The 55616-nt window shown below is 63.0% G+C and carries 55 protein-coding genes and 5 tRNA genes (2 of these 60 cut by a window edge); 29 read left to right on the top strand and 31 right to left on the bottom strand.

Annotated elements, in window-relative coordinates:
- The 3 genes from E5E96_RS04555 to nhaC all read right to left on the bottom strand — a co-directional run.
- On the bottom strand, window positions 1-158 hold the 5' portion of the coding sequence (locus E5E96_RS04555) for an ABC transporter substrate-binding protein (protein WP_016352126.1). The gene continues 988 nt to the left of window position 1, outside the view; the window shows 158 of its 1146 coding nt (coding positions 1-158); its start codon is at window positions 156-158; its stop codon lies off the left edge, out of view.
- Window positions 159-357: 199 nt separating this feature from the next.
- On the bottom strand, window positions 358-1281 hold the full coding sequence (locus E5E96_RS04550) for a LysR family transcriptional regulator (protein WP_043127025.1): 924 nt from the start codon (window positions 1279-1281) through the stop codon (window positions 358-360).
- A gap of 105 nt (window positions 1282-1386) precedes the next feature.
- The gene (gene nhaC, locus E5E96_RS04545) at window positions 1387-2796 is read right to left on the bottom strand and encodes a Na+/H+ antiporter NhaC (RefSeq protein ID WP_029302109.1); all 1410 of its coding nucleotides are present in this window, start codon (window positions 2794-2796) and stop codon (window positions 1387-1389) included.
- A 299-nt stretch (window positions 2797-3095) separates the two neighbouring features.
- On the opposite strand from nhaC, the gene E5E96_RS04540 reads away from it, so the two are divergent.
- Complete coding sequence (locus tag E5E96_RS04540; protein ID WP_011707516.1) at window positions 3096-3305, top strand: hypothetical protein; 210 nt, start codon at window positions 3096-3098, stop codon at window positions 3303-3305.
- Here E5E96_RS04540 and E5E96_RS04535 read toward each other — a convergent pair.
- The 9 genes from E5E96_RS04535 to rsmC all read right to left on the bottom strand — a co-directional run bounded on the left by E5E96_RS04535 (window position 3300) and on the right by rsmC (window position 8288).
- Complete coding sequence (locus tag E5E96_RS04535) at window positions 3300-3572, bottom strand: late competence development ComFB family protein (protein ID WP_016352123.1); 273 nt, start codon at window positions 3570-3572, stop codon at window positions 3300-3302. The genes E5E96_RS04540 and E5E96_RS04535 overlap by 6 nt on opposite strands.
- A gap of 109 nt (window positions 3573-3681) precedes the next feature.
- Window positions 3682-3767: transfer RNA gene (locus E5E96_RS04530), tRNA-Leu, on the bottom strand.
- A 71-nt stretch (window positions 3768-3838) separates the two neighbouring features.
- A tRNA-Leu gene (locus E5E96_RS04525) sits at window positions 3839-3924 on the bottom strand.
- A gap of 45 nt (window positions 3925-3969) precedes the next feature.
- A tRNA-Leu gene (locus tag E5E96_RS04520) sits at window positions 3970-4055 on the bottom strand.
- Window positions 4056-4099: 44 nt separating this feature from the next.
- Window positions 4100-4185 (bottom strand) — tRNA-Leu (locus tag E5E96_RS04515).
- 55 nt (window positions 4186-4240) lie between these two features.
- Window positions 4241-4326: transfer RNA gene (locus E5E96_RS04510), tRNA-Leu, on the bottom strand.
- Between the two features lie 116 nt (window positions 4327-4442).
- A complete protein-coding gene (gene glgA, locus E5E96_RS04505) occupies window positions 4443-5903 on the bottom strand; it encodes a glycogen synthase GlgA (RefSeq protein ID WP_039214006.1) in 1461 nt (486 codons plus the stop codon).
- Entirely contained in the window at window positions 5893-7110 is a 1218-nt protein-coding gene (gene glgC, locus E5E96_RS04500; RefSeq protein WP_011707513.1) for a glucose-1-phosphate adenylyltransferase, read from the bottom strand. The genes glgA and glgC overlap by 11 nt, the downstream gene beginning before the upstream one ends.
- A 149-nt stretch (window positions 7111-7259) precedes the next feature.
- Window positions 7260-8288, bottom strand: a complete 1029-nt coding sequence (rsmC, locus tag E5E96_RS04495) for a 16S rRNA (guanine(1207)-N(2))-methyltransferase RsmC (protein ID WP_171281639.1) — start codon at window positions 8286-8288, stop codon at window positions 7260-7262.
- Window positions 8289-8568: 280 nt separating this feature from the next.
- Here rsmC and dapA point away from each other — a divergent pair, with 280 nt between their 5' ends.
- The 4 genes from dapA (at window position 8569) to E5E96_RS04475 (ending at window position 12940) form a co-directional block, all read left to right on the top strand.
- A complete protein-coding gene (gene dapA / locus E5E96_RS04490) occupies window positions 8569-9441 on the top strand; it encodes a 4-hydroxy-tetrahydrodipicolinate synthase (RefSeq protein ID WP_011707511.1) in 873 nt (290 codons plus the stop codon).
- Between the two features lie 94 nt (window positions 9442-9535).
- Window positions 9536-11176, top strand: a complete 1641-nt coding sequence (locus E5E96_RS04485) for a diguanylate cyclase (protein WP_171281638.1) — start codon at window positions 9536-9538, stop codon at window positions 11174-11176.
- Window positions 11177-11180: 4 nt separating this feature from the next.
- Entirely contained in the window at window positions 11181-12284 is a 1104-nt protein-coding gene (locus E5E96_RS04480; RefSeq protein ID WP_171281637.1) for an EAL and HDOD domain-containing protein, read from the top strand.
- A 65-nt stretch (window positions 12285-12349) separates the two neighbouring features.
- Window positions 12350-12940, top strand: coding sequence for an HAD family phosphatase (locus tag E5E96_RS04475; protein WP_171281636.1), 591 nt, complete (start codon window positions 12350-12352; stop codon window positions 12938-12940).
- A gap of 139 nt (window positions 12941-13079) precedes the next feature.
- Here E5E96_RS04475 and hfq read toward each other — a convergent pair whose 3' ends face one another.
- Window positions 13080-13442 (bottom strand): RNA chaperone Hfq, encoded by a 363-nt coding sequence (hfq, locus tag E5E96_RS04470; protein WP_011707507.1) that lies wholly within the window; start codon window positions 13440-13442, stop codon window positions 13080-13082.
- A gap of 177 nt (window positions 13443-13619) precedes the next feature.
- On the opposite strand from hfq, the gene E5E96_RS04465 reads away from it, so the two are divergent.
- From E5E96_RS04465 to E5E96_RS04455, 3 genes are read left to right on the top strand one after another with little or no spacing between them, the layout of a single operon-like run.
- The gene (locus E5E96_RS04465) at window positions 13620-14900 is read left to right on the top strand and encodes a paraquat-inducible protein A (protein WP_011707506.1); all 1281 of its coding nucleotides are present in this window, start codon (window positions 13620-13622) and stop codon (window positions 14898-14900) included.
- On the top strand, window positions 14893-16539 hold the full coding sequence (gene pqiB / locus E5E96_RS04460; RefSeq protein ID WP_017409490.1) for an intermembrane transport protein PqiB: 1647 nt from the start codon (window positions 14893-14895) through the stop codon (window positions 16537-16539). The genes E5E96_RS04465 and pqiB overlap by 8 nt, the downstream gene beginning before the upstream one ends.
- Window positions 16539-17108, top strand: coding sequence for a membrane integrity-associated transporter subunit PqiC (locus tag E5E96_RS04455; RefSeq protein WP_029304753.1), 570 nt, complete (start codon window positions 16539-16541; stop codon window positions 17106-17108). The genes pqiB and E5E96_RS04455 overlap by 1 nt, the downstream gene beginning before the upstream one ends.
- Before the next feature lie 85 nt (window positions 17109-17193).
- Here the strand turns inward: E5E96_RS04455 and ompA are convergent, their stop codons facing one another.
- Complete coding sequence (gene ompA, locus E5E96_RS04450) at window positions 17194-18252, bottom strand: porin OmpA (RefSeq protein ID WP_011707503.1); 1059 nt, start codon at window positions 18250-18252, stop codon at window positions 17194-17196.
- Window positions 18253-18485: 233 nt separating this feature from the next.
- On the opposite strand from ompA, the gene E5E96_RS04445 reads away from it, so the two are divergent.
- The gene (locus E5E96_RS04445; RefSeq protein ID WP_171281635.1) at window positions 18486-19220 is read left to right on the top strand and encodes an ABC transporter substrate-binding protein; all 735 of its coding nucleotides are present in this window, start codon (window positions 18486-18488) and stop codon (window positions 19218-19220) included.
- 60 nt (window positions 19221-19280) lie between these two features.
- On the opposite strand, the gene E5E96_RS04440 is transcribed toward E5E96_RS04445, so the two are convergent.
- Window positions 19281-20297, bottom strand: a complete 1017-nt coding sequence (locus E5E96_RS04440) for an SGNH/GDSL hydrolase family protein (protein ID WP_039214012.1) — start codon at window positions 20295-20297, stop codon at window positions 19281-19283.
- Between the two features lie 237 nt (window positions 20298-20534).
- Between E5E96_RS04440 and E5E96_RS04435 the strand changes: the two genes are divergently transcribed.
- Window positions 20535-20915, top strand: a complete 381-nt coding sequence (locus E5E96_RS04435) for a YgiW/YdeI family stress tolerance OB fold protein (protein ID WP_011707500.1) — start codon at window positions 20535-20537, stop codon at window positions 20913-20915.
- Between the two features lie 68 nt (window positions 20916-20983).
- On the opposite strand, the gene mltC is transcribed toward E5E96_RS04435, so the two are convergent.
- From mltC to exeA, 5 genes are all read right to left on the bottom strand, one after another.
- Window positions 20984-22084 carry a membrane-bound lytic murein transglycosylase MltC gene (gene mltC / locus E5E96_RS04430; protein WP_005305423.1) on the bottom strand — a complete coding sequence of 367 codons (1101 nt, stop codon included), beginning with the start codon at window positions 22082-22084 and terminating at the stop codon, window positions 20984-20986.
- Window positions 22085-22173: 89 nt separating this feature from the next.
- A complete protein-coding gene (locus tag E5E96_RS04425) occupies window positions 22174-22446 on the bottom strand; it encodes an oxidative damage protection protein (protein WP_005305420.1) in 273 nt (90 codons plus the stop codon).
- Window positions 22447-22454: 8 nt separating this feature from the next.
- The gene (mutY, locus tag E5E96_RS04420) at window positions 22455-23516 is read right to left on the bottom strand and encodes an A/G-specific adenine glycosylase (protein ID WP_171281634.1); all 1062 of its coding nucleotides are present in this window, start codon (window positions 23514-23516) and stop codon (window positions 22455-22457) included.
- A 197-nt stretch (window positions 23517-23713) separates the two neighbouring features.
- A complete protein-coding gene (gene exeB, locus E5E96_RS04415) occupies window positions 23714-24394 on the bottom strand; it encodes a GspB family T2SS assembly factor variant ExeB (RefSeq protein WP_171281633.1) in 681 nt (226 codons plus the stop codon).
- Window positions 24394-26040, bottom strand: coding sequence for a type II secretion system protein ExeA (exeA, locus tag E5E96_RS04410; RefSeq protein WP_164927751.1), 1647 nt, complete (start codon window positions 26038-26040; stop codon window positions 24394-24396). Before exeA ends, exeB begins: the two co-directional genes overlap by 1 nt.
- 271 nt (window positions 26041-26311) lie before the next feature.
- Between exeA and E5E96_RS04405 the strand changes: the two genes are divergently transcribed.
- Window positions 26312-27550, top strand: a complete 1239-nt coding sequence (locus E5E96_RS04405) for a multifunctional CCA addition/repair protein (RefSeq protein WP_113996001.1) — start codon at window positions 26312-26314, stop codon at window positions 27548-27550.
- Between the two features lie 82 nt (window positions 27551-27632).
- Here the strand turns inward: E5E96_RS04405 and E5E96_RS04400 are convergent, their stop codons facing one another.
- From E5E96_RS04400 to E5E96_RS04385, 4 genes are all read right to left on the bottom strand, one after another.
- Window positions 27633-28511, bottom strand: coding sequence for a hypothetical protein (locus E5E96_RS04400; protein ID WP_171283201.1), 879 nt, complete (start codon window positions 28509-28511; stop codon window positions 27633-27635).
- A 76-nt stretch (window positions 28512-28587) separates the two neighbouring features.
- A complete protein-coding gene (locus E5E96_RS04395) occupies window positions 28588-29502 on the bottom strand; it encodes a hypothetical protein (protein ID WP_171279795.1) in 915 nt (304 codons plus the stop codon).
- A gap of 96 nt (window positions 29503-29598) precedes the next feature.
- Entirely contained in the window at window positions 29599-30288 is a 690-nt protein-coding gene (locus E5E96_RS04390) for an LrgB family protein (RefSeq protein ID WP_011707492.1), read from the bottom strand.
- On the bottom strand, window positions 30281-30682 hold the full coding sequence (locus E5E96_RS04385; RefSeq protein WP_011707491.1) for a CidA/LrgA family protein: 402 nt from the start codon (window positions 30680-30682) through the stop codon (window positions 30281-30283). Before E5E96_RS04385 ends, E5E96_RS04390 begins: the two co-directional genes overlap by 8 nt.
- Before the next feature lie 127 nt (window positions 30683-30809).
- On the opposite strand from E5E96_RS04385, the gene E5E96_RS04380 reads away from it, so the two are divergent.
- Window positions 30810-31703 (top strand): LysR family transcriptional regulator, encoded by an 894-nt coding sequence (locus E5E96_RS04380; protein WP_171281632.1) that lies wholly within the window; start codon window positions 30810-30812, stop codon window positions 31701-31703.
- A 15-nt stretch (window positions 31704-31718) separates the two neighbouring features.
- Here E5E96_RS04380 and E5E96_RS04375 read toward each other — a convergent pair whose 3' ends face one another.
- On the bottom strand, window positions 31719-33146 hold the full coding sequence (locus E5E96_RS04375) for a PLP-dependent aminotransferase family protein (RefSeq protein ID WP_171281631.1): 1428 nt from the start codon (window positions 33144-33146) through the stop codon (window positions 31719-31721).
- A 128-nt stretch (window positions 33147-33274) separates the two neighbouring features.
- Here E5E96_RS04375 and E5E96_RS04370 point away from each other — a divergent pair, with 128 nt between their 5' ends.
- The 4 genes from E5E96_RS04370 (at window position 33275) to E5E96_RS04355 (ending at window position 36394) form a co-directional block, all read left to right on the top strand.
- A complete protein-coding gene (locus tag E5E96_RS04370; RefSeq protein ID WP_045788948.1) occupies window positions 33275-33742 on the top strand; it encodes an OsmC family protein in 468 nt (155 codons plus the stop codon).
- Between the two features lie 17 nt (window positions 33743-33759).
- The gene (locus tag E5E96_RS04365; protein ID WP_171281630.1) at window positions 33760-34197 is read left to right on the top strand and encodes a rhodanese-like domain-containing protein; all 438 of its coding nucleotides are present in this window, start codon (window positions 33760-33762) and stop codon (window positions 34195-34197) included.
- Window positions 34187-34909, top strand: a complete 723-nt coding sequence (locus E5E96_RS04360) for a GNAT family N-acetyltransferase (protein WP_171281629.1) — start codon at window positions 34187-34189, stop codon at window positions 34907-34909. The genes E5E96_RS04365 and E5E96_RS04360 overlap by 11 nt, the downstream gene beginning before the upstream one ends.
- A gap of 222 nt (window positions 34910-35131) precedes the next feature.
- A complete protein-coding gene (locus E5E96_RS04355; protein WP_171281628.1) occupies window positions 35132-36394 on the top strand; it encodes a DUF1479 domain-containing protein in 1263 nt (420 codons plus the stop codon).
- 48 nt (window positions 36395-36442) lie between these two features.
- Here E5E96_RS04355 and ybaK read toward each other — a convergent pair whose 3' ends face one another.
- The 3 genes from ybaK to E5E96_RS04340 form a co-directional block, all read right to left on the bottom strand.
- Window positions 36443-36904 (bottom strand): Cys-tRNA(Pro) deacylase, encoded by a 462-nt coding sequence (ybaK, locus tag E5E96_RS04350; RefSeq protein WP_101614315.1) that lies wholly within the window; start codon window positions 36902-36904, stop codon window positions 36443-36445.
- Between the two features lie 146 nt (window positions 36905-37050).
- Entirely contained in the window at window positions 37051-38316 is a 1266-nt protein-coding gene (locus E5E96_RS04345) for an inorganic phosphate transporter (protein WP_016352095.1), read from the bottom strand.
- A 23-nt stretch (window positions 38317-38339) separates the two neighbouring features.
- On the bottom strand, window positions 38340-39020 hold the full coding sequence (locus tag E5E96_RS04340) for a TIGR00153 family protein (RefSeq protein ID WP_005305357.1): 681 nt from the start codon (window positions 39018-39020) through the stop codon (window positions 38340-38342).
- 169 nt (window positions 39021-39189) lie between these two features.
- On the opposite strand from E5E96_RS04340, the gene E5E96_RS04335 reads away from it, so the two are divergent.
- Window positions 39190-40149, top strand: coding sequence for an inorganic triphosphatase (locus tag E5E96_RS04335; protein WP_171281627.1), 960 nt, complete (start codon window positions 39190-39192; stop codon window positions 40147-40149).
- Between the two features lie 106 nt (window positions 40150-40255).
- Here the strand turns inward: E5E96_RS04335 and E5E96_RS04330 are convergent, their stop codons facing one another.
- Both E5E96_RS04330 and lpxL read right to left on the bottom strand, forming a co-directional pair.
- A complete protein-coding gene (locus E5E96_RS04330) occupies window positions 40256-40723 on the bottom strand; it encodes an energy transducer TonB (protein WP_102987919.1) in 468 nt (155 codons plus the stop codon).
- A gap of 152 nt (window positions 40724-40875) precedes the next feature.
- Window positions 40876-41799 (bottom strand): LpxL/LpxP family Kdo(2)-lipid IV(A) lauroyl/palmitoleoyl acyltransferase, encoded by a 924-nt coding sequence (gene lpxL / locus E5E96_RS04325; protein ID WP_124252084.1) that lies wholly within the window; start codon window positions 41797-41799, stop codon window positions 40876-40878.
- Between the two features lie 305 nt (window positions 41800-42104).
- On the opposite strand from lpxL, the gene hldE reads away from it, so the two are divergent.
- On the top strand, window positions 42105-43532 hold the full coding sequence (hldE, locus tag E5E96_RS04320; protein ID WP_043164541.1) for a bifunctional D-glycero-beta-D-manno-heptose-7-phosphate kinase/D-glycero-beta-D-manno-heptose 1-phosphate adenylyltransferase HldE: 1428 nt from the start codon (window positions 42105-42107) through the stop codon (window positions 43530-43532).
- Window positions 43533-43635: 103 nt separating this feature from the next.
- On the opposite strand, the gene tolC is transcribed toward hldE, so the two are convergent.
- Window positions 43636-44961 (bottom strand): outer membrane channel protein TolC, encoded by a 1326-nt coding sequence (gene tolC, locus E5E96_RS04315; protein WP_024944694.1) that lies wholly within the window; start codon window positions 44959-44961, stop codon window positions 43636-43638.
- A 304-nt stretch (window positions 44962-45265) separates the two neighbouring features.
- On the opposite strand from tolC, the gene nudF reads away from it, so the two are divergent.
- From nudF to parC, 11 genes are all read left to right on the top strand, one after another.
- A complete protein-coding gene (gene nudF, locus E5E96_RS04310; RefSeq protein WP_024943166.1) occupies window positions 45266-45907 on the top strand; it encodes an ADP-ribose diphosphatase in 642 nt (213 codons plus the stop codon).
- A gap of 1 nt (window position 45908) precedes the next feature.
- Window positions 45909-46355, top strand: a complete 447-nt coding sequence (locus tag E5E96_RS04305) for a DUF1249 domain-containing protein (protein WP_005305333.1) — start codon at window positions 45909-45911, stop codon at window positions 46353-46355.
- 26 nt (window positions 46356-46381) lie between these two features.
- A complete protein-coding gene (gene cpdA / locus E5E96_RS04300) occupies window positions 46382-47200 on the top strand; it encodes a 3',5'-cyclic-AMP phosphodiesterase (RefSeq protein WP_011707475.1) in 819 nt (272 codons plus the stop codon).
- A 9-nt stretch (window positions 47201-47209) separates the two neighbouring features.
- On the top strand, window positions 47210-47797 hold the full coding sequence (locus E5E96_RS04295; RefSeq protein WP_171281626.1) for a YqiA/YcfP family alpha/beta fold hydrolase: 588 nt from the start codon (window positions 47210-47212) through the stop codon (window positions 47795-47797).
- A 2-nt stretch (window positions 47798-47799) separates the two neighbouring features.
- Complete coding sequence (locus E5E96_RS04290; protein ID WP_171281625.1) at window positions 47800-48423, top strand: NUDIX hydrolase; 624 nt, start codon at window positions 47800-47802, stop codon at window positions 48421-48423.
- 37 nt (window positions 48424-48460) lie between these two features.
- On the top strand, window positions 48461-48862 hold the full coding sequence (locus E5E96_RS04285) for a GFA family protein (RefSeq protein ID WP_029302140.1): 402 nt from the start codon (window positions 48461-48463) through the stop codon (window positions 48860-48862).
- A 66-nt stretch (window positions 48863-48928) separates the two neighbouring features.
- On the top strand, window positions 48929-49198 hold the full coding sequence (locus E5E96_RS04280; protein ID WP_051773537.1) for a DUF1656 domain-containing protein: 270 nt from the start codon (window positions 48929-48931) through the stop codon (window positions 49196-49198).
- Window positions 49191-50057, top strand: a complete 867-nt coding sequence (locus E5E96_RS04275) for an HlyD family secretion protein (protein ID WP_171281624.1) — start codon at window positions 49191-49193, stop codon at window positions 50055-50057. Before E5E96_RS04280 ends, E5E96_RS04275 begins: the two co-directional genes overlap by 8 nt.
- Before the next feature lies 1 nt (window position 50058).
- The gene (locus E5E96_RS04270; RefSeq protein ID WP_171281623.1) at window positions 50059-52068 is read left to right on the top strand and encodes an FUSC family protein; all 2010 of its coding nucleotides are present in this window, start codon (window positions 50059-50061) and stop codon (window positions 52066-52068) included.
- Between the two features lie 114 nt (window positions 52069-52182).
- Entirely contained in the window at window positions 52183-54078 is a 1896-nt protein-coding gene (parE, locus tag E5E96_RS04265; RefSeq protein ID WP_171281622.1) for a DNA topoisomerase IV subunit B, read from the top strand.
- Window positions 54079-54298: 220 nt separating this feature from the next.
- On the top strand, window positions 54299-55616 hold the 5' portion of the coding sequence (gene parC, locus E5E96_RS04260) for a DNA topoisomerase IV subunit A (RefSeq protein ID WP_171281621.1). 974 nt of this gene lie beyond the right edge of the window; 1318 of the gene's 2292 nt are visible here — the first part of the coding sequence; its start codon is at window positions 54299-54301; the stop codon falls past the right edge of the window.

Below are 55616 nucleotides of genomic sequence, written 5' to 3'. Positions count from 1 at the left end.
CAGTCGTAGTTCTTGTCGGTCTCGCCGCGCTCCACGTAGCCGGCCCAGGCCACGATGTTGAGCTGGCCTTCACCCTTGCCGAGGGTGGTGGGGGCTGCCTGGGTCTGGCCTGCCAGCAGGGCGGGGATCAGGGCCAGGGTGAGGGGGGTCAGTTTCATCTTGCTCTCCTTGCTGGGGCGGGCACGGTTGTGATGCCACGCTGACAATTAACATCCTGTTAACCAGTCATGAGCGTAGGAGAAGCCGTGAGCAATGAGAATTTCAATTTTTAACGCCAGAGGTATCTGCTAAATCGATATCGAGTGCAGATGAATCTGAATTTCTGCGGCAGATGCCACGACAGTGCAGGGGGCAGGCTCAGCGGGCGAGGGGCTGACGGGCTCGCAGCCGGCTCTGATCCCGCACTATGTCGATGAACTCGCGGGCGGTCCACTCCAGCCGCGAGCCGCGCCGCCACACCAGGCCGATGTCGATGGCGGGGATGGGCTCCTTGATGGCGCGGGCCTCGACCCGTTCCTGCTCCAGCGACCAGGGGCGGTAGGCAAAATCCGGCAGCAGGGCGAGCCCGAGCTGGCTCGCCACCAGGCTGCGCACCGCTTCCACCGAGGCGGTCCGCAGCACGATGCGCGGCGCTATGCCGTAGCGGCGCAGGCCGCCGCCGATGATCTGGTCCAGCTGATCGGCGGTCAGCGAGATCATGGCCTCCTCGCCGAGCGCCTTGAGGGAGAGGGTCGACTCGGCGCAGAGCGGGTGGTTGGCGGCGAGCCAGACCCGCAGCGGCGAGCGAGTCAGCAGCTCGGTATCGAACGCCTCTTGGCGGATGGTGCGGTTGGTCATCAGGATCCCCACATCCACCTCGCCGTTGACGATCTGATGCTCGAGATAGGGCTGCTCATCCTCCTTCACCTCGATCTGCACCGCCGGGAAGGCGCGGCGAAAGCGGCCGAGTGCCTCCGACAGGTAGTAGCCGGCCACCAGCGTGGTCACGCCTATGGTGAGCCGCCCCTGATCTTGCTGGGCCACCGCCTTGAGGGACTGGCCGGCTTCGGTCATGGCGCCGAGGATGCGCCGGGCGTGCAGCAGAAACTGGTGACCCTGGGTGGTGAGGCTGACACCGCGCGGATTGCGCTCGAACAAGGCGGCGCCGAGCTCGGTCTCCAGCTCGCGGATGGCGCTGGTGACCGCCGACTGGGAGATGTGCAGCTCGGCGGCGGCGCGGCTGACCGAGAAGCTGTCGGCCACCGCCACGAAATAGCGGATCTGGCGAAAGGTGAAGTTCATCTGGGCGTCCTGCCGCGTTCGATCAAGGTGACTGCCAGCTTACCCTCGAATCGCGGCCAGACAAAAGGCGCCGTGCTGGCGCCTTTGTCATGGTTTTTCCGGCGGTTAGCGGGAGCTGGCCGCTTCGATCACCGGGATCCGGTTCACCGCCTTGCCGAGATAGGCGAGGGTGATGGTCACAATGATGCAGGTGAAGCTGAGCCACATGTAGGGCAGGTAGTCGAGGGTCGCCACCCCCAGTACCCCGGCCATGAAGATGCCGTTGTCGCTCCAGGGCACCATGCCGCAGGTGAGGGTGCCGCCGAACTCGGCGTTGCGGGAGAGGTTCTTGCGTGCCAGCCCCAGCCGGTCGTAGTTCTTGGCCATGATCTTGGGGGTCAGGATCAGCGACACATACATGGCCGAGCCGAACACGTTGGCCAGGAAGGCGGTACCTATGGTGTGGGTAGTCAGGCTGCCGGCACCGTTGATGCGCTTCTCGAAGGCACTGGCGATGACTTCCAGGATGCCGACCTTCTCCAGCAGGCCGCCAAACCCCAAGCCGAAGATGATGACGGCCACCGAGCCCAGCATGGACTCCATGCCACCGCGGCCCAGGATGTTGTCGATGAAGTCGACGCCGGAGGTGATGGCAAACGGGCTGTAGGCGGAGTGCATCGCCTTGACCGGATCCATGTCCTGGAACAGGATGGCCCAGACAAGGCCCAGCAGGGCGCCGAAGCTGATCACCGGGAAGGCGGGTTTGCGGTTGGCCAACAGGCCCAGCACCAGCACCACCGGGACTATGGCCAGCGGGGTGATGTTGAACTGCTTGTCGAGCGCTTCCATCACCAGGTTGACCTGCTCCAGGCTGACGTTGCCGGAGTACTGCATGCCGACCACGGTGAACAGGGCGGCGGTGATGACATAGGAGAACAGGCTGATGGGCAGCATCCCCTTGATGTGTTCCATCACGTCGACGTTGGACATGGTCGAGGCCAGCACCACGGAGTCGGAGAGCGGGGAGAGCTTGTCACCGAAGTAGACGCCGGAGAGCACGGCCCCCGCCACCAGCGGGGCGGGCACGCCGAGACTGTGGCCGATCCCCATCATGGCGATGCCGGCAGTGGCGGCCGAGCCCCAGGAGGTGCCTGTGGCCAGCGAGGTCAGCGAACAGATAATCAGGGTCGCCAGCAGGAAGATGGACGGGTGAATCACCTTGAGGCCGAAGTAGATGATGCTGGGGACGATGCCGCCGGCAATCCAGGTGCCGACCAGAGCACCGACGGAGACCAGGATCAGGATGGCCCCCATCCCCTTGGCGACGCCGTCTACGGCCGCCTGCTCCAGGGATTTGTAATCATGGCCGAGCTTGATGCCGAGTCCCATGATGACGAACCAGGCGATGAACAGTGCCAACTGGATTGGCAGGTCGAGCACGCTGGTGAAGGAGAAGGCCAGGGCCAGGAAAATGGCCAGGCAGGCAAACACCTGTGACATGCCCGGCAATCGGATGTGGTTTTGTTGGTTTTGCATAGATACTTCCTAAACTCTTGCTCGCCAAGGTCAGTCCCTCTCGTCCTGTGGATACACGTATCCCGAGGGGCCCACCCAAAAAGAGGCCGCAATCTACCACAAACCTGGGGGGGCAAATCCCAACTGATTTAGCAAAAATGCAGTTTTGATTGAAAAACTTACAAATTAGTTGATCTCATAACCCGTTTTTGAGTGCTCTGTTTGCCCCGATGAGACATTCGACTCCGATAGAAAAGTCCGATTGCATACTCCTAAAATACAAATGATAATTGTTATCAATTGTTGGAGGGGAGTGTGTCATGAGATGGATAGTGAGAGCCATGCTGCTGATCGGGCTGCTGGCGATCCTGATCTGGGGTCAGGACAAGGCATACGGTATGTGGAGCCTGGGCTTCTTGCTGGCCGCCTGGGTCATGCTCGAACCCAGGCTGAGGCCTGCGCTGATCCTGCTGCCGGTGGCCGGTATGACGGGAGTCGCGGCCCTGATCTGGCAACAGCCCTGGTTATGACGAGGTGGCCGGGGCGCTTTGCACCTTCTCTTGCGCCAGCTTGAGCGACTCGATGACGTTTTTCTCCATCTCGGTGCGCTTGGCATCGGTCAGGAAGTAGATCATGTCGACGTCGTGACGAATGTAGTGGGAGGGCAGCTGGTTCAGGGTCAGGCAGCAGAGATCGGCCATCTGGTTGGCGCTCAGCTTCTGGTTGAGCCCCTGTCTCTCAATCTCCTTGAGCACCAGATGCTCGTAGAAGTTGTGAATGTCGGTATCCAGTATCATATGCGTTCCTTGGCATGACGATGGGCGGTGAGTCGTCAAAAGCATAGTCATAACAAGGGCTAAAAACAAAAGGCCCGTCACTTTCGTGATGGGCCTTTTGCATAATGAATGGTGCGAAGAGAGGGACTCGAACCCTCACATCCGTGGGACACTAACACCTGAAGCTAGCGCGTCTACCAATTCCGCCACCTTCGCACACTGATTTTCTCCAGCTGGTTTTTAAATGCGGTTGGAGCGCATTTTCTGCGTTTTACATGCCAGAAGCATGGTGCGAAGAGAGGGACTCGAACCCTCACACCCGGGGGGCACTAACACCTGAAGCTAGCGCGTCTACCAATTCCGCCACCTTCGCACATCGGGTTTCCAGTCTGGTTTTACATGCTGTCTGGATAAAGCATGGTGCGAAGAGAGGGACTCGAACCCTCACATCCGTGGGACACTAACACCTGAAGCTAGCGCGTCTACCAATTCCGCCACCTTCGCACATTGTGTTACCAGTTTTGATTTACATGCTGTCTGGAGAAGCATGGTGCGAAGAGAGGGACTCGAACCCTCACACCCGGGGGGCACTAACACCTGAAGCTAGCGCGTCTACCAATTCCGCCACCTTCGCACATTCGGGTTATCAGTCTGGATTGACATGCTGTCTGATAAAGCATGTTGCAGTATGGTGCGAAGAGAGGGACTCGAACCCTCACATCCGTGGGACACTAACACCTGAAGCTAGCGCGTCTACCAATTCCGCCACCTTCGCATCACTGCGGTGGGGGATTCTATAGAGTTTTGAAGGAGCGTCAACAGCCAAAGGGGACTTTTTTCGCTGTTGACGTTCAAAGCAGCATCAAGGGGACAAAACTTCAGCAATCAGCCTCAGTGGCGGGCCAGTGCGTCCTGATACATCTGCTCGTATTGAGTGACCGAATCCGGCCAGTTGAAGCGGGTGTTCATGGCATTGCGCTGCACCCGGGCAAACTGTTCGGGATCCTGCAGGTAGTAGAGCAGGCTGCGGCGCATGGCATCGAGCAAGATGTTGGCGGTCGGATCGTTGAAGCAGAAGCCGGTTGCGTGCTCCGGGTCGGCATCCCAGTCCACCACCGTATCTTTCAGGCCGCCGACGGCCCGCACCAGCGGCAGGGTGCCATAGGCCAGGCTGTACATCTGGTTGAGTCCGCACGGTTCGAACAGGGAGGGCATCAGGAAGAAGTCGGCACCCGCTTCCACCAGATGAGCGAGCCGGTCGTCATAGGTGTTGATGAAGGCGAGCCGGTCCGGGAATTGTTGCGCCAGGGTCTGCAGCTGGGCTGCGAGGGAGGGATCGCCCGAGCCGACGATCACCACCTGCACCTTGTGATGCAGAAACTTGTCCAGCACCGGCAGCAGCAGGTGAACGCCCTTCTGCTCGGTCAGCCGGCACACCATGCCATAGATGGGCAGATCCGCCACCGGCAGGCCGGTCTCCTGTTGCAGGCTCTGTTTGCAGATGCGCTTGCCGGCCAGGTTGTCGACGTCATAGGTGGCCGGCAGGAAGTCGTCGAACGCCGGATCCCAGTCCTGATAGTCACAGCCGTTGAGGATGCCGCGCAGATCCGCCGCCCGCTGCTGGAAGATGCTGGCCATGCCGTGGGCACCAAGGTGGGTCAGCAATTCGCTGGCATAGTTGGGGCTGACCGCGTTTATCTTGTCGGCATAGAGCACGCCACATTTGAGCAGGTTGACGTGGCCGTAGTCGTAGCTGATGCGCTGTTCGTAGTCGGCAATCTCGGGCACCGCCCAGAACTGCTGGCGCTCGAATACCCCCTGAAAGGCCGCGTTGTGAATGCTGATCACGCTGCGAGTGTGCTGGAAGAAGGGATTGTGGGCGTGACGGGTTTTCAGCAGCAGCGGCAGCAGGCCAGTGTGCCAGTCGTTGCAGTGCACTATGTCGGGGGCAAAGGCGAGCTGCTCGCTGGCGTGCAGCGCGGCCGCGGCCAGAAAGGCAAAGCGCTCGCCGTTGTCCGGATAGGCCTGGTTGTTCTCGGCGTAGAGCTGGGGGCGATCGAAGTACTGCGGGCAGTCGAGCAGGTAGACGCAGACTCCCTCCAGATCCATCTGATAGATGCGATAGCCGATATCCGGCAGGCCCGGGTGGGTTGGCAGCCAGCGCGAGACCAGCAGTTTGGCCTCATCCCGTCGCTTTATCGTCTTGTAGAAGGGCAGCATGATCCTGACATCATGCCCCTTCTGGGCCAGGTACAGCGGCAGGGCTCTGGCCACGTCAGCCAGACCCCCGGTCTTCACAAGCCCCTCAACTTCCGAGGCAACGAACAGGATTTTCAGTGGGTTAATAGCCAACTCTTGCTCCCTTAGGTACCACGACGATACCGCCTTCGGACACGGTAAATCGTTCTCTGTCATGGTCCAGATTTTCACCGATCACGGTGCCGGGCGCAATTTCAACGTTCTTGTCGATGATGGCGCGGCGAATGGAGCAGCCCTCGCCGATCTTCACGTCCCCGAGCAGGACCGACTCGCTGATGTGGCTGCAAGGTCCCACGTTGCAGCGAAAACCCAGGATGGATCGCTGGATCTGGCTGCCCTGAATGAAGCAGCCGCCGGAGATCAGCGAGTTGGCGATCTTCACCTTGCAGTCGTCGGTATCGACGAAGGTGGCGGGCGGCAGCGGCGGGTAGTGGGTATGCAGCGGCCACTTGCGGTTGTAGAGAGAGAAGGGGGCATCGTCGGCCACCAGGTCCATGTGCGCCTGCCAGTAGGAGTCCAGCGTCCCCACGTCGCGCCAGTAGACGTTGGGCTTCTCGCCCGGAATGACGTTGGTGCTGTAGTCATAGACATAGACGGGGGCGCGCGGGAACAGGCTGGGGATGATGTCCTTGCCGAAATCGTGGCTGGAGTTCTCCTCGGCGGCATCGCGCTTGAGTTCGCGATAGAGCGCCTCGGTCTCGAAGATGTAGTTGCCCATGGAGACCAGCGCCTGGGTGGGATCGCCGGGGATGTGCTTGGGTCGCTTGGGCTTCTCTTCGAAGCCGATCATCCGGCCCTCCTGATCCACCTCGATCACCCCGAAGGCGCTCGCCTCCTCGATGGGCATGCGCAGGGCGGCGACGGTCAGGGCGGCGGCCTTCTGCTTGTGGAAGGTCACCATCTGGCTCACGTCCATCTTGTAGATATGGTCGGAGCCGAAGATGCAGACGTGCTCGGGGTCGGAGATCTCGATGAAGCGCAGGTTCTGGTAGATGGCGTCGGCGGTGCCGTCATACCAGCGTTTGCCCATCCGCATCTGGGCCGGGATCGGGTCGATGAAGCGATCCGTGATGCCGACGATGTTCCACCCCTTCTTCATGTGCAGATAGAGGGACTGGGACTTGAACTGGGTCAATACGTAGATGCGCAGGAAGTCGGCGTTGACGAAGTTGTTGAGGACGAAGTCGATCAGTCGGTAGCTGCCGCCGAAGGGAACCGAGGGCTTGCTGCGGGTGGTGGTGAGTGGCTGGAGGCGAGTACCTTCGCCGCCGGCCAGGATCATGGTGAGTATGCCTGCCATCGTATTTCTCTCCCTGAATTCATACTATGAAAAGGTTTTCAGCTTGATGCAAAAAAACACCCCTAAAGGGGTGGTTTGAGGTGTAGCAATTACCTTATCAGATCCCGTATGGGGCTCTCTACCTGTTTCCGGTGACTGGTTACACTTATTTACACTTTGCTCAGATAGACCTTGAATTTGGCATCGCTGCTGATCACTTCAGTCCGTTTGAAGTGCGTCTCCAGTATAGGCTGATATCGCAGGAAGGCGTTGGCAACTATCGTCAGCGAGCCCTGGGACTGCAGATGATCCGGCGCCTTGGCCAGGAAGGTCTCGGTGGCCGCGTAGAAGGTCTTGAGGCCGGCGTGGAACGGCGGATTGGAGACGATCCGGTCAAATTTCCCCTGAATGTCGGAATAGACGTCGGATGCCCGCACCTCGCCCTGCAGGCCGTTGATGGCCAGAGTGCGGCGGCTGGACTCCAGCGCCAGCGCGTTGATATCCACCATGGTGACCTTGAGCCCGGGATTGCGCTTGGCCAGCACCGAGCCAATCACCCCGGCGCCGCAACCAAAATCGAGCAGCGATCCCTGCATGGCCGGCAGGCTGGCCAACAGCATCTGGCTGCCGAGATCCAGTTCGGATGCACTGAACACGCCGGGCAGGGCCAGCACGGTCAGTTCGGTCTCGCCAGCCTGGCACTGGTAGTGGCCGAACCAGCCATTCAGCTCGAACGGTTCAACCGGTTTGCTCAGCTCGCCGTGATAGAGGGAGCAGCGGCGGGCCGAGTCGCGCTTGACCGGCTTGTCGCCATAGGGGGCCAGCAGCTTGTCGGCCCCATTGATGCCACCGCGGTTTTCACCGGCGAGGAACAGCTCGGCACCGGCTTCCAGCAGTGGAGTCATCATGGCCAGCAGATACTGGGCCTCGGCCTTGGCCTTGGGCATCAGCAGCAGCAGGGCATCGAAACGGGGAGCGCCACCGAGCTGATGGTCGAACAGGATGGCATCCCCCAGCGCGGCCTGCTGGTTGCGGTAGTAGCAGTAATCCGTGGTAAAGACGGTGAGGGAGTGGGCCAGGGTCGCCAGCTGGCGGGGATAGTCATCCTCCAGCGCGCCGCACACCAGCAGCCGCTTGCCGACAAAGAGGGCTTGGTTTCGTTCCAGCATCTGGCTGACGGCACTGATCGGGCTGCTCATCGGGTCTCTCCACGCAATTTTGGGCGGCCATTATACATAGCCGCTTTCGCCTTGACATTTATGCCGTGTTCCCGAAATATGCCCAGACACCATTTTTTGAGCAGAGATGACGCAATGCGGTTCAACGGGTTGAAACGAAAGCATAAAAAAAGCCTGACATTCGGGCCTGCCGACGTTCGCGCGTAACCTCTCATCTCTGAGCAGATTCAAACCCCGGTTGCGCACATCGTACCGGGGTTTTTTATTGCCACATTCATGAGTCAACGGAGAAGGAAATTCCATGTTCAAAGGTTCAATTGTCGCCCTGATCACTCCCTTTCGACAGGGCAAGCTGGATGAAGAGGCGCTGGCGCGTCTGGTGGAGTGGCATATCGAACAGGGTACCCACGGCATAGTGCCGGTGGGCACCACGGGCGAGAGCCCGACCCTGACCCATGACGAACACTGCCGGGTGGTGGAGCTGGTGGTCAAGCTGGTGGCGGGCCGCATTCCGGTGATCGCCGGGGCCGGCTCCAACAACCCGGTCGAGGCGATCGAGTACACCCGTCATGCCGAGCAGGCGGGGGCCGATGCCACCCTGCACGTGGCCGGTTACTACAACCGCCCCAACCAGGAGGGGCTCTACCACCACTTCAAGGCGGTGCACGACGCCACCAGCAAGCCGATCATCGTCTACAACATCCCGCCGCGCGCCATCGTCGACGTGCAACCGGCCACCCTGGCCCGCCTGGCCGAGCTGCCGCGCATTGCCGGGGTGAAAGACGCCACCGGCGATCTGGCCCGCCCCTGGACCGAACGCCAGCTGATCAAGAAGCCGTTTGCCTGGCTGTCCGGCGAAGATGCCACCGCCGTGGCTTACAACATCGGTGGCGGTCAGGGCTGCATCTCGGTGACCGCCAACGTGGCGCCCAAGCTGGTGGCCGAAGTGCAGAACCTCACGCTGGCCGGCCAGTGGCAAGCCGCGCGCGAACTGCAAGACAAGCTGATTCCGCTCCATCAGGCGATGTTTGCCGAGCCGAGCCCCGCCGGTGCCAAGTATGCGGTCTCCCTGCTGGGCTTTTGCAGCGAGGAGTGCCGCCTGCCGGTGATGCCGCTGTCCGAGGCGACGCGCACCCGCATTCGTGACGCGATGCAGGCGTTGAATCTGTTATAAAAAGTGGGCTCTGGATCGCGCTTTTGACTGGCTAGTCAATTAAAGTGCAATGTTTGCCGATATACTCGCTTGGATACAACCAAGGATGGCAGGCATGCAGGAATGGGATCCAGAGCACTTCACCAGTTTTGAACATCTCTGTGAAGTGACGCTGGCGGCAGTCAGGGAAAAAACCGAAGCCGAACAGATCTACTTGTGGCTGCGGGCGCCCGAGTCCCAGCTATACAGCTTTCAGCTCGAACAGGGGCTGGTCTGCCTGGCTGCCGACGCCCTTGCTACGCTCCAGCTGCCAATCGTTTTCATCGAACATGCCCTCGACAAGGGACAGCTGGTGGTGGAGCAGCTAGCCCACCCTGACGACATCTGGGAGACGGTGGAGCCGCAGACGACACGCCTGCGCGCCTGCTTCCCGCTCAAGCGCCACAAGGGGCTGGAGGCGGTGGTCTATCTGGAGACCCGCCGCCGCCTCGATCGCCTCTCCCGTCGCCAGCAACAGAGCATTCAGCTGTTGATGCACTATCTTGCCGCCGAGCTGGAGAGCCGGTTGCTTGCCAGCCAGATCGATCTGGAGCGGGATCAACGACTCCATACCCAGGCCGACCTCATCCGCAGCCAGGCGCTGCAAGGCTCCTTCCTCAGTATGTTGCAGGCGCTGCATCAGGTGGGGGTTCAACTCTCCCGCTGCGACAGCGAGCATCAACTGCTGCGCGAGGCCGTGGTGCTGGCCCGCCAGGACCTTCAGTTCGATCGCATCGCCATCTTCCTGGTCGACGCCGAGTTCAAGACCATGCACGGCACCTGGGGTACCAACGAGGCGGGCGAGCTGATCGACGAACATCACTTCATCAGTCCCATTCCGGATCACCCCACGGTGCAGGAGGCGCTGCGCCGCAAGGATTATGTGCTGGTACTGGAGGATGCGCCGCTCTACTACGAAAAGCAGGAGGTCGGTCGCGGCTGGAACGCCATGGTGTCGCTGTGGGACGGCGCCACCCCGATCGGCTGGATTGCGGCCGACAACCTGCTGTGGCGTCGACCGCTCAAGGCTTATCAGAGCGAGATCTTCAAGCAGTATGCGGCCATGCTCTCCCAGTTGTTGATCCGCCAGCGCACCCAGGAGGCGCTTGAGCGTTTCAATCGTGAACTGGAGCAGCGGGTCAGCGAGCGCACCATGCAGCTGGCGGAGACCAACCGGGCGCTGGAGGAGGCCAACAAGCGCCTGTCGCTGCTGTCGCTGGAGGACCCGCTGACCGGCATCGCCAACCGCCGCCACTGGGATCTCACCATGCAGCGGGAGTGGGAGTGGGCGCGCCGCCATCAGAATCTGCTGGCGGTGCTGATGATCGATGTGGATGAGTTCAAGTCCTACAACGATCACTTCGGTCACGCCAAGGGGGACCAATGTCTGCAACAGGTGGCCGGTCTGCTGCAGGAGGCGGAGCGGCGGCGCACCAACCTGGTGGCCCGTTACGGCGGCGAGGAGTTCGTGATCCTGTTGTGCGGTCCGCAACCCGGCGAGGCGGAGCGATTGGCGGAACAGATTCACCAGGGGCTCAGTGAATTAAAGATCCCGCATCCGGCCTCCCGAGTTGCTGATTTCATTACGGTTAGCATAGGCTTTAGCTATCTGGTTCCCTCGCTGGATGGAACATGGCAGAGCTTGACCGAACAGGCTGATCAGGCGCTCTATCATGCCAAATCGCAGGGGAGGGCGTGTACGCTAGCCTATCGGTGAGCCCATGTTGTTACGTCGCTATCCCATCTTCAACCGCCGCCTCGCCCTCGTCGCCTATGGCATCGACTATCAGCTTGCCGACCCGTCCGAATGGACGCTGCTGGCGGCCCAGTGCCGGTTGTTGGCACAGGGGCGGCAATACCTGCTGCCCTTCACCCACGGGCAGCTCGATGAACTGCGCCCCCTGCTGTTCGATCAGGACACCATACCGCTGGTAGAGGCCTCGGCCGATCGGCTGCCCGCCTCGTTTCCCGTGCTGGAGCAGTGGCGCGACTACCGGCGCCGGTTGGCGGTGCACGGTGCCCAGCGCGAGCCACGCTGGTTCAACGCCTCCCGGTTGCTGGTGTTCTGGATGGGCGAAGAGGGGATCCGTCAGCCGACCGAGCACAAGCGGATGGCGCTCGACATCGAGACCTGGGGAGACTTCCTGCCGCTCAAGGAGGCGGGAGTCGACTTCTTCGCCGGCGGTTTTCTCGCCCGTCCCGAGCTGGTCAACCAGCGCGCCGCCCAGCCGGACATGAAGCTGGTGCAGGAGATACTGCAACTGATCTGCCGCGAGGAGTTCTCCTTCGCCCGGGTTGCCACCCTGCTGGAGCAGGATGCCTGGTTGCCGGGGCAGTTGCTGAGCTATGTCAACGCCCCCGGTTTCGATCACGCCAGCCCCATCGTCTCGGTCACCCGGGCGCTCTCCTATCTGGGGGAGCAGGAGATCCGCAAGTTCGTGCTCATCTACGGGCTGGCCAGGGTCAGCCAGCACATGCCGGAGGCCTGCACCCGCATGGCCATCGCCCGCGGCCGCTTCTGCGAGCTGATCGCCCTGAATGCGCTCGGCAAGGCGGCTGCCAGCTGGGCTTTTCTGGTGGGGTTGGTTCTGGATGGTTCGCTGCTCTCCGAGCAGCTCAAGGCCCACTTGCCCAAGGACGTGAGGCGGGCGCTGGAGTCTCGCGAGGGGCCGCTGTTTCATCTGTTCCAGCTGGTGAAGAGCTATGAACAGGGGGATTGGCCCTTGCTGGCCCAGCTGGCGCCCACTTATCAGCTGGAGCCCGCCAGACTGACGCCCATCTATTTTCAGGCACAAATGTGGGGGCAAGCGTTTCTCGCCACCTAGGTCGTGGCGAGCGGGGATGGCTCTGATTAGAATGGGGACCCTTTGTTCAGAGACAGACTCCGCACATGACCCTATCCGGATTTAAAGGCCTGGTATTTGACCTCGACGGTACCCTGGTGGACTCCATGCCGCTGCACCTCGCCGCCTGGGCGCACACGGCCCGCGAATTTGGCTTTCATTTCGATGCCGACTGGTTCTATGAGCTGGGCGGCATGCCGAGCCGCAAAATCGCTCTGCTGGTGGCCGAGCAGCAGCAGATCGCGCTGGATCCGCTCATCGTGACCCGCTGCAAGACCGAACACTACGTGGCCAACCTGCACAAGGCGACCGTCTTCCCGGCCATGCTGGAACTGGTTGAGCGCTACCACGGGCGCATCCCGATGGGGATCGGTACCGGCTCGCCCCGTATCAATGCCGAGGCCGTGCTGCGCAATACCGGGCTGGATCGCTACTTCCCCGTGGTGGTGACCGCCGACGATGTGGAACTGCACAAACCCCATCCCGATACGTTTCTGCTGGTCGCACGTCGGTTGGCCGTCGAGCCGGCAGGCTGTCTGGTATTCGAGGATACGGGGATCGGCGTGCAGGCCGGTCAGGCTGCGGGGATGCAGACCTGCATGGTCAGGGATGGCCGACCGGTCGACTTGCAGTATTGAAGGAATGAGAGAGAAAACGGATGGGTCCACTCGGAGGAAGAGTGGAGTCCATTCTCATACGGGACAGACATGATACATGAGAATGGACTCGGTCACCCTTTGACGCAGCAATGGCGTCGGGGTGACTCAGGCAAGTGCATTACTGCTCGCTGCTACCGCCGCCCTGGTTGTCGTCATAACGACCGGGCGCGCCGTGGGGGCGCGGCGCCATGGAGACGCGGGGTTTGCGGGCACGCTGGATGCTGACCTGCGGCCGGCCGGAGTGCATGGCGATGGTGGAAATCTTGGCCTTGTAGACCAGCTGCTGGTTGCCGTGGGCATCGGTCAACAGCACGCTGTACTGGTCGAAACCGCTGATGGTCCCCTCCAGCTTGATGCCGCTCACCAAGAAGATGGCGACCTGACTGCGATTCTTGCGCAACCAGTTGAGGGCAGAATCTTGCCCGTTCCCGAGGGAGAAGGCTTGCTCAATCGTGGAGTAGCTTGGGGATTCAGTTGTCATAAATTATTGTCCCGCGGAAAAAAAGTGGCGTTTGATTGTGCTAAATGGTCACTTGCTTGTCAAAGTCATTCTCACACCTGACCCGGATGGTGCAACGACAGGGCTGGTCGGCGCGGGCCGCTGCTGTAATAATTGGCGGCTCTGGCCCCGTGGCGGGCCTCATGCTGGGGTTTCATCTTGCATCCGGTTTCACACCAACACCAACCCACCTATACCCATGACGCCACCGCGTGCGAAGAGTGCGACCTGCTGGTGCCGGCCACCACACTGGCCGTGGGGGAGGCGAGCAGTTGCCCGCGTTGCGGTCACACCCTGAGCCGCCATCTGCCGGAGCAAGAGCGCAGGCCCATCGCCTACGGCTTTGCGGCCATCATCATGTTCGTGCTCTCCAACTCCTTTACCTTCATGTCCTTCTCCGCCAAGGGGGTGGGGCAGGAGATGACCTTTCTGCAGTGCATCACCACCCTGGTGGATCAGGGCTATTTGTTCCTCGGGGCCGTGCTGAGCCTGACCCTGATCGGCCTGCCGCTGGTCTATATCGGTTCCATCATGCTGGTGTTGTGGCGGGTCGACAAGGATCTGCACAGCAACGCCCTGCGCTCCCTCGGCCGGCTGCTGTGCCGGATCAAGCCCTGGCTGATGGTGGATGTGTTCCTCATCGGGGTGCTCATCTCGCTGGTCAAGCTGATGGGGATGGCCGACATCAAGATGGGCCTGTCGTTCTGGGCGTTCGTCGGCTACACGGTGCTGCTGATCAAGATGATCTCGTCGCTGGACCGGATGTGGCTGTGGCAACGATTGTTCGGGCCGAGCGAGCTGCACGGGCTGACGGTGGAGGATGACGAGGCCAGCGCCATGACCTCCGGGCTGGTGGGCTGCCACATCTGCGGCGCCCTGAGCGAGGCCGGTGCCGACAGTTGCAAACGGTGCGGCGATCATCTGCACAGCCGCAAACCGGGTGGGCTGAATCGGACCTGGGCGCTGCTCTTCACCTCGGTGATCCTCTACATCCCGGCCAACCTCTATCCCATCATGGACACCGTCTTCCTCGGGGATGACAGCCCCTCTACCATTCTCGGCGGTGTGGTGCTGCTGTGGGCCATGGGCTCCTATCCCATTGCCGCGGTGATTTTTTTCGCCAGCGTGGTGGTGCCGCTGGTCAAGATCCTGGCGCTGCTGTGGCTCTGCTACATGGTGCAGCGTGGCCAGGGGGCATCGCCCCTTGGCAAGCTCAAGCTTTATCGCATGACTGAATTCGTGGGACGCTGGTCGATGATCGACGTCTTCGTGGTGGCCATCCTGGCGGGCCTGATCCGGCTCGACAACCTGATGACCATCTATCCGGGCCCTGCGGCCGTCGCTTTTGCGGGTGTGGTGCTGATCACCATGGTGGCAGCCATGAGCTTCGATTCCCGCCTGATCTGGGATTTACAACAAGGAGAACGCGAACGTGAGTGAGCGTAAGAAAAGGTGGAAACCCGGCTCTGATTTTCTGAGCTCGGCCGCCGCTATCTGGATGGTGCCGCTGCTGGCGCTGTTCATCGGGATCTGGATGCTGTTCCAGCACTGGTATTCACAAGGTCCCAGTTTCACCCTGACGGTGGCGACGGCCGAAGGCATAGTGGCGGGCAAGACGGTGATCCGCTCCCGCGAGGTGGAAGTGGGCCGCATCGAGGCGGTGGAGCTCAGCGAGGACTACAGCCATGCGGTGCTGAAGGCCCGTTTGACCAACGCCGCCGCCGGCATGCTCAAGAAGGACAGCCAGTTCTGGGTGGTCAAGCCCAGGGTCGGCCGGGAGGGGGTCTCCGGCCTCGGCACCCTGCTCTCCGGCGCCTACATCGAACTGGCACCCGGCAAGAAGGGCAAGGCGCGCGACGAGTACGCCATGCTGGACAAGCCGCCACTGGCCTCCCAGGACGCCAAGGGGCTGCGACTATCGCTGAGCAGCCGCGACACCCGGGCGCTCGGGGTCGGCTCGCCCATCAACTATCAGGGCTTCACCATAGGCCAGGTGGAAGAGGCGAAGTTCCTGCCCGAGAAGAGCGAGATGCAGTACCAGATCTTCATCAACGCCCCCTATGACGTGCTGGTGAGCAGCAACTCCCGCTTCTGGATGACCCCGGGTTTCGAGGTCTCCATGAGCAGCGAGGGGATGAAGGTGAAGATGGATTCGCTGGAGAGCCTGCTGGACGGCGGCATCACCATGGGGCTGCCGCCCGGCTGGGCGCCCGGCGAGCCGGTGAAGCAGATGGACGACTTCACCCTGTTCCAGGATCAGGCCAGCGTACTGGCCGGTAGCCTGGATCAGTTCATCGACTACGTGTTCCTGTTCGAGGACAGCGTCGGCGGCCTGCACCCGGGCGCGGCGGTGGAGTATCGCGGCATCCGGGTCGGCACCGTTATCTCGGCCCCCTATCTCATCGATGAGAAAGGGGTGCAGATGTTCCAGAGCCGGCAGATCCCGGTACTGGCGCGGATCGAGGTGCAGCGCCTCTCCCACCGCTATGCCAATGCGGAGAAGGAGCAGTGGCGGGCACTGTTCGGCCGGCAGTTCAAGGAGGGGTTGCGGGCGACGCTCAAGACTTCCAGCCTGCTGACCGGGGGCAAGGTGGTGGATCTGAACTTCTATCCAGATGCGCCCAAGTTCCAGCCCACCAAGCTGGCGGGCTATCAGGTATTCCCGACCGTGCAGGCCGGGCTGGATCAGATTGAGCGCAAGGTGAACCAGATCCTCGACAAGTTCGTCGACATGGACACCGCCAAGACGCTGAACCAGGTCAACCACACCCTGGTGACCCTGGAGCAGACCCTGAAGAACGTCAGCGCGGTGAGCGCCAATCTGGACAAGTTCACCGGTCAGAGCGCGACCCAGCAGTTGCCGGCGTCCCTCAACGACAGCCTGAAGCAGTTGCAGAGCACGCTGCAGGAGTATGATGCCAACTCCCAGACCAACCAGGATCTGCGGCAGTCGGTGCAGTCGCTCAACCAGCTGATGCGCGAGTTGCAGCCGTTGGTGCATTCGCTCAACGAGCAGCCGAGCTCGTTGATTTTCGATCGGGCTCGCCCCCGTGATCCCGAGCCCAAGCGAGGTCAATGATGAAGAAACAGATGATGGCGCTGGCCTTGCTGGGCCTGTTGGCGGGTTGCAGTTCTGCGCCGACGCAGCTGCACTACTACTCCCTCGACGCCGAGGCGCAGCAAGCGGCCGCTGTGGTGGCTCAGCCGCAGCACCAGCTGGTGCTCAAGCCGGTGTCCCTCTCCGGCCAGCTGGATCGGATGAGCCTGGTCTATCAGCTGGAGGGCAAGGAGTTGCACTTCGCCGAGTATCACCGCTGGGCGGGGTCGCTGGATGCCCAGCTCGATCAGCTGACTCTGAACGGCCTCTCCAGTCGCTTGCCGGGTTGGGTGGTGCGGCAGGATGGTGCCCGCAAGGGGCCGGTGCTGACCATTTCGGTGGAGCGCTTCCAGGGGCGCCACGACGGGCGCGCCGTGCTGAGCGGCCGCTGGCGCCTGCTGACCGAAGAGGGCACGGTACTGCGTGACGTCCCCTTCCAGCAGGTGCGGGTGTTGCCGGCCGATGGCTACGGCACTCTGGTGAGCGAGCTGGGAGCTGGCTGGCAGCAACTGCTCGACCAGATTGCGGCAGAGGTGCGCAAGAGCGCCTGACGCTGTGCCGATGCACAGACCCAAAATGGAACGGGAGGCCTTGGCCTCCCGTTTTTCATTCGTGGCTGTCAGCCACGCTGGAGGATCACTGCTGAACTTCCGAGATCCCTTCGACCTTGACCTCAACCCGACGATCCGGGGCTAGGCAGACGATCAGCTCTTTCTTGGACTTGCTGGTGCAGCTGTCGCCGGTGACCGGATTGCCCTTGCCGCGACCTTCCACGTTGACCTTGCCTGCCGGCAGGCCCTTGCCGACCAGATAGTCTGCGACGGTCCGGGCGCGCTGTTCGGAGAGCTTCTGGTTGTAGGCATCGGAGCCGATGCGGTCGGTATAGCCGATCACGGTGGCGACGCCATCCTTGGGTCTGGCCTGCTCAATCTGGCTGTAGAGGTTATCCAGCGCCTGGCCGGCGGCTGGCTTGAGGGTGGCCTTGTTGAAGTCGAACAGCACGTCCGAGCTCAGGGTGAACTGCTTGTCGACCACTACTGGCTCGGGCGCCGGGGCCGGTACCGGCGCGGCCACCACGGGGGCTACCTGACCGAAGCGATAGACCACGCCGACTGCCAGCAGGCCGTTGTCGAGTTCGGCCCCGGTCTTGTCGAGCGCCTTGTCGCCGAGCGGGGTGGTGTACTGGTACTCGAGACGGGCAGCCCAGTCGCGGTTGAAGGCGTATTCGGCGCCCAGGGCACCGACGAAGGCGGCGCCGTTGTCATTGTCCAGCTGCTTGCTGTCGGTCCAGGCGTAGGCGCCACCGAGGCGGGTATAGAGATCCAGGCTCTCGCTGACCGGCAGGCCGATCTTCATGGTGAGCTGGGCCAGCTGGGCCTTGATCTCGTCCCGGCTGATGTCGGTGGGGATCAGCTTGTCGGTCGCCGTGTACTTGTATTTGCCGAGCCAGTCATAACCGAGCTCGACGCCGAGGTTCTGGTTGATTTGATAGCCGAGGAAGGCGCCGGCACCGACGTCATTCTTGTCCTCTTCGCTGATGGCGTAGTCGTCCTTGATAGCCTGGTTGTGATCGACGCCATAGAAGTTGGACCAACCCAGCTTGGCACCGCCATACCAGGTGTTGTCCTGTCCGGCTGCCTGGGCGTTGGCCGCAAGCAAGCCTGAAACCAGTAAGGTAATCAGTGTTTTATTCATGTTGAGCCTCTGCAATTTCATATTGTTGGGGGGAGGTTGATAGGGTCGCCTCTCCTTATGGGTCGGGGCTTATAGCACAGCCACAACAGATTAAGGTTAGTCGCTTTAAGCAGGTTCTCAACCAACTGATATAAAACATAATGTGATTACCATTGCCGCAATTTGCCGCGGGGATTTGCGCTCTGGCGAGGGAGCGCAATAGTTAACCGAGGCGGATTTGCTGCGAGGTGGGGATGAACATCAGATGGATATGGCTGTGCTGGGCATTGTGGCTGGCGCCGGGCTGGGCGGCCGAGACCCTGCAGGTAGTGACCGAGGACTATGCGCCCTACAACTATCTGGAGGAGGCCGACGTCAAAGGGCTCGGCACCGAGGTGGTGGAGGCCATGCTGGAGCAGGCCGGCTTCGAATACACGCTGGACATCTACCCCTGGGCGCGGGCCATCTCGCTGGCGCGCAGCCGCCCCAACGTGCTCATCTACAGCATCAGCCGCTTCCCCGAGCGCGAGGCGCAGTTCCAGTGGATCGGGGCGATAGCACAGATCAATTTTCACGTCTTCGCTCTGGCCAAGCGGGATGACATCAAGCCGTTCAGCCAGTTGTCGCAGGCACGGGCCTGGTCCATCGGTACGGTGCGCAACGACGCGCTTGAGCAGTACCTGATCGGTCGCAAGTTCTCCAACCTGCAACGCAACAACAACCATGAGGCCAACATGCTCAAACTGCTGATGGGGCGCATCGATCTCTGGCCGGTATCGCAGGAGACGGCCAACTACTATGTGCGCCAAGCGGGCTATGGGCCTGAGATCCTCAAGATAGTCCACGACATCGAGGATTTTACCGGGGGCGATCTGTACGTGGCGGCGAGTCTGAAGACGCCGCCCGAGGTGATCAAGCGGCTGCAGGAGGCGCTGGCCACCATCAAGCAGAACGGCATCTACGACGGCATCGTCAAGCGCTACCGCTGAGCGGTGGGCCCGCTGGGGCTGCACAACAAGAAAGGGCCGACTGTCGTCGGCCCTTTTTCATCAGTGGGCGAGGAACTCGTATTGAGCCTCGATGAAGGCGCCGGCCCGCTCGCTCAGGGCGGCGTGCACGACGGTGGTGGGGTGCACCTGATCCCAGAACATCTTGCCTTCGCAGTCGAGGGTGCTGGCGCTGCGCCGCACCATGGGGCTGGCAACGGCCTGGGCCAGCAGCGGGTTGCCGGCGATGGCGAGCCGCTCCTGCGGGTTGAAGGCGGAGAGGCTGCTGTCGCTGGCGACACTGGCTGCACTGCGGGAGGCAAACGGCTTCCACACATAGCCGCCGCCGTAGCAGGCGTTCTCGGTGTCACTCAGGCCGAAGTTCTGCGGTTCGCGCAGCATCTCGGCGAACTGTTTGTCGATCTCGAACAGCTTGACGATACCGGTGGGGGCCAGCTGGCGTGCCAGGTTCAGCAGCAGCTGGTTGTGGTAGGCGGAGACATGGCTGGCCGCCTCGACCACCTTCTGGCTGCGGGCCGAGGGGTTCTGGCCCAGATCCGGCAGGTTGAACAACAGAATCTGCTTGGCGCCGTTCAATACCATGCGGTTGGCCGCATCGCTGATGGCGTCGCGCACCCGCTTGGCATCCTGTTCGGTGTTCCAGCCATAAGCCAGGTAATCGTTGGCGCCGACCCAGAGGATCACCAGATCATCGGGCTTGAAGCTGTCCTTTTGCAGGAACTGGGTCACCTCGTAATCCAGGTTGTTGATGACCTGATACTTGGGATTCCAGGAGATCTTGTTGTAGGCCACCGCGGTGGCGCCCCCTTCCGCCTCGTTGGCGATGGTGAGCCCCGGGAACTGCTGGGTCAGCTGCTCCAGCCAGACCGGCCCGTTGGAGAAGCGGCCCTGATAGTAGGGGGGGCTGGAGGGGAGATAACCGCGCATCTTGCTGTACATCTTGCCGGTGTCGGAGAGGCTGTCGCCAAACATCACGATCCGGGAGAAGGCGGGGCGACTGTCGGCTGCCTGAACTGTCAGCGCGAAGAGTCCCAATAAACACACAAACCATTTCTTCATCTTGTTGTTCTCATTGGTTGGAAGCAGGTGGTGCCTGCAGACTGTTCCTCGATAGGCAAAGGTGCTGGGAAGCTGTTTTGCCATCTTGCAGGGTATCTAGCCGAATTTAATTTCGCAGTATGCGGTATGGATTAAATCGATTACGGTCACACCGCTGTCCCCCAGATGGGGAGGCTTCACGTTTGTTTCACGCACCGGCCGGCACACTGCTCCCGTACCCAATGACAGGAGCATGAAATGAACAAGGCAAGCGTAATCGGTCTGTTGACCCTGATGTCCATCTCTTCTTTCGCCATGGCGGCCTATACCGGCCCGCAGGAGCAGAACAAGGTGTCCGTCGCGCAGTTGAAGGATCTGGCCGATGACAGCTGGGCCACCCTGGAAGGGAAGCTGGTCAAGCACCTGGGCGGCGAGAACTACATGTTCCGCGACGCCAGTGGCGAGGTGGAAGTGGAAGTGGATCAGGATGTGTGGCGCGGCACCGAGGTGGGCCCGGACGATCTGATCCGCATCCGTGGCGAGGTGGACCACAGCTGGAACAAGACCGAAGTGGAGGTGGAGAGCCTGGAGAAGGTGGGCGCTGCCCCGCAGAGCAAGGGCGGTTTCATCGCCAAGTAAGGTTTGACCCCCTACGCCAGACGTAACAAGGGCGCCTCCATGGAGGCGCCCTTTTGCTGTTGGTCTGCTCAGCCGGTGCGGGCCAGCGTGCGCTTGAATCCCTTCTCGGCCTGATTGACCTTGTAGAGATAGCGCCTGGCTTCCGCCTTGGGGTGCTGCTCGGTCAGGATCTGGTACACCGCCTCGGGCGAGAGCTGGTTGATCATGCCGGGCGCCGCCTTGCGGTCGCTGGAGAAGGTGTTGAGCACCCCGCCGGCGCCGCCGTTGTAGGCGGAGATGACGGCGTAGCGACGCGAGCGCGGATCCTGGATATCCACCAGATAGACGGTCTGCAGCAGGTGCAGGTAGGCGGTCCCGACGTCGATGTTGTAGGCCGGGTTGAACAGATCCTCCCGGGTCGGCTGGCCGCTCTTGCCCTTGACCCGCACATAGACGTCCCGCCCGGCGGTGGCCGGGATCACCTGCATCAGGCCGTAGGCGTTGGCATGGCTGACCGCATAGGGGTTGAAGCTGCTCTCGGTCTTGATCACCGCGTAGATCAGGCTCTCGGCCACCCCGTACTTGCGGGAGGCTTCCCGGATCAGGCTGGCGTACTTGTAGCCCCGTCGATCCTCGTGGTTGGCCACCATGGGGATGTCGACGAAGAAGATGGTGCGAATGCCGAGGGTGCGCTTCTTCATCGCTGTGTTGAGCAGGTAGTCGGCATAGCGCTCGGCGCGCCAGTCGAAGCGGATCGGCTGGCCCTGGTTGTCCAGCACCTGGCCGTAAAGGAAAGGCTCGCCGCCGGGCAGGATCTCGGCGTCGGAGTAAAGATCCACTTCCGCCGGATCGTCCGGGGTGAGCAGGGTCTCGATGATGGCGCGGCGCAGGTGGGAGCGCGGGTCGATGCCGGAGACGGTCTCGACCATGATGTGGCCGCTGGAGAAGTCGATGTGGGCCCGGCTCTTGTACTGATCCGTGTATTTGACGTAGTCAAACTTGCCCGCAAACAGCGCCTCACGCCCCCATATCTCGTTCACGTTGTGGGAGAGCGCGCTGATCATGTGTTCGAAACCGCGGATGTCCTTGCCGTTGACGAGATCGTCATCCTCGTTGCCATTGGGCTTGGGGGAGGATGAGCAGGCAGAGAGAAACAGCAGGGTGCACAGCAGCCAGAAAATTCGGCCCATAAAGTCCTCAAACTGGGCGGCGGGCCGCCCGTCACTTCCGTCGTTGCCGTGAGTCGGCGGGGCCGGCCTGTACCGGCCCCGTTCACGGATTATTTGCTGGGCGGGGTATAACCGTCGATGGCCACTTCACCCGCTTCGAACAGGTAGTTCACCATCTCTTTCTCCAGCAGCTGGCGATGCTCGAGGTTCATCATGTTCAACTTCTTCTCGTTGATCAGCATCACCTGCTTCTTCTGCCACTCGGTCCAGGCTTCCTTGCTGATGTTGTCAAAAATGCGCTTGCCGAGTTCACCGGGGTAGAGCTGGAAATCGAGACCCGGGCCCTCTTTTTTCAGGCGCTGGCAAAATACGGTACGGCTCATGTTGACCTCTATGGTTGTAAGTCCGGATAGGCGAGCAGACGGGCCGTGGCGGCCGCCAGACCCACCTCTGCAGGATGGCGTAAGTTATACCAGAGTCGGTTATCCGCTTCCATGAGCAGGGGGGCCGGCGGCGCGTCGGTTTCGATCAGCATGGGCCGGATATCGAGGTGAAAGTGGCTGAAAGTATGGCGAAAACCGGCCAGTTCACGGGGTTCGCTGCCGGTCAGGCCGAGCCGCTGCAACAGCCCCGCCACCTCGGCGTCTGACCCCACCTGGGGGAAGCAGTAGAGCCCGCCCCAGATCCCTTGCGGTGGCCGTTTCTCCAGCAGCAGCTGATCGCCGTGGCGGATGAGCAGCATGATGCCGGTACGGGCCGGGATGCTCTTCTTGGGCTTGCTGTTGGGGTAGGCGGTGGGCTTGCCCTGCGACAGCCCCTGGCAATCCTCCCGCACCGGGCAGCGCTCGCAAGCGGGCTTGCTGCGGGTGCAGACGGTGGCGCCCATGTCCATCATGGCCTGGTTGTAGTGAGCTACTCCGAGCTTGGGGGTGAGGCGGGTGGCCAGCTCCCACAGATCGTTCTCCACCTGCTTCTGGCCGGGCCAGCCGGGCAGGGCCAGCCAGCGGGTGAGTACCCGCTTCACGTTTCCATCCAGAATGGCGTGGGGCTGGCCAAGGGAGAGGGAGAGCACGGCGCCCGCGGTGGAGCGGCCGATCCCCGGCAGCGCCATCACCTCCTCCAGCCGCTCCGGGAAGAGGCCGCCATGGAGGTCGCGGATCTGCTGGGCCGCCTTGTGCAGGTTGCGGGCACGGGCGTAATAGCCGAGCCCGGTCCAGTGGTGCAGCACCTCGTCGATGGGGGCGTCGGCCAGTGCCAGCACGTCGGGAAAGCGGGCCATGAAGCGCTGGTAGTAGGGAATGACCGTAGCGACCTGGGTCTGCTGCAGCATGATTTCCGAGACCCAGACTCGGTAGGGTGTCTTCTCCTGTTGCCAGGGCAGGGTCTTGCGGCCGTGGAGCTGATACCAGTCCAGGATCCTGGTGGCGAAGGTCGCGTTATCTGAGTTGTTCACATTATGCTCATGTTATTGATTTAAAACTAAATTGACTAACGTGTAGCGGTCTTGGCGCTGATACCAGTACAACGCCCGGTTGGCGAAGGTGGTGTTGTTCGGATTGCTCACGTTGTTCTCATGTTATTGATTAAAAAGGGGAGCTCTCAGGCTCCCTCTTGAAATGATGGCCAGCCTCGGGCTGGCAGGGGCGCGCTTCAGCCGCGCCAGTCCTGCAGCGCCTTGAGGCTGACGTTCTGGCCGCCCACCTGCAGGATGATGTAATCCTGGGCGATGGCGAGCAGGGTGACGCCGGGGGCGACCTCGCTGCCTTCCCGGTAGGTGCGCCCGTTCAGGGTCACGGCCCGGTTGGCCGGGTTGGAGGAGAAGACGTGGGCGCCGTAGGCCAGCGGCGGCACCTGCTGGCGGAGCGCCTGCGGCAGGGCGCTGAGTGGCGTGGCCTGCAGTTCGGCTGGCACCTGTGGTGGCGCGCTCTGCTGCAACGGGGTGTTGTTGAGGGCATTGAGGATGCGCTCGGCCAGCCCCTGGCTGCTGTCGGCGGGCGCCGGTGCGGGCTGGGCATCGGCTTTGGGGATGACCAGGGGTTCGGGCGGCGGCGGTGGCAGCGGACGGGTGATCATCGGCTTGGGCTCGACCCGCACAAAGGGCGGTGTCACCACCTCTTTCACCTCCACCGTCTTCTCGATGGGGCGGTTGTTGAGCAGGTGCCAGCCGTAGTTGGCGGTGGCCCCCATCACCAGCGCCAGCGGGGCCAGCAGCCACCAGATCCAGCGCCTGGGTTGTTCCTCTTTCTGGCTGACCGGCAGCCCCATCGCCGGGATGTGCGGGGTGAACTGGGGCTGGTCGGCCCGCCGCAGCGCCTTGAGCAGGGTGGACATCAGGAAGCCTCCTCCGACAGTGTGTTGATGGCATCGTCATCCTCTGCCGGATCCAGCCTGGCCGGTTTGCTGGCCCGCTGGGCAGGGTCTTCCAGCTTGGGCATGGGTTCGCCAGCCATCACGTTGAGGCGCAGCAGGGTGTTGCTGCCGGCGATACCGTCCGGGTTCAGCCCCTGGGCACGCTGGAACTGCTGCAGCTTGGTCTTGAGCTCGGCATCGAAGCGGCGGACCTTGCGATCCGGCTGCTGCAGGGCCCGGCTGAGGGCGTTGTCGAGCCACTGTACCTGGCTGGGGCCGGCGTTGTTGCCGATCAGGGTGACGCCACCCTTGGGCATGCGCCACAGCAGGGTGTAGCTGCCGCCCCAGTAATCGCTCAGCCACTGCCTGTCCACCTGCCAGCTCTGGTTGCCGATGAGCAGGTTGGCCTTGTCGGGCCCGAGGTTGACCAGGGTGGCGTAATAGGTGCCGCCGGTCTCGTCGGTCAGGCTGACGAGGGCGGGATACTGCAGGGCCTGCAGATCGGCCAGGGAGGCCTCGCCCTCCTGGCAGCGCAGGCCGGCGCGCGGCGCGTTGTCGCAGGTCGCCTCTTCCAGCTCGGTCTGGTAGCCCCACACCTTGTAGAGATTCTGCATGGCGCTGTCCGGTTCCAGTGCCTGATTGATGGCGCGGGTCAGCTGCTCCTGCTGCTCCGGGGTGTCGTCCACCTTGACCGGCACCTCCACCGTGACCACCGGGCGGGTCGGGAAGAAACCGAAGAACTGCCAGCCCCACCAGCCGGTGGCCACCAGCAAGGCGCCGACCAGCGCCACCATCAAGCCGGACTGCCAGGTGCCCTCGTCACGGATGCCGCTCACCTCGAAGGCCGCCAGGCTGATGTCACCGTGCACTATCTTGTGGCTGCCGCGGGCGAAGGCGGCGATCAGGGCGCGGTCGCAGATGAGGTTGATGAGGCGCGGAATGCCGCCAGAGAGGCGGTGCAGGGTCTGGATCGCTCTGGGGGTGAAGATGGGTTGCACGCAACCGGCCACCTGCAGACGAAAGCGGACATAGGCGTCCACGTCCTGGCAGGAGAGCGGCAGCAGGTGGTAGCGGGCGGTGATGCGCTGGGCCAGCTGGCGCAGCAAGGGCTGGCGCAGCATCTGCTGCAGCTCGGGCTGGCCGATGAGCACCACCTGCAGCAGCTTCTTCTCGTCGGTCTCCAGGTTGGTGAGCAGGCGCAGCTGTTCCAGCACGCCGGGCAGCAGGTGCTGGGCTTCGTCCACCAGCACCACGCTGCGCTTGCCTGCCGCCAGATTGGCCAGCAGGTGATCGCGAATGAGGTCGAACAGCTGCTTGAGGCCGGCATCCTGGCCATAGGCCAGCTGGAACTCGTCGCAGATGGCCGCCAGCAGATCTCGTTCGGTCAGGGATGGATTGAGGATGTAGGCAATCTCGGTCTCGGCCGGCAACTGCTGCAACAGGCAGCGGGAGACGGTGGTCTTGCCGGTGCCCACTTCCCCGGTCAGCAGCACGAAGCCGCCCCCATCCTGCAACCCGTAGTTGAGGTGGGCGAGGGCTTCCCCGTGGCGTTCACTCATGTAGAGGTATTTGGGATTGGGCGAGATGGAGAACGGGTGCTCCGACAGACCGAAGAACTGTGTGTACATAAGGATCCATTCCGTTGTTATGGGCGGCAGGTTAAAGCCTCCCCAAAGGGATGTCAAAGACCCGGATGCCATAAGGGGGCCAGCGCGCACCCTGATTTGCTGGTGGGAGAAAGGGCGCTGCCGGGTTGGCTGGCAAGGTGGGTGGCGAGGGGCGTTTTGCCTCTCATGGGGCCGTCATGGGCTCGTCCCCGCCGACGGGGGATGGGGGCAGCCATAGTCTCCACCGGCCAAACCGGTATAATCGGGACAGGTTTATCAAGGGAGACACAGCTTGCAGACTTATCTGGTTGGGGGCGCGGTGCGGGATCGCCTGCTGGGATTGCCGCAGGGCGACAGGGATCACCTGGTGGTCGGGGCGACCGTGGAACAGATGCTGGCGCTGGGCTTTACCCAGGTGGGCCGCGATTTTCCCGTGTTCCTGCACCCCAAGACCCAGCAGGAGTACGCACTGGCCCGCACCGAGCGCAAGCAGGGGCGCGGTTATACCGGCTTCGTCTGCCACGCCTCGCCGGAGGTGACGCTGGAGCAGGATCTGCTGCGCCGGGATCTCACCGTCAACGCCATCGCCGAGGATGAGGCGGGGCAACTGCACGATCCCTATGGCGGCATCGAGGATCTGAAACAACGGCTGCTGCGCCACGTCTCCCCCGCCTTTGCCGAAGATCCGCTGCGCATTTTGCGGGTGGCCCGCTTCGCTGCCCGCTTCCACGCCCAGGGCTTCGTGGTGGCCGCCGAGACGCTGGCGCTGATGCGCGAGATGACCGAGGCCGGCGAGCTGGCTCACCTGACCCCGGAGCGGGTCTGGAAGGAGCTGGAGAAGGTGCTGCTGGGACCGACTCCGCAGGTGTTCTTCGAGGTGCTGCGCGAGTGCGGCGCCCTGGCGGCGCTGTTCCCCGAGCTGGATGCCCTGTTTGGGGTGCCTGCCCCCGCCAAGTGGCACCCGGAGATCGATACCGGCATCCACACCATGATGGTACTGGCACAGGCCTGCCGGCTTTCGCCGGAGCTGGCGGTGCGCTTCGCGGCGCTGTGCCACGACTTTGGCAAGGGGCTGACCCCGCCGGAGTTCTGGCCGAGTCACCACGGCCACGGCCAGAAGGGCTTGCCGCTCATCCGCGATTTCTGCGAGCGGTTCCGGGTACCGAACGAGTGCCGCGATCTGGCGCTGCTGGTGAGCGACCTGCACACCCATATCCACATCGCCTTCGAGCTCAAGCCCGCGACCCTGCTCAAGGTGTTCGACAAGGCCGATGCCTGGCGCAGGCCGGAGCGCTTCGCCCAGCTGCTGGACGCCTGCCGCGCCGACTTTCACGGCCGCACCGGCTTCGAGGAGCGGGTCTATGCCGAGCCCGACTATGTGGCGCAGGCGCTGGCGGCGGCCCAGGCCGTGCCGGTGAAGGAGATAGTGGCGGCCGGGTTCAAGGGGGAGGCTATTCGCGAGCAGCTGGCCAAGCGGCGGCTCGATGCCATCAGCCGGGTGCGCGACGAGTGGACCTTCCTCGAAGATTGACGAGGCAGAAGACGAAGCATGGACAAAAAAGCCCGGGTCACTGACCCGGGCTTTTTCATTGCTGCGCTTGCACGGCAGGCGGCTATTCACCTGTGCCGAAACGCCCCTGTACGGGGTCGTAGAAGTAGTCCTGATAGTTGAAGTCGATCCCCTCGATGTAGGGATTCTCCAGCCGGAACAGCCGGCGGGTATGGAGGTGGGCGAAGCTCAGGGAGGGTTTGAAGGTCTTCAGCCAGAGCGCCTGCAGGGAGCCGTCGCGCCAGGCGGCCTTGAGTCCCTGTTGCACCCGGGCGATGGCCTGTTGGTTGCTGTTGTGGGTGAAGAAGACCCTGGGCAGCGGATAGTAGAGCGCCACGTTCTCATCCATCACCAGCCCGGGTACATCCCTATGATTCAGTTTCTCCTGGGGCAACTCGTTGATCCCGCGGCAGAAGAGTGCGAAACGGCCACGCGCCACCATCTTGAACAGCTGCTCGTAGCCCTCTACCTCCAGCACCTTGAAACCGGCCCGCTGCAGGATCTGCACGTCGAGCCAGCCCTTGCCCTGACCGATGTCGAAGCGCTTGAGCCCCGCCAGACTGGTCACTCCGGCGACGGCGCTCTGCTGCTCGGGGCTGACGAAGCAGATGCGGTAGCTGACGATGCCGAGGTGGATGGGAAAGCGCACGTAGTCGATGCCGCTCATGTCCCGATCGGAGCGGTAACTGTCCATGGCGAACAGGTTGGGGTAGTCATTGAAGCGCAGGCTGACCCACATCCGGGCCAGGGTCATGGGGGGCGCGGCCTGCATCTTGTAGTCGCCATGGCTGGCGCGGGTCTTCTCCAGCGCCAGGCGCAGCAGCTCGCGATCATAGGTGCTTCTGGGATCGTGCTCGCTCTCCGGACTCATGTAGGTGAACAGGGTCGGGCTGGCCAGCACGGGCAGGGCCAGCAGCAGGGCAAGCAGCGGGGTCCAGTGCATCATGAGCTCCTGTGAAAGGCTGAGACTCCTCTGAGTGTAGTGGCTCTCCCCGGCGGCGAGCGGGGAGCCGCTAGGGTCACTGCTTGCCGCTGGCCGACTCGCCGGGCCCGAAGCGCTGGGTGAGGGGATCGTAAAGGTAGGGCTGGTAATCGAAGTCGAGCCCTTGCAGCAAGGGGTTGTCCAGCCTGAACAGCAGCCGCTGGTCCAGCCTGGCGAAATCCAGCGCCGGCTTGAAGGTCTTGAGCCAGAGCGCCTGCAGGGAGCCGTCCTGCCAGGCCAGTTGCAGGCCGGCCCGAACCCGGCGCAGGGCGTGCTGGTTGTCCTTGTGGCTGTAGAAGAGGTGGATGAAGGGGTAGTAGAGCGCCAGATGCTGGTCGACCGTCAATTGCCCCAGATCCCGGTGCGTATCCAGTTCGGTCAGCAGCTCGTTGGCCCCCCGGCAGAACAGATCCACCCGGCCGCGCACCACCAGCTTGAACAGCCGCTCGTAGCCCTCCACCTCCTGCACCTTGAAGCCGGCCCTGCGCAGTATCTCGGCATCCTGCCAGCCGCGGCCCTGGCCATGGCTGAACTGCTGCAACTCGTGCAGGGTGCGCACCCGGGCCACGGCCTGCTGCTGTTTGGGGCTGACGAAGCAGATGCGATAGCCGAGGATGCCGAGATCCACCGGAAAGCGGACATAGTCGAGATCGTGGCTGCCCTCCGGGCGCGGGAAGCTGTCGATGGCCAGCAGGTTGGGGTAGAGGTTGTACTGCAGCACCTGACGCAGCCGGGTTCGGCTCATAGGCGGGGCCGGTCGCAGCTCGTAGTCGCCGAAGCTGTCGCGGGTCTTCTCCAGCGCCAGTTGCAGCAGCTGCTGGCCGTAGAGGGTGCGCAGGTCCCGCTCACTCTCGGGGCTGACGTGGGTCACTATGTCCAGGGCCGGCAGAAGGGGGGAGAAGAACAGGCTGCCGGCCAGCAGCCCGAGGATCATCACTCTGTGGTTCATCATACCGCTCACTGCTGTCACATTGAGTTGAGTGTAGCGGCTGTGGCGCCAAGGCTGGGGGCCTGGGCCCGGGAAACGCGGCTTTTACCGACGCGCAGGTTACCAGAACAGTTGGCCGAGCAGGGGGGCCAGCAGCACGGTCACCATGCCGGCGATCATCATCACCATGCTGGAGACCACCCCCTCTTCATTACCCATCTGATAGGCCTTGGCGGTGCCGGCGCCGTGGGCCGAGGCACCAAACCCGGCGCCCTTGCCAAGGCGGCTGCGAATGGCCAGCAGGGTGAGCACGCTTTCGCCGACCGCCATGCCGATGACGCCGGTCAGCACCACGAACAGGGCGGTGAGATCGGTCTGGCCGCCGATGGCGCGGGTCGCCTCCACCGCAAACGGGGTGGTAATGGAGCGCATCGCCAGACTGCGCTGCAGCATGTCGGAGAGATCGAGCCAGCGGGCCAGCAGCACGGTACTGCCCACCGCCATCACCACCGAGGCGACCACTCCCACCGACAGCGACAACCAGTGGCGGCGAATGAGCTGGCGGTTCTCGTAGACCGGCACCGCGAAGGCGACGGTGGCCGGCCCCAGCAGCCACAGCAGCCAGTGGGATTCGGCCATGTAGTCCTGATAGGGGATGTGGAACAGCATCACCACCGCCACCAGCAGGGTGGGGGCCAGCAGCAGCGGCATCAGGGGCAGGATGCGTTTCTTGCCGTAGAGCCACTTGCTGGCGTAGTAGAACAGCAGGGTGAGGGCGAAGCAGAGCAGGCCGAGCAGGGTATCAGACATGACGACGACTCCGGCGGGCCAGTTTCAACTCGAGGCGATAGACCCGGTCCACCACCAGCGCCGTGGTGCCGAGCACCAGTATGGTGCTGAGCAGCAGCACCACCATGATGCGCCACCCCTCCTGCAGCAGCAGATCCTGATAGTTGACCACCGCCACCACCGCCGGCACGAAGAACAGCAGCATCTCGGCCAGCAACCAGCGGGCGCCGGCGCTGAACCAGTGGGTCTTGACCACGCCGAGCAGGATCAAGGCCAGCAGGGCCAGCATGCCGGTGAGGTTGGCTGGCAGCGGCAGGTGGAAGGTACGTACCGCCAGATCCGCCAGCAACCAGATGGCGGCCAGCAGGGCGATTTGGAAGGGGGTCTGGAACCAGCGAATGCAGAGGGCTTTCATGATCTAGGTCTTTCTGTGAACTTGCTCACAGTATAGAGAGAGGCCAAACCTGCAAAAAATGAATTTAAATTATCAAAATCATGCCAAAGAGGCATGATCAGGTTTTGCCGTCCGCCAGGAGAGAGCCATGGACATCCGCGCCCTGCGTTACTTTGTCGAACTGGTGCGGGAACAGAGCTTCACCCGCGCCTCCGAGAAACTGTTCGTCACCCAGCCCACCATCAGCAAGATGATCCGCAACATGGAGGAGGAGCTGGGTCAGCCGCTGCTGAGCCGTGCGGGACGCCGTTTCACCCTGACCGACAGCGGTCGGGTGCTGTTCAACCGGGCCCAGACCATCTTGGCCGAGATGCAGCAGCTGGAGGCGGAGCTCGCCGATCTGCAGAGCCTGCAATTCGGCCGGCTGGCGCTCGGCATTCCGCCCATGGTGGGCCACGTCTATGCCGATCTGATCCGCGCCTACCGTAGCCGCTACCCCAAGGTCGAGCTCTCCATCGTCGAGTACGGCGGCCGGCGCATCGAGCAGGCGGTGCTGGAAGGGGAGCTGGATCTCGCCATCACCATGCTGCCGACCAGAGAGGGGGGCGCCCTCAGTGCGCTGGAGCTGGACCAGTACCCGATCCAGGTGGTGCTGCCCGACCTGCCGCGCTGGCGCGATAGCTCTGAAATCCGGCTGGAGGCGCTCTGCGACGAGCCCTTCTTGCTCTACACCCAGGCCTTCACCCTGAGCGAGCGGCTGGAGCAGGCGTGCCGAGTGGCCGGCTTCGAGCCCCAGGTGGCGGCGCGCAGCAGTCAGTGGGACTTTCTCACCGCCATGGTGCGCAGCGGCATGGGGGTCGCCTTTTTGCCCGAGCCCATCTGTCGGCGGCTGGCGCCGGACGGGCTGGTGCTGCGACCGCTGGTGCCCGAGCTGAGCTGGCGGCTCGGGGTGATCTGGCCGAGCGAGCGCTACCTTTCCCGCACCGCCGAGGCCTGGCTGGCGCTCTGCCGCGAGCAGGGGCAAACCGGTTCTCAAGGCTGAGCAGATGGGCTCTCTTCAGCGGGTGGCCAGCAGGCTGCCCAGCTGGCGGCAGAGACGGCGCAGGGCCTGGTTGTCGAGGGAGGCAAAGCCGAGCAGCCACCCCTCCTGCGTCGGTGGGCCCAGGTAGAACTGGCCGAGGGGGCGCAGCCCCAGCCCCTGTGCGTTGGCGGCCTCTGTCCAGCGCGCCTCGCCGCCGGGGGGCAGCAGCACGGCGCACTGCAGGCCGGCCCCGCTGTGGATGGGGGTGAGGGCGGGGCAGTGGCTGGCCAGCTCGGCCAGCAGCAGGTCGCGGCGGCTCTGGTAGACCAGCCGGCTCTGGCGCAGGTGGGTGGCGAAGTGGCCGGCGCGGATGAAGTCGGCGGTGACCGCCTGCAGCAGCTGGTTGCTGTGGCCGTCGACCGCGGCCCTGGCCCGACAGAAGGACTCCATCAACGGCCTGGGCAGCACCAGATAGGCGAGGCGCAGCGAACCGAACAACACCTTGCTGAAGGTGCCCACGTAGAGCACCCGTCCCTGACCATCCAGCCCCTGCAGGGCGGGGAGCGGCCGTTGATCGTACTGGTACTCGCCGTCGTAGTCGTCTTCCAGGATCCAGGCGCCGTGCCGCTCGGCCTCGGCCAGCAGCGCCATCCGCCGCGGCAGGCTCATGGGCACGCCGAGTGGATACTGGTGGGCGGGCGTGGTGTAGATGAGCCGTGGCGCCGGGTGTGCCCCCTGCGGGTTGAGCCCCTCTTCATCCACCGGCACCGGGTGCACCCGGGCGCCGGCACTCTCCATGGCGGTGCGGGCCCCGGGGTAGCCGGGATCCTCCACCCAGACGGTGTCGCCGGCGTCGATCAGCAGCTGGGTCGCCAGCAGGATCCCCTGCTGGGAGCTGGTGAGGATCAGGATCTGGTCCGGCTCGCACACCACGCCGCGCGATTGCACCAGATAGCTGCTGATGGCGCCGCGCAGCGCCTCCAGCCCCTGCGGCTCCCCGTAATTCATCCAGTCACCGGCGTGCCGACGCCACTGCTGCTGCATCAACCGGCCCCACAGGGCCTGGGGGAAGAGGCGGGGATCCGGCTGGCTGGAGGCAAAGGAGCGGCCCACCTCGGGCACGTCGTGACAGGCGCCGCTGTCGGCCATCTCCTGACCTCGGCGCGACAGACCGGCCGCCGACTGGGGCGGGCGCGGAGTCGGGGAGACCGCGGCCAGTGCCACGAAGCTGCCGGCCCCCACCTTGCGCACCAGATAGCCCTCCGCCTCCAGCCGGCCGTAGGCCAGCTCCACCGTGCTGCGGGAGACCCCCAGATCGGCGGCCAGCATGCGGCTGGCGGGCAGCCGGCTGTGCTGGGGCAGGTGGCCGGCCAGCATGGCCGAGCGCAGGGTGCGGACCAGCTGTTCGTGCAGCGGCAGATCGCTGGCTTGCTGGGTGGCAAACAGGGTGGGCAGGGCAGGCATGGGGATCTCCCGGGCGCTAATTGGTCTGCTCATATTGGCAAAATTGGTCGGCGTGGCAAGGCCATTATGTCGCTACATTGAGGCTCAAGGTTCGGGATTCACAACTATTGGCAATGAAAGGAGTCTGCATGTCGGAGTACAGCGCCACCATCAGCTGGCAGCGCGGGGCCAGCGAGCCCTTCGTCGATCAAGGTTACAGCCGGGCCCACTGGTGGGAGTTCGACGGCGGCGTCAGGGTGCCAGCCTCCTCGTCTCCCCACGTGGTGCCGCTGCCCTGGTCGGTGGCCGAGAACGTCGACCCGGAAGAGGCCTTCGTCGCAGCGATCTCCAGCTGCCACATGCTCACCTTCCTCTGGCTGGCGGCCAGGGCAGGCTATCTGGTGGAGAGCTACCGGGACGAGGCGGTGGGCATCATGGAAGCCAATGCCCGCGGTCGTCAGGCCATCACCCGGGTCACCCTGCAGCCGCTGGTGCAGTTCGGCGGTGAACGTCAGCCGGAGCTGGCCGCGCTGGAGCAGTTGCACCACCAGGCACACGAGGAGTGTTTCATCGCCAACTCGGTCACCACCGACATCACCACCCGGATCCGGGTTTGAGTACAAGGAGCGTCACTATGAGTCATGTATTGAGCAGCGGGTTGGCCAGTGCCGAACAAGCCCGCCTCTTCTTCGAGGCCCAGCTGGCCTTGCGCACCGATCCGGCGGATCTGGCCGCCGATCTGCTGGCCGGCGAAGAGCGGATCGTCGTCATCGACACCCGCTCTGCCGGTCACTATGCCGAGGGACACATCCCCGGCGCCATCAGCTTTCCCCACGCTACCATGACCCCGGCCACCACGGCCGCGCTGGCGCGGGACAAGGTCTATGTCTGCTATTGCGACGGCATCGGCTGCAACGGCTCGACCCGGGGTGCCTGCAAGCTGGCGGCGCTCGGTTTTCAGGTCAAGGAGCTGATCGGCGGGCTGCACTGGTGGCGGCAGGACGGCTTTGCCGTCGCCACCGGTAGCGAAGCGGGGGTGCTGCAAACGGGAGGGATTGCCTGTGGCTGCTGATATCCATCTGAACGAGTTCGGCCAGCCGGTCGGTGCGCCGCTGCCCGATTGGCGGGGCGCCGAGTTCCCGCCCCGTCGCCCCCTCAACGGCTGGGGTTGCCGGCTGGAGCCGCTGGATCCTGAGCGTCACGGCCCCGGCCTGTGGCAGGCCTTCAGCGCCGACAGCGGGGCCATGTGGACCTACCTGACCACAGGCCCTTACGCAACAGAGGCTGACATGCTGGTCTGGCTGCGAGAGTGCGCCGCCAAGCAAGATCCCCAGTTCTACACCATCTTCGACGAGGATGGCGAACAGCCGCTCGGGCTGGCGAGCTACCTGCGCATCGACCCCCTGGCCGGCAACATCGAGGTGGGCTGGCTGCACTTTTCCCCTGCCTTGCAGCGCTCGCGGCTGGCGACGGCGGCCATGGCGCTGATGATGGCCAATGCTTTTGCCCTCGGCTATCGGCGTTACGAATGGAAGTGCAATGCCTTCAACAAGCCCTCCTGGCAGGCGGCGCTGCGCCTTGGTTTCCGCTACGAGGGGACCTTTCGCCAGAGCCGGGTGGACAAGGGGCGCACACGCGATACCGCCTGGTTCTCGGTGATCGACAGTGAGTGGCCAGCGCTGCAGGCTTGCTTTGCGCGCTGGCTGGCGCCTGACAACTTCGATGCGCAGGGGCACCAGCGCCTGCGCCTCTCGACCCTCACGGCCGCCATGCGCGGTGCTTGAATAAACAGGGCGGCCATGGCCGCCCTGTTGTTTTTGCCGTCTTGTCTGCTCGCTGCTGCTCTCCCTTCGCTTCTCTCTCTGCACTGCTTCTCGCTGCGCCTTCACCACCCGGGTGCGGCGAGGATTGTATTAACATTTTTTTAATGTATCTTGTTTTTGAAATTAAATATTATTTCGAACGAAGGTTGTTTGCTGACTTTCACCCATTATCCAGGAGGCAAGATGAGCGTCACTCATACCCAGTTGCCCGCCGATCACAAGGCGGCCATCCGTCAGATGAAACAAGCCCTGCGCGCACAACTCGGCGACGTGGAGGCCGTCTTTGCCGAGGTCAGCCGCCGCATCGAGGCGCGGGTGGCCGAGGTGGAAGCGCTGCGAGCCCGTGGTGAGCCGGTGTGGCCAGAGCTGGATTACCGAGCGCTGGCGGCGGGCCAGGTGGGCGAGGCCGAGCGTGCAGCCATACGGCGGCGCGGCTGCCTGGTGATCCGCGGGCACTTTGCTCGCGAACGGGCGCTGGCCTGGGATCGCGACATGCTCGACTACCTGGATCTCAACCGTTTTGATGAGCTGTATCGCGGTCCCGGCGACAGTTTTTTCGGCTCCCTTGCCGCGTCGCGCCCCGAGATCTATCCCATCTACTGGTCACGGGCCCAGATGGAGGCGCGCCAGAGCGACGAGATGGCGACCGTGCAGTCGTTCCTGAACCGCCTGTGGCAGTTCGAGCGGCCGGATGGGACACCCTGGTTCGACCCGGACGTGAGCATTATCTATCCCGATCGCATTCGCCGCCGTCCGCCCGGTACCTGTTCTCGCGGGCTGGGTGCCCATACCGACTCGGGGGCCCTTGAACGCTGGTTGCTGCCGGCCTACCAGCAGGTGTTTGCGTCGATTTTTCGGGGGGAGATAGCCGCCTACGATCCCTGGGATGCGGCCCATCGCACCGAGGTCGAGGAGTACAGTGTGGAGAACACCACCAAGTGCTCGGTATTTCGTACCTTCCAGGGGTGGACGGCGCTCTCCGACATGTTGCCGGGGCAGGGATTGCTGCACGTGGTGCCGATCCCCGAGGCGATGGCCTACGTGCTGCTGCGACCGCTGCAGCCGGACGTGCCGGAGGATGAGTTGTGCGGTGTCGCACCGGGCAAGGTGCTGCCGATCTCCGAGACCTGGCATCCGCTGTTGCTGCGGGCGATGAGCTCGATTCCGGCGGTGACGGCAGGGGATTCGGTCTGGTGGCACTGCGATCTGATCCACGGCGTGGCGCCGGTGGAGCAGCAGCAGGGGTGGGGCAACGTCATGTATATTCCGGCGGCGCCCCGTTGCGAGAAGAACATGGCCTATGCGCGCCTGGTGCGCCAAGCGCTGGAGCAGGGGGCTTCGCCTGGCGACTTCCCCCGCGAGGATTACGAGGCGGACTGGCAGGGGCGCTTCACCCTGGCCGATCTGAACGACCATGGCCGCCGCGCACTGGGCATGCTCCCGTAAACGAGGCTGGCCGGGCGGGCCTGCGCCGTGGCAGGTCCGCTCACGCTTCTATTCCCCGATGGGGGCGGCAATCCACTTCATCAGGCGCAGCATGTCAGCGGGCGCCACCCCCACCGAGAGGCCGCGCTTGCCACCGCTCACCAGGATCTCGTCAAATTGCATGGCCGACTCGTCGAGCACGGTGGGCAGCAGCTTCTTCTGGGCCAGCGGGCTGATGCCGCCGACCTTGTAGCCGGTCAGCTTCTCCGCCTCCGCCGGCTTCATCATCTCCACCTTCTTGAGACCGGTGGCCTTGGCCAGCTGCTTGAGACTGCACAGGCCGGACGAGGGGACGATGGCCACCACCGCCTGCTTGTCGTGATGGGCGATCAGGGTCTTGAACACCTGGGCCTCCGGCAGGCCGAGCTGGGTAGCGGCATGCTTGCCGAAGTCGTCGTGGGCTTCGCACTCGTAGGGGTAGAGCTTGTGGGGGATCTTGAGCTTCTTCAGCAGGTTGATGGCTGGCGTCATGATGGGTGCCTTGAGTCGAAACAAGGCCAAACAGTCTGCGCCTGTGGGGCGGGTGATGCAAGTTGCTCGCGTCCCCAAGGGGTGGATGAGCGTGCCGAGATAAAAAAGCCCGGGTCAATGACCCGGGCTTTTCATTGCAGCACGCCTCAGGAGAAGCAGATCTGCAGCACGTAGAAGATGGCGATGGCCAGGATGGCGCCAGCAGGCAGGGTGATGACCCAGGAGACCACGATGTTGCGCAGCACACCCAGATTCAGCGCCGCGATGCCGCGCGCCAGACCCACGCCCATGACCGCACCGACCAGGGTCTGGGTGGTGGAGATGGGCAGACCGGTGCCGGAGGCGATCACCACGGTGGCGGCGGTAGCCAGCTGGGCGGCGAAGCCACGGCTTGGGGTCAGGTGGGTGATGCCGGTACCGACGGTGGCCATCACCTTCTCGCCCATGGTGGCCAGACCGATGACGATGCCGATGCCGCCGAGCGGCAGGATCCACCAGGCGATGTGGGAGCTGCCGCCGATCTCGCCGCCGGCCGCCACGATGGAGGCGACTGCGGAGAGCGGGCCGATGGCGTTGGCCACGTCGTTGGAGCCGTGGGCAAAGGCCATGGCACAGGCGGTGATGATCATCAGGATGCCGAACACCTTCTCCACGTTGGCGAAGTGCATCTTGCTGTCATCCTGCGGGTTGTACTGCTGGCCGCGAATGTAGAGCCAGCCGGCAAACGCCACCGCGATGGAGATGGCGATGGAGAGCAGGATGCCCTCGCCGTCGGTCAGGTGCAGACCGACGTGGGTCAGCCCCTTCTTGATGGTCACCAGGCAGATCACCAGCGCGGTCAGGAACATGTAGAAGGGCACGTAGCGCTTGGCGTTGTTCAGCGGATCATCGGTGTTGAAGATGAGCTTCTGCACGCTGATGAACATGAAGTAGGCGATGACGCCGGAGATGGCCGGGGTGATGATCCAGGAGCCGACGATGCCGCCGAACTTGCTCCACTGTACCGCTTCCGGGCCAATGCTCACCACGGCGAAACCGACGATGGCGCCTATGATGGAGTGGGTGGTGGAGACGGGCCAGCCGAAGTAGGAGGCTAGGATCAACCAGGCGCCCGCGGCCAGCAGGGAGGCTATCATGCCGAGCACCAGCAGATCCGGGGTATCGGCAAAGGCGTTGCTGTCGATGATGCCGTTGCGGATGGTAGCGGTCACTTCGCCGCCGGCCAGATAGGCACCGGCAAACTCGAAGATCATGGCGATGATGATGGCCTGACGGATGGTCAGGGATTTGGTGCCGACCGACGTGCCCATGGCGTTGGCGACGTCATTCGCGCCAATACCCCAGGCCATCAAAAAGCCGAACAAGGCCGCCACGAGCACCAGGGTGGTGCCGTAATTCGCGATAATGTCCATTCAGTGTTTACCCAGTCAGTCGATTACGAACGAGCCAGCATCAGTTCCAGACGGGCGCCAACGCGCTCGGCCTGATCTGCCAGGTCACCTACCCATTCGAGGATCTTGTAGAGGAACATAACGTCGATCGGATTGTATTTCTGCTCAACGGCTTGCAGCTGTTGGCGCAGCCCGATCTGCATGGTGTCAGTATCGTCCTCGATAAGATCCAACTGGTGGATCATCTCGGCAACCATTTCAACTTCACGTCCTTTAAAGCCGGTTTCGAGCAGCTCATCGAGTTCTCCGATGGCTTTCTCGGCTTGGGCGGTCGCATCGATACAGCGTTTGAGATAGGCCATGAAATCGGCACGCATCTCGGAGGGGAATTCCATTTTACGGCCAAGCATGCGGCCGGAAATATCCTTGGCACGATTGGCAATCTTGTCCTGCTGGGTCAGCAGTTCGAGCAGGTCGGTACGGGCAACCGGCAGGAACAGGCCGCGAGGCAGCTTCAGCCGAATTTCACGCTTGAGGATGTCCGCTTCTTTTTCCAGCTGGGCAATCTGCTGCCGGATCTTCTCGGCATCTTCCCAACGGTCTTCGGCAACGGCATCAAAGAAGGGAACCAACTGCTGGGAGCACTGGTGAACCTTGACGATATGCTTCTGCAGCGGCTTGATGGGGGACTTGGCAAAAAGCCCCAAAATAGTATTTACTGGCATGGCCAAACCTGTGTCGGTGAAAAAACACTCGATACGATTTTATGAGGGGCGCATGGTAACCGAACTGCGCCATCAATAAAACCGTGAATTAATCCTGATGTATCGCAGGCATTATATCCTCGCGCTTAGCATCACGCCCCCCAAAGTTGCCTGCCAGCCCGGAATGACTATGCAAACTGAGATCGAGATAAAGTTTTTTGTCTCCCGAGATATTCGACAACCTTTTTTCAACCTTCTGAATTCACTGGAAATTATATCCAATTCTCAAGCCGAGCTCGGCAATGTCTATTTTGATACGCCAGCGCTGGATTTGCGCCGCCTGGAGATGGGATTGCGGATCCGTCGCAGCGATGATTTCGCCGAACAGACGATTAAATGTCGGGGTCAGGCGGTGGGCGGATTGCATGCCAGACCCGAATACAATGCCCCGGTCGCTGGCGATATGCCCGCGCTTGGCGCTTTTCCTGACGAGATTTGGCCGAGTCTTTTTGTTCGTGATGCAATCCAGGGCGCCCTGGTGGCCCAGTTTCGCACCGACTTCCTGCGCCGCCACTGGTTGATCGCCTTCGAGGGGGCCGAGATCGAGCTGGCCTGGGATCAGGGGGAGATCGTCGGCGTGCTTGGCAAGAGCCGCATCGACGAGCTGGAGCTTGAGCTCAAATCCGGCGAGGCGAGCGCCCTGTTCGGCTTGGCAGAACAGCTGGCCGGGCTTGGCGGTCTGCGGCTCGGGGCTCAGTCCAAGGCCCAGCGTGGTTATCGGCTGGCGGGGCTCGGCAAGCGGCTGGCACTGCAAGCCTTGCCTGCATTGACCGACCTGAGTGCGGCCGAGCGTATCGCCCTCGGCCTGCAGCACTGGCAGCATCACGAGCAGTACTGGCTTGAGCAGACGGATGCCGAGGCGCAGGGGCTGGCGTTGCAGCAGCTGCGCCTGGGCATGGACCTGATTGCCGAGGCGGCCGACAGGTTGCTGGCAGCGGACTGGCTCGACGACCTGACCCGGCTCGGGCCGCGGCTGGCTTCGGTAGCTGGACAGGCCGACTGGCAGCAGGCGTTGCCGGCCCTGTTCCTTCAGGCCGACTATGTGCACCTGCAACTGGCCATCGCCGCCTGGCTGCACCGGCAAGAGTGATGGGCTGCGCCGCAGCGCCTGCAATGCAAAAAGGTGAGCCTGGCTCACCTTTTCTTTAGCTGTCGACAGGGCCTGCGGGCTGACAATGGAGGCCTGCGTGGCTGATTCAGACCTGGGTGTAGATCAGTCCGGTGCTGCGCACCACGTCTTCCCCCTGGCAGCGCAGTTCCAGTTCGCTGGTGTCGCAGGGCTGGCCGTTGTGCTCGATGCAGAATTCGAAGCGGGTACGGGATTTTACCGGAATGTGCTGCGAGTTGGTGGGGGTGGCCTGCCATTGCCACTGCTGCAACACGGCGATGGCGGCGTCGCTGAACTGCGGGTCGCTGCTGTCCAGTACCCGGATCTGTTCGGCCCGCCCCGCCGGATTGATCACGTACTCGAGCGAGCTGCAACCGGTCTGCCCGGCCAGGATGGCCTCTTTGGGGTAGCGGGACTCCATCCGGGTGAGCGGGCTCCACTGGGCGTTCACGTCCTTGAGATCGCTCAAGGGGAGGGAGGTCAGATGGACGCTGTGGGTCTGCTGGCTGCAGCCGGTCAATGCGCACAGGGCGCCCAGCAAAAGAGTGGCTTTCATGTTCGCTTCCCTTCGTTATTGGTATTGCTGGCGAGCAGGGGCCCGCCGCTCGGCAGGGCCATTAATAAAATATTCAGCCACGAATGAAAACCCTTTACCGGCGACAGGCCAGAAAAAACCGCCTTTCGGCGGCTTTTTCGGTTTTTTCCCACTCAGTAATAGCCCGCATCGTCCGGGTTGGGTCTGGTCTTGAAGCGGCGGTGCAGCCACATGTACTGCTCCGGCGCCTTGCGCACGGCGGCTTCTATCTCGCGGTTGGCGCGGGTCGCATCGACCAGGTCGTCACCGCTCGGATAGTCGGCGAGCGGCGCCCCGATATGCAGGGTGTAACCCTCGCTGGTGCGGATGTTGTAGCAGGGCAGGGTGACGGTGTTCTTCACCCGCGCCAGGGTGGCAGTGCCGGTGATGGTGGCGGCCTGCTCCACCGCGAAGTAGGGCACGAACACGCTGGCATGGCTGCCGTAGTCATGATCCGGCGCATACCAGAGCGCATCGCCGTTGCGCAGCGCCTTGATCATCCCCTTCACGTCCATCCGGTCCACTAGGTATTTGTTGGAGGCGCAGCGGCCGTGGTACTGGGCGTACTCCAGCACCGGGTTGGTGTTGGGACGGTAGACGCCGACCCCGGGCCGTACCAGGCCGAAGCAGCGGGCGTTGAGTTCCAGCGTGAGGAAATGGCAGGAGAGCAGCAGCATGCCCTGACCCTTCTCCATGGCGGTGATGACGTGCTCTTCCCCTTCTACCTTCATCAGGTTGCGCATCCGCCAATCCGGCCAGAACCAGGCCATGCCGACTTCGAAGATGGCGCAGCCCACGCTCTCGAAATTCTGCTTGAGCAGTTTCTCGCGCTCATCTTTAGTCAGCTCGGGCATCGCCAGTTCCAGATTGCGGCGGGCAATCTTGACGCGGGATTTCAGCAGCTTGCGGGCCAGGCTACCCAACTGGCGTCCCAGCCACATCTGGCTGCGCCAGGGCAGCAGCACCAGCAGCCAGAGCAGGCTGAGGCCGAACCAGCTGGCCCAGTAGCGAGGATGAAACAGGCGGGGTTCGAGGCGGGGAGCATTGTCGTGGGCCATGAAAAGTCTCTTGTTCGCAATCGCCATGCACCGGGCAAGCCCGGTCGAATAAGGGGAGGCGATAAAGGCACGTGGGGATCCTGAACGGATCGTTTTATTCGCAAGCGGGGATTCTAGCCGAAAAGCGGGGTCGGGGGCGAATGGCTATGTGCTGGTCAGAGGGGCTGATGGTGGTTCACTGGCGTGACGGGAATCGTCACTACCGGTTTCTTTAAATGGAAACCGCAGGTTTGCTTTTTCTCCCTCAAATAAAAGAGTGTGATAAAATCGGCGACTGATTTTTCAGGTTTTGAGAGTCGATACAGATGAAGATCACCCTGCCCGAGTTTGAAAAAGCCCGCGTTCTGGTCGTTGGCGATGTCATGTTGGACCGTTATTGGCATGGCCCCACCGGCCGGATCTCGCCCGAGGCACCGGTGCCCGTGGTCAAGGTTGAACACATTGAGGAGCGCCCGGGTGGCGCCGCCAACGTGGCGCTCAACTCCGCCGCACTGGGCGCCCACGCCGTGCTGCTGGGTCTGACCGGTCAAGATGAGGCCGCCGATGCCCTGGCTGGCCAGATGGCCGGCGTCAAGGTCGCCTGTGACTTCGTTCGTCTGGCCGACTACCCGACCATCACCAAGCTGCGCGTGCTGTCGCGCAACCAGCAGCTGCTGCGTCTGGACTTTGAAGAGGCCTTCCACGATGTGGACTCCACCCTGCTGATGGGCAAGGTTGAGCAGGCGCTGCCGCACAGCGATGTGATGATCCTCTCCGACTACGGCAAGGGCGCCCTCAACGACGTGCCCGGCATGATCCAGCGCGCCCGCGCTGCCGGCATCCCGGTGCTGGTCGATCCCAAGGGGACCGATTTCGAGAAGTACCGCGGCGCCACCCTGCTGACCCCCAACATGTCCGAGTTCGAGGCCGTGGTGGGCAAGGTGAAGAGTGAAGAGGAGCTGGTTGCCAAGGGGCTGGAGCTGGTCAAGCGCTTCGAGCTGGAGGCCCTGCTGGTCACTCGTTCCGAGAACGGCATGACCCTGATCCGTGAAGGCCAACCTGAGCTGCACCTGCCGGCCCAGGCCCACGAGGTGTATGACGTGACCGGTGCCGGTGATACCGTCATCTCCACCCTGGCCACCTCGCTGGCCGCCGGCAAGAGCCTGGACGAAGCCTGTGCCCTGGCCAACACCGCCGCCGGTATCGTGGTCGGCAAGCTGGGGACCTCCACCGTCAGCCCGGTCGAGCTGGCCAACGCCCTCTACACCGAGCAGGAGACCGGCTTTGGCGTCATGTCCGAAGCCCAGCTCAAGATTGCCGTGCAGGCCGCCCGTCTGCGTGGCGAGAAGGTGGTGATGACCAACGGCTGCTTCGACATCCTGCACGCCGGTCATGTCTCCTACCTGGCCAATGCCGGCAAGCTGGGGGATCGCCTGATCGTGGCGGTCAACACCGACGAGTCGGTGCGTCGCCTCAAGGGGCCGGGTCGTCCGGTCAATCCGACCGAGCGCCGGATGGCCGTGCTGGCCGCGCTGGGTGCCGTGGACTGGGTGGTGCCCTTCTCCGAGGATACCCCGCAACGGCTGATCGCCGAGGTGTTGCCGGATCTGCTGGTCAAGGGCGGCGACTACCAGCCGGAAGAGATTGCCGGCTATGCCGAGGTGACCGCCAACGGTGGCGAAGTGCGGGTCCTCAACTTCGAGGATGGCTGCTCCACCAGCGACATCATCAAGACCATCCGCGAACGCGGCTAATACTGCTGGCTCCGTTTATCCGGGGCCATCGCCAGCAAGCGACGACACCCGGATAACAAAAAGGCGACCTGATGGTCGCCTTTTTCATTGCCGATAACGACTATCAGACTTTGGTCTTGGCTTTTGCAGTGGCAGGCATCAGACCCTGGTTTACTTCCACCAGATCCTGCGCTTCCAGCACACCGGCAGCCTGTTTCAGGCTCAGGATATTGAGGATGTAGTTGTAACGGGCTTCGGAGAGCTTCTGCTTGGCCTCGTACAGCTTGCGGGTGGAGTCCAGCACGTCAACGATGGTACGGGTGCCGACCTCGTAGCCCGCTTCGGTCGCCTTGAGGGCGCTGTCGGCGGAGATGACGGACTGGCTGTAGGCGCGTACCGAGCCGATGCTGGCGTTCACGTTGTTGTAGGAGGAGCGCACCGTGCTCTGCACCGAGCGGAAGTTCTTCTCCAGCAGTTCGCTGGCCGCCACGTAGTTGTACTGAGCCTGTTTCACTTTGGAGCTAGTGGCGCCACCGCTGTAGAGCGGCAGCTTGAAGGTCAAGCCGATGTTGGCCTGATTGTCATTGCCGCCCGGCATGCTATCAAGCTTGTAATCGGTATTGCTGGTTTGCAGTCCGGCACCCAGATCCAGAGTCGGCTCATGGCCGGTCTTGGCCAGGTCAATCTGCTCCTTGGCGATGTCCTTGCCGATGCGGGCACTGTGCAGTTGCAGGTTCTTGTCCAGCGCCAGCTCCAGCCACTTGTCGGAGCCGAAGGCGGTCTTCTGAGGGCTGAAGCGATCGGTGTTGAGCACGTCCAGCTGACGGTGATCGATACCGGTCAGCTCGCGCAGGGTCTCGTAGCTGTTGTCCAGCGAGTTCTCGGCGTTGATCTCGTCCGCCAGCGCCTGGTCACGAGAGGCCTCTGCTTCGTGGACGTCGGTGATGGCGGTCAGACCCACTTCGAAACGCTGCTGGGTCTGTTCCAGCTGACGCTCTACCGCAACCTTGTTGGCGCGCACGAACTCCAGGGTGTCCATCGCCTTGAGCACGTTGAAATAGGCCTGGGCAGTACGCAGCATCAGGCTCTGGATCTCGAGGTTGTAGGCGACATCAGACTGGGTGGCCTGCTTCTCGCTGATATCCAGATTGACCCAGTTACTGCGACGATAGAGGGACTGCGACAGCGTCACTTCACCCTTGGCGTTGTTGTTGCTCTGGGTATCGTTCTTGTTTTTCAGATAATTGAGTCCGGCACCCAGATCGATCTGAGGCAGCAGAGGGGCGCGGGTTTCGTTGATCTTCTCGAAGGCCTGATCGCGAACGGCTTTGGACTGCAGCAACTGCGGGTCTTTGATCTGGGCTTGCTGGTAGATGTCGAGCAGGTTTTCGGCATGGGCACCGGCACTGACGCCCAGCAACACCATGACGGACAAAAGTGTTCTTTTCATAGATCGATTTAACCTTATGTAGTAACCCAAACTGGTTGCTGGAGAGGGCAAATATTGTCACCGACCAAGCTTGATTGCAGCTTAATCACTCTACTATAAGCAAAATTTTATGATAACTGTCTCTTTTCCAGCGACAGGAACGTCAAGAACGAGGGTGAGTTTTCTCCCCCTCGTGCCTAGCCAAATGTCCTGTGGCTGCTAAAATCCGTCCCTCATCTCCGACGGGAGCGAGTGAATGAATGTTCATTCATGTTCCCGGATTTTATGGCCTAACCGAGCCAAGTCAAGCTGGCGGGAGTCTCGTATGTCGCAGCAAGCCTTGCCCCAAACCCGTCACTACTCTGCCGATGACGTGAAAATTATCGATAAATCAGCAGGATATAACGGGTTCTTCAAAGTGAACGTCTATCGTCTGCAGCACAGGTTATTTGCGGGGGGCTGGAACGAGCCCATCGTCCGCGAGCTGTTCGAGCGCGGCCATGCCGCCGCCCTGTTGCCCTACGACCCGGTGCGCGACCAGATCGTGCTGGTGGAGCAGTTTCGGATCGGCGCCATCGAGACCAGCGCCACGCCCTGGCTGCTGGAGCTGGTGGCCGGCATCATAGATCCGGGCGAGGTCGCTGAAGAGGTGGTGCGGCGCGAGGCTGTGGAAGAGGCGGGCATCGAGGTCGGCCGCTGCGAGCACGCCATCAGCTATCTGGTGAGCCCGGGCGGCAGCACCGAGCGTATCGAGGTTTACGTGGGCGAGGTGGATGCCAGCAAGGCCGAGGGGATCCACGGTCTGGCGGAAGAGGGGGAAGACATCCGGGTCCACGTGGTGAGCCGCGAGCAGGCCTATGCCTGGCTCAAAGAGGGGCGCATCGACAACGCCGCCTCCGTCATCGCCTTGCAGTGGCTGGCTCTCAATCACGGCGAGCTGCGTGCCCGCTGGCTGGCGGAGCGCTAAGGTGGCGCTCGTTCATACCCAGGCCAAGCGCTATGTGCCTGATTTGATGTCCTTGCAGCGTACCTGCGAGGTCAACTACATGACCCTGATGAAACTGCTACCCCCGGGCGGCAGTGTCGGCGCCGAACGCCGCTATCAGGTGGGCAACGGCCTGCAGTTTCAGCTCACGGTGAGCGAGGAGAGTCGCTTCACCAGCCAGGTGATCCTAGCCCAGCACAACCCGGAATTGCCGAGCTATTTGCAGGCCCGGATAGAGATTCGTTTGTACCATGACGTGCGGATGGCGGAAGTGTGTGCGGCGCAACAGATTTCAAGGTTGCAACCACGTTATGATTATCCCAATAAAAATATGCACCAGCGGGATGAAAAGGAGCAGGTAAACCTGTTTCTGGCCGATTGGCTAAAATTTTGTCTCAGACATGGTACCAGCCTGATAAACATCCTCTAGTTGAACTCATAAAAAGAAGCGTGATTTTGGAAACAGAGCTACCCCAGGCGCAGGACGGCAGTGTGCGCCTGTTGCAAATTACCGACACCCACCTCTTCGCGAGTGCCGAGGGGCGGCTATTGGCCGTGCGCACCGCCGAGAGCCTGGCTGCCGTGCTGGAACGGGTACAGGCCAATGACCATCCGTTCGATCTGATCCTCGCCACCGGGGATCTCTCCCAGGATCACAGTCCGGAGTCCTACCAGCGCTTCGCCTCCATGATGGCGCCGCTGGCGCGCCCCATCTACTGGCTGCCCGGCAACCACGACGACGGCCCCCTGATGACCGAATACCTGCACGCGGCCGGCATCAGCGAGGCCAAGCAGCTGGTGGGCGAGCACTGGCAGGTGATCCTGCTGGACACCCAGGTGCGCGGCAAACCTCACGGGGTGCTGGGGGATCACCAGCTGGCGGCGCTGGATCAGGCGCTGCGCCAGCATCCCGAGCGCCATGCCCTGATCGCCCTGCACCATCAGGCGGTGCCGGTGGGTTGTGCCTGGCTCGATCAGCACAATCTCAAGAATGCCGACGATCTGTTTGCCGTGCTGGCTCGCCACCCGCAGCAGAAGACCATATTGTTCGGCCACGTCCACCAGGAGTTTGACGAGGTGCACCGCGGGGTGCGGCTGATCGCCAGCCCCTCCACCTGCATCCAGTTCAAACCGCTCTCCGATGGCTTCGCGCTGGACGAATCCGGCCCGGGCTGGCGCTACCTCACCCTCTACCCGGATGGCCGCATCGCCAGCCAGGTGTGGCGTCTGCCGGTGGGGCAGTTCGTGCCCGACCCCAATGCCACCGGTTATTGAGGAGTCGCGATGAAGCCCGTACTCCTCTACCTGCACGGTTTCAACTCCTCGCCGGGCTCCGCCAAGGCGCAGCATATGGCTGCCTGGGTGGCTGAGCACAGACCCGATATCGAGGTGGTGATCCCGGCCCAGCCCAACACCCCGGCGGCGGCTTGGGCGGCCATCGAGCAGACAGTTGCCGATCTGCAGAGCCGTTATGGCAACGAATTCAAGCTTGGCGCCGTGGGCAGCTCCCTCGGCGGCTTTATGGCGACCCGGGTCAGCGAGCGCTACGGCTGCCACGCCGCCCTGATCAATCCGGCGGTGCGCCCGCACGAGCTGCTCTGCGACTACCTCGGTCCCCAGACCAACCCCTACACGGGGGAGCAGTATCAACTGCTGCCTGAACACATGGATGAGCTGCGGGCGCTGGCGGTACCGGTGAGCGCTCCCGAGCGACTCTGGGTGCTGCAACAGCAGGAGGACGAGGTGCTCGACTACCGCAAGGCGCTGGACGAGTACCGCTTTGCCCGCCTCTCGCTGGAGTGCGGCGGCGACCACGCCTTCGTGGCGTTCGAGCGTTACCCCGCCCAGATCGTCCGCTTCCTCGGGCTCTAGCCATGCAGCCGCCGTTGGCCACCTTTCTGGAGCAGGTGCTGGCCACGGCACAAGCGGGCCTCACCTACTCCAACGATCCCTTCGACATCGGCCGCTTCGAGGCGCTGCGAGCGGCCACTGTGGCGCTCATCGCCAGCCAGAGCGAGCTGGCACCGGAAGCCATCAGCGACTGGATCGCTCTCGATAGTGGTTATCCCACCCCCAAGCTCGATGTGCGGGCCTTCATTCAGAACGATGCGGGCCATATCCTGCTGGTGCAGGAACGCAGCGACGGCTGCTGGACTCTGCCGGGAGGCTGGTGCGACATCGGTGACTCGCCGGCGGGGGCCGTGGTGCGCGAAGTGGTGGAGGAGACCGGCCTGGCGTGTCGGGCCGTGCAACTGCTGGCACTGTTCGACAAGCTAAAACACCCTCATCCGCCCCAGCTGCCCCACGCTCACAAAGCGTTCTTCCTGTGCGAGGTAACCGGCGGCCAGCTGCTGGGCGAAACCGATGAAACCAAAGGGGCGGGGTACTTCCCCATCGACGACTTGCCCCCGCTCTCCCGCCATCGGGTCGTGGCGTCCCAGCTGCGCACCCTGTACGACCATCTTTTGCAGGGGCGGCAGGATACCCTGTTTGATTGACTAGCACGGAGCATGAACCTGTCTGCAAGGAGGCAGCATGATCAAGCGCATCGGCAATACCCCCATTCAGGAGCGACACAAAGCCAGCTGCCACTGCGGCGCCGTGGTGCTGGAGCTGACCCTGCCGGACGGCGTGGTGGATCCGCGCCGCTGCGACTGCTCGCTCTGCCGACGGCGGGGCGCCATCGTCGCCTCGGTGCCGCTGGCCGGCATCCGCATCCTGCAGGGGGAGGATGTGCTGAGCTGCTACCAGTTCAACACCCGCACCGCCAAACACTACTTCTGCAGCATCTGCGGCATTTATACCCACCATCAGCGCCGCTCCAATCCGGCCCAGTATGGTTACAACCTCGCCTGCCTTGAAGGCGTCAATCCGTTCGAGCTGGGCGAGGTGCCGCTGCTCGATGGCATCAACCATCCGGCGGATCGGCTGGTCTGACCGGCAGGGTCTCATCTGCTCCTGTAGCGCCCTGCGGGGCTGTGATAGTCTTGCCAGACCCGCCGCATGGCGGGCCTTGAGTCCGCATTATCTCGTTTGCCAACAGGGAGCCCGCTTGTGACAACTTCAGCACTGCCGGATCTGATCTTGGGCGCCTCTCTCTACTTTCCGCCGCTGTTCAAGGCGGTTCTGCTCGGCCTGCTGGGCTGGCTGCCGGTGCACCACCTGCTGCGCGACTGGCTCTACGGCGGGGATGTCTGGCATCCCCTGCTGATGGATCTCTCCCTGTTTATCCTCGCCGTCAGCGGCGCCCTATGGATATTGCTACATGGCTAAATCACCCCTGGCGACCCTCAAATACTTCTCTACCCTGCTGGTCTGCGCGCTGGCGCTGGCGGCAGGCTGGTGGCTGTGGAACTACTACATGCAGGGGCCCTGGACCCGGGATGGCAAGGTGCGGGCCGAGCTGGTCAGCGTCACCCCCGAGGTGTCGGGCAAGATCATCAAGATAGCGGTGAAGGACAACCAGCTGGTGAAGGCGGGGGAGGAGATCTTTACCCTGGATCCCGAGCCCTACCGGATCGCGCTGGACAACGCCCAGGCGGCGCTGGCCAAGGCCAAATCGGATCTCGATAAGGCGGAGCACGAGGCGAGCCGGCGCAGCGGCCTGTCGCGCAGCGTCATCTCCGCCGAGGCGGTGGACGAGGCCCGCCTCAATGCCCAGGCGATGAAGGCGGCCTACCAGGTGGCCCAGGCCAATCTGGAGCAGGCCAGATGGTCGCTGGCCAAGACCCGGGTTCATGCCGCGAGCGACGGCTACATCACCAACCTGCAGACCCGGGTCGGCAACTATGCCAGCGCCGGCGTGCCGCTGGTGGCGCTGGTGGACATCCACTCCTTCTACGTGCAGGGCTACTTCGAGGAGACCAAGCTCAGGCACATAGCGCCGGGCAAACCGGCCGAGGTGGTGCTCTACAGCGGGGAGCAGCGGCTGCGCGGCGAAGTGGAGAGCATAGGGCGCGCCATCCACGATCAGAGCGTGGAGGGGGCCGACAACCTGCTGCTGGACGTCAAACCCAATGTGCCCTGGGTGCGGCTGGCCCAGCGGGTGCCGGTGCGGATCAAGCTGCTGGAGGTGCCGCCCGAGCTGACCCTGATTGCAGGCACCACCTGCACCATCACCATAGGGGAGTAAGGTGGTCGCCTCGCTCTGGCGCCAGACCCCCTGGGGCAAGGCCAATGGCGGCCAGTGGCGCTACGCCCTGCGCAACAGCCTGGCGATGTGCCTGTCGCTCTGGCTGGCCTTCGTGCTGGAGCTGGATTCCCCCTACTGGGCGATGACGTCAGCCGCCGTGGTGAGCTTTCCCACCGTGGGCGGGGTCATCAGCAAGAGTCTGGGACGGGTGGTGGGCAGCCTCATCGGTGCCATGGCGGCGGTGGTGATCACCGGTCTTGGCATCAGCGATCCCTGGCTGTTCAGCTTCCTCATCGCGCTCTGGCTGGCGCTCTGCACCTACATCTCCAACCACCATCAGAACAACGTCTCCTACGCCTTTGCGCTGGCGGGCTACACCGCCGCCATCATCGCCTTCTCCTGCGTCAACGTGACCGACCCGCAGCACATCTTCGACATCGCCCAGGCGCGGGTGAGCGAGGTGATCATCGGCATCCTCTGCGGTGGCCTGTTGATGATGATCCTGCCCAGCACCTCCGATGGCGAGACCCTGCTGCAGTCGCTGCACAAGACCCAGGCCCGTCTGCTGGAGCATGCCCAGCTGCTCTGGCTGGGGGAGGCGAGCCCGGAGGTGCGCACCGCCCACGAGGGGCTGATCGGCCAGGTCCTCACCATGAACGTGCTGCGCATCCAGGCGGTCTGGAGCCATCACAGGTTGCGCCGCCATAACCGGCTGCTCAACTTCCTGCTGCACCGCCAGCTGCGGCTCATCAGCCTCATCTCTAGCCAGCGCCGCATGCTGCACAACTGGCCGACGCAACCTGAGGGGCTGCAGGCGCTGCTGGAGCGGCTGCTGGTCGAGCTGGGCCAGCCCGGCTGTGACAAGTACCGCATCGCCCGGCTGCTGGCCCCCTTGGTACCGACGGCGGCCAGCGACTACCGGCTGCACACCTTCTGGCGGCTGCTGCGCCACTTCTGCTGGAGCTATCTGGAGTGTCAGCGCTGGCTGGATCGGCTGGCCCGTTACGACGATCAGGAGTGGCCGGCACCGCCGCGCCACTCTTCGCTCACCAGCCACACCGACACGCTGGAGGCGGCCTACAACGGCGGGCGCACCTTCCTCTGCGTGCTGCTGGGCTGCGCCTTCTGGATCCACAGCCAGTGGGATGCGGGCAGCTCGGCGCTGACCCTGCTCTCCATCTGCTGCGTGCTCTACTCGGCCACCCCGGCGCCCGCCAAGGGGGCGAACACCATGCTCAAGGCGATCCTGCTGCTCAGCCTCATCTGCTTCGCGGTCAAGTTCGGCCTGATGATCCGGCTCGACGACTTCTGGCTCTTCTGCGCCCTGCTGTTCCCCGTGCTCATCACCATGCAGCTGTTCAAGCAGCAACAGCCCAGGCAGGCGGTGCTGTGGGGCCAGCTCATCGTGCTGCTCGGCTCCTTTCTCGCCATCACCAATCCGCCGAGCTACGACTACCTGCAGTACATCAACGGCAGCCTGGGGCAGGCGCTGGGGGTGATGAGCGCCGGACTGGCATTCCAGCTGCTGCGACCGAGCTCGGATCGGCGCAAGAGCCGCCGCCTCATCCGCTCCCTGCGCCGCCACTTCATGGATCAGCTGGAGCCGGCCCCGCGCCAGAGCGAGAGCCAGTTCGAATCGCTCATCTACCACTGCATCAGCCAGCTCAGCCAGAGCCAGGATCAGACCGCCCGTCTCTGGGTGCTGCGCTGGGGCGTGGTACTGCTCAACTGCAGCCACATCGTCTGGCAGCTGCGCCAGTGGCGCGGCGAGGATCAGCCCCTCTACCTGGTGCGCGACAACTGCATCCGCTCTCTGCAGGGGATCCTCACCGAGCAGGGGGTGCAGCACGCCTCCCTGGATCGCACCCTGGCCGAGCTGCAGCGGATCAGTGCGGCTCTGGCCAACCACAGGGAGCCGACGGCGCGGGAGCTGGCCGGCATGGTGTGGCGGCTGCATAGCTCGCTCTCCCAGTTGCAGCAGGCGCTGCCGGTGGCGGCCGAGGCGCGCTGAACGGGCCGGCGGGGCGACTTACCCCGTCCGGATCAAGCTTTGCCGCCGCCGGGTTTGTCCAATACCCTCCCAACGAGTAAGATTCTCCCCAAACGTCAATTCGCAAGGCCCTCCATGTCTACTCAATACAATGCGGATGCCATTGAGGTCCTCAATGGCCTTGAACCGGTGCGTCGCCGCCCCGGCATGTATACCGACACCACCCGGCCCAATCACCTCGGCCAGGAAGTCATCGACAACAGCGTCGACGAGGCGCTGGCGGGTCATGCCCGTACCCTGGAGGTGACCCTGTATGAAGATCAGTCCCTCGAGGTGATCGATGACGGCCGCGGCATGCCGGTCGACATCCACCCGGAGGAAGGGGTGTGCGGGGTGGAGCTGATCCTCTGCAAGCTGCACGCGGGCGGCAAGTTCTCCAACAAGAACTACCAGTTCTCCGGCGGTCTGCACGGGGTGGGCATCTCGGTGGTGAACGCGCTCTCCGAGCGGGTCGAGGTGACGGTGCGCCGCGATGGCCAGGTCTACGACATCGCCTTCGAGAAAGGTGAGAAGGTGCAGGAGCTGACCATCACCGGCACCTGCGGGCGCCGCAACACCGGCACCCGGGTACGCTTCTGGCCGGAAGCCCATTACTTCGATTCGCCCAAATTCTCGGTCTCCAAGCTGGAGCACCTGCTCAAGGCCAAGGCGGTGCTCTGCCCGGGCCTCACCATCAAGTTCCTCGACAAGAACACCGGCATCAAGCTGGAGTGGTGCTATGAAGACGGCCTCAAGGATTACCTGGTCGATGCGGTCAAGCAGTTCACCTGCCTGCCGGAGCAGCCCTTCGTCGGTGCCTTCAGCACCGAGCAGTCGGCGGTGGACTGGGCCCTGTGCTGGCTGCCGGAAGGGGGCGAATGCCTCGCCGAATCCTATGTGAACCTGATCCCCACCGCCCAGGGCGGTACCCACGTCAACGGCCTGCGCCAGGGCTTGCTCGACGCCATGCGCGAGTTCTGCGAGTTCCGCAACCTGTTGCCGCGCGGGGTCAAGCTGACCCCGGAAGATATCTGGGATCGCTGCGCCTACATCCTCTCCATCAAGATGCAGGATCCGCAGTTTGCCGGTCAGACCAAGGAGCGACTCTCCTCCCGTCAGAGCTCGGCGTTTGTCTCCGGCGTGGTGAAGGATGCCTTCAGCCTGTATCTGAACAGCAACACCGAGCTGGCCGAACAGCTGGCCGAGCTCTGCATCTCCAGCGCCCAGCGCCGGATGCGCGCCGCCAAGACGGTAGTGCGCAAGAAGATAACCCAGGGCCCGGCGCTGCCCGGCAAGCTGACCGACTGTGGCTGCGCCGACCCCATGCAGGGGGAGCTGTTCCTGGTGGAGGGTGACTCCGCAGGTGGCAGTGCCAAGCAGGCGCGGGATCGGGAGTTTCAGGCCATCATGCCGCTGCGCGGCAAGATCCTGAACACCTGGGAGGTCGAAGCCGGTCAGGTGCTCGCCTCGCAAGAAGTGCACGACATCTCGGTGGCCATCGGGCTCGACCCGGACTCGGACGATCTCTCCGGCCTGCGCTACGGCAAGGTGTGCATCCTGGCGGATGCGGACTCGGACGGTCTGCACATCGCCACCCTGCTCTGCGCCCTGTTCGTGAAACACTTCCGCGCGCTGGTCAATCAGGGCCACGTCTATGTGGCCATGCCGCCGCTCTACCGGATCGATATCGGCAAGGAGGTCTACTACGCCCTCGACGAGGACGAGAAGAACGGCGTGCTGCAGCGGGTCGAAGCCGAGAAGAAGAAGGGCAAGGTGATGGTGACCCGATTCAAGGGCCTGGGTGAGATGAACCCGAAACAGCTGCGGGAAACCACCATGGATCCCAACACCCGCCGTCTGGTGCAGCTCACCATGGGGCCAGAGGCTGAAGGGGATGAGACCCTGCAGCTGATGGACATGTTGCTGGCCAAGAAGCGGGCGAGCGATCGCCGTGAATGGTTAGAGGAGAAGGGGAACCTTGCCATCATCTAGATCACTCCCCTGTGCTATGAGGAGTTGCTGGAAGAGAAGGGCAACCTCGCCATCATCTAAGCCGTCGGCCGGCCCTGTCGGGGCCGGCAAGCATTTAGCCGGAGTCGCCCTGTGGCGGCTCCCGAACCGAAAGAGATAATCACATGAGTGATGCTATCGAGCTCAGTCTGTGGATGAAGTAGAGCGCCAACCGGCTCTATAACCGAAAGAGAACAAATCTATGAGCGATCTAGAGCTCAGTCTGGACGGGGTAGAGCGCCAGCCAATGCGCACCTTTACCGAACAGGCTTACTTGAACTACTCCATGTACGTCATCATGGATCGGGCCCTGCCGCATATCGGCGACGGCCTCAAGCCCGTGCAGCGGCGCATCATCTACGCCATGAGCGAGCTGGGTCTGTCGGCGCTGTCCAAGCACAAGAAATCCGCCCGTACCGTGGGTGACGTGCTGGGTAAATATCACCCCCACGGCGACAGCGCCTGTTATGAAGCCATGGTGCTGATGGCCCAGCCCTTCTCCTACCGCTACCCGCTGGTGGATGGTCAGGGCAACTGGGGGGCACCGGACGATCCCAAATCCTTCGCCGCCATGCGTTACACCGAGGCGCGGCTGTCGCGCTTCTCCGAGCTGCTGCTCTCCGAGCTCGGCCAGGGCACGGTGGAGTGGACGCCGAACTTCGACGGCACCATGAAAGAGCCGGTGGTGCTGCCCGCCCGCCTGCCGCACATCCTGCTCAACGGGGTGACCGGCATCGCGGTGGGCATGGCGACCGATATCCCGCCCCACAACGCGCGGGAAGTGGCCCACGCCTGCGTGGAGCTCTTGGACAACCCCAATGCCGGCCTGGATGCCCTGATGGCCCATGTGCAGGGGCCGGACTACCCGACCAATGCCGAGATCATCACGCCCCGTGACGACATCCGCAAAATCTACGAGACCGGCAAGGGTTCCATCAAGCAACGGGCGGTGTGGAGCGAAGAAGATGGCGACATCGTCATCACAGCGCTGCCCCATCAGGCCTCAGGCGCCAAGATCATGGAGCAGATTGCCGCCCAGATGGTGGCCAAGAAGCTGCCGATGGTGACCGATCTGCGCGATGAGTCGGACCACGAAAACCCGACCCGTCTGGTCATAGTGCCGCGCTCCAACCGGGTGGACGTGGAGGGGCTGATGGCCCACCTGTTCGCCACCACGGATCTGGAGAAGAACTACCGGGTCAACCTCAACATCCTGGGTCTGGACAACCGGCCCCAGGTGAAAGACCTCAAGACCATTCTCACCGAGTGGCTGAGCTTTCGTCGCGAGACGGTGCGCCGTCGCCTGCAGTATCGCCTCGACAAGGTGCTGGCCCGCCTGCACATCCTCGAAGGCTTGCTGATCGCCTACCTCAACATCGACGAGGTGATCGAGATCATCCGTACCGAGGAAGAGCCGGGCCGGGTGATGATGGAGCGCTTCAACATCAGCGAGACCCAGGCCGAGGCGATCCTCGAGCTGAAACTGCGCCACCTGGCCAAGCTCGAAGAGTTCAAGCTGC

The sequence above is a fragment of the Aeromonas sp. 1805 genome (assembly GCF_013085525.1).
Classification (GTDB): Bacteria; Pseudomonadota; Gammaproteobacteria; order Enterobacterales; family Aeromonadaceae; genus Aeromonas; species Aeromonas hydrophila.
This window is presented reverse-complemented; position numbering and strand designations above follow the sequence as displayed.

Excerpts from the sequence above, each read along its gene's own strand:
- E5E96_RS04295 (WP_171281626.1), top strand. The coding sequence starts at position 47,210 with ATGAAGCCCGTACTCCTCTACCTGCACGGTTTCAACTCCTCGCCGGGC.
- E5E96_RS04455 (WP_029304753.1), top strand. The coding sequence starts at position 16,539 with ATGAAGAAACAGATGATGGCGCTGGCCTTGCTGGGCCTGTTGGCGGGT.
- E5E96_RS04435 (WP_011707500.1), top strand. The coding sequence starts at position 20,535 with ATGAACAAGGCAAGCGTAATCGGTCTGTTGACCCTGATGTCCATCTCT.
- tolC (WP_024944694.1), bottom strand. The coding sequence starts at position 44,961 with ATGAAAAGAACACTTTTGTCCGTCATGGTGTTGCTGGGCGTCAGTGCC.
- E5E96_RS04400 (WP_171283201.1), bottom strand. The coding sequence starts at position 28,511 with ATGCACTGGACCCCGCTGCTTGCCCTGCTGCTGGCCCTGCCCGTGCTG.
- exeA (WP_164927751.1), bottom strand. The coding sequence starts at position 26,040 with ATGTACACACAGTTCTTCGGTCTGTCGGAGCACCCGTTCTCCATCTCG.
- nhaC (WP_029302109.1), bottom strand. The coding sequence starts at position 2,796 with ATGCAAAACCAACAAAACCACATCCGATTGCCGGGCATGTCACAGGTG.
- glgC (WP_011707513.1), bottom strand. The coding sequence starts at position 7,110 with ATGGCAGGCATACTCACCATGATCCTGGCCGGCGGCGAAGGTACTCGC.
- E5E96_RS04550 (WP_043127025.1), bottom strand. The coding sequence starts at position 1,281 with ATGAACTTCACCTTTCGCCAGATCCGCTATTTCGTGGCGGTGGCCGAC.
- lpxL (WP_124252084.1), bottom strand. The coding sequence starts at position 41,799 with ATGGCCCACGACAATGCTCCCCGCCTCGAACCCCGCCTGTTTCATCCT.
- E5E96_RS04480 (WP_171281637.1), top strand. The coding sequence starts at position 11,181 with ATGTTGTTACGTCGCTATCCCATCTTCAACCGCCGCCTCGCCCTCGTC.
- E5E96_RS04540 (WP_011707516.1), top strand. The coding sequence starts at position 3,096 with ATGAGATGGATAGTGAGAGCCATGCTGCTGATCGGGCTGCTGGCGATC.
- parE (WP_171281622.1), top strand. The coding sequence starts at position 52,183 with ATGTCTACTCAATACAATGCGGATGCCATTGAGGTCCTCAATGGCCTT.
- exeB (WP_171281633.1), bottom strand. The coding sequence starts at position 24,394 with ATGTCCACCCTGCTCAAGGCGCTGCGGCGGGCCGACCAGCCCCAGTTC.
- E5E96_RS04385 (WP_011707491.1), bottom strand. The coding sequence starts at position 30,682 with ATGAAAGCCCTCTGCATTCGCTGGTTCCAGACCCCCTTCCAAATCGCC.
- E5E96_RS04485 (WP_171281638.1), top strand. The coding sequence starts at position 9,536 with ATGCAGGAATGGGATCCAGAGCACTTCACCAGTTTTGAACATCTCTGT.
- E5E96_RS04285 (WP_029302140.1), top strand. The coding sequence starts at position 48,461 with ATGATCAAGCGCATCGGCAATACCCCCATTCAGGAGCGACACAAAGCC.
- E5E96_RS04535 (WP_016352123.1), bottom strand. The coding sequence starts at position 3,572 with ATGATACTGGATACCGACATTCACAACTTCTACGAGCATCTGGTGCTC.
- ybaK (WP_101614315.1), bottom strand. The coding sequence starts at position 36,904 with ATGACGCCAGCCATCAACCTGCTGAAGAAGCTCAAGATCCCCCACAAG.
- E5E96_RS04395 (WP_171279795.1), bottom strand. The coding sequence starts at position 29,502 with ATGATGAACCACAGAGTGATGATCCTCGGGCTGCTGGCCGGCAGCCTG.
- E5E96_RS04370 (WP_045788948.1), top strand. The coding sequence starts at position 33,275 with ATGTCGGAGTACAGCGCCACCATCAGCTGGCAGCGCGGGGCCAGCGAG.
- E5E96_RS04390 (WP_011707492.1), bottom strand. The coding sequence starts at position 30,288 with ATGTCTGATACCCTGCTCGGCCTGCTCTGCTTCGCCCTCACCCTGCTG.
- E5E96_RS04275 (WP_171281624.1), top strand. The coding sequence starts at position 49,191 with ATGGCTAAATCACCCCTGGCGACCCTCAAATACTTCTCTACCCTGCTG.
- mltC (WP_005305423.1), bottom strand. The coding sequence starts at position 22,084 with ATGGGCCGAATTTTCTGGCTGCTGTGCACCCTGCTGTTTCTCTCTGCC.
- E5E96_RS04365 (WP_171281630.1), top strand. The coding sequence starts at position 33,760 with ATGAGTCATGTATTGAGCAGCGGGTTGGCCAGTGCCGAACAAGCCCGC.
- E5E96_RS04380 (WP_171281632.1), top strand. The coding sequence starts at position 30,810 with ATGGACATCCGCGCCCTGCGTTACTTTGTCGAACTGGTGCGGGAACAG.
- E5E96_RS04290 (WP_171281625.1), top strand. The coding sequence starts at position 47,800 with ATGCAGCCGCCGTTGGCCACCTTTCTGGAGCAGGTGCTGGCCACGGCA.
- E5E96_RS04445 (WP_171281635.1), top strand. The coding sequence starts at position 18,486 with ATGAACATCAGATGGATATGGCTGTGCTGGGCATTGTGGCTGGCGCCG.
- E5E96_RS04475 (WP_171281636.1), top strand. The coding sequence starts at position 12,350 with ATGACCCTATCCGGATTTAAAGGCCTGGTATTTGACCTCGACGGTACC.
- E5E96_RS04280 (WP_051773537.1), top strand. The coding sequence starts at position 48,929 with ATGGCGGGCCTTGAGTCCGCATTATCTCGTTTGCCAACAGGGAGCCCG.
- E5E96_RS04355 (WP_171281628.1), top strand. The coding sequence starts at position 35,132 with ATGAGCGTCACTCATACCCAGTTGCCCGCCGATCACAAGGCGGCCATC.
- nudF (WP_024943166.1), top strand. The coding sequence starts at position 45,266 with ATGTCGCAGCAAGCCTTGCCCCAAACCCGTCACTACTCTGCCGATGAC.
- E5E96_RS04425 (WP_005305420.1), bottom strand. The coding sequence starts at position 22,446 with ATGAGCCGTACCGTATTTTGCCAGCGCCTGAAAAAAGAGGGCCCGGGT.
- E5E96_RS04340 (WP_005305357.1), bottom strand. The coding sequence starts at position 39,020 with ATGCCAGTAAATACTATTTTGGGGCTTTTTGCCAAGTCCCCCATCAAG.
- hfq (WP_011707507.1), bottom strand. The coding sequence starts at position 13,442 with ATGACAACTGAATCCCCAAGCTACTCCACGATTGAGCAAGCCTTCTCC.
- E5E96_RS04440 (WP_039214012.1), bottom strand. The coding sequence starts at position 20,297 with ATGAAGAAATGGTTTGTGTGTTTATTGGGACTCTTCGCGCTGACAGTT.
- E5E96_RS04330 (WP_102987919.1), bottom strand. The coding sequence starts at position 40,723 with ATGAAAGCCACTCTTTTGCTGGGCGCCCTGTGCGCATTGACCGGCTGC.
- dapA (WP_011707511.1), top strand. The coding sequence starts at position 8,569 with ATGTTCAAAGGTTCAATTGTCGCCCTGATCACTCCCTTTCGACAGGGC.
- rsmC (WP_171281639.1), bottom strand. The coding sequence starts at position 8,288 with ATGAGCAGCCCGATCAGTGCCGTCAGCCAGATGCTGGAACGAAACCAA.
- E5E96_RS04345 (WP_016352095.1), bottom strand. The coding sequence starts at position 38,316 with ATGGACATTATCGCGAATTACGGCACCACCCTGGTGCTCGTGGCGGCC.
- E5E96_RS04335 (WP_171281627.1), top strand. The coding sequence starts at position 39,190 with ATGCAAACTGAGATCGAGATAAAGTTTTTTGTCTCCCGAGATATTCGA.
- ompA (WP_011707503.1), bottom strand. The coding sequence starts at position 18,252 with ATGAATAAAACACTGATTACCTTACTGGTTTCAGGCTTGCTTGCGGCC.
- E5E96_RS04375 (WP_171281631.1), bottom strand. The coding sequence starts at position 33,146 with ATGCCTGCCCTGCCCACCCTGTTTGCCACCCAGCAAGCCAGCGATCTG.
- hldE (WP_043164541.1), top strand. The coding sequence starts at position 42,105 with ATGAAGATCACCCTGCCCGAGTTTGAAAAAGCCCGCGTTCTGGTCGTT.